Here is a 49,557-nt window from a genome sequence, read left to right on the forward strand (position 1 = left end):
CCGCCTCGCGGTGACATCGTTTTTATGTCAACCTTGGTCTAACAGAGCCAAAAGAAAAGCGCGGAGCCGCATGGCGACTCCGCGCTTTATTGTTCAGCTTTTGCAGCCTTGCCCTTACGCTACGAAGAAGTAGACGAGGAAGGCAAAGGCCGCGATCCACCCGTCCTGTGCGAAAAAGTGTTTACGAGCGTTTGCGACTCGTCAGGGCGCCTGTGACGATGGTGGCCGTTCCTGCAAGGGCGGTCGCTATGATGGCCGCGCTCGAGGTGTCGCCGGTTGCGGCGAGGATGCCGGTGGTTTTGGCTCCCGTGGCTGCAACTGCAACGGTCTTGGTCGTCTTCGTGCCCTCGGACTTGGAACCCTCGGGCTTGGTCTCGCCGGACTTTTCCTCGGGTTTGATCTCCTCGGGAGGTACGGTGAGCGTGCTCTTGGCGACAGCGGCGTCATAGGGGGAGTCGATCGTGGCGTCGCCCGTGCCGATGGTTTGACCCGCTTCGTAGATGTCGCCGTTGCTGAGCTCTTCTTTGTTGCGATAGTCAATGACCTTGCCGCCTTCAGGCGTCAGGATGGTGGAGCCTTCGATTTCGATGGTGCCGATTGCCTTGCCGTCCGCGCTCATGGCAAGGGCGAAGATCGCCGCCGTGTCTCCTTCGGCAGTGACCTTGCTGCGGACGATCGAAATAGTCGCGGGCGTGATGCCCTCGCTGGTCTGGGCGAAGATACCGATGTTCAGACCCCTAGGCTCAGGGATGACCACGCTGCTTTGGTCGTTGCTGTAGTGGTCAGGGCCGTCGCTACCGGACTCGACATAGCGGGCTATAGCCTTGACAACGGAGTCGCTAATGTAGATGTGACCACCCGCTTCGTTGGGGTTGTAGTTTCTGGTGGAGATTGCGGTCGAGAATTGGTCTTCTGCGAACGCATCCACAGTCGAGCCGTTCTTGATGACGATGTCGTCCTCGTCGGTGAAGAGGGCGCTGGCTTCACCGCTCCCTGCACTTGCACGGACCGTCACGGTTGCGCCATCGATCGTGATGCCCTTGTAGGTATAGATGCCGTATCCAACACCATGTGCGTTAAGGGATGCGTTCGAGACCGTGAGGCTGCCTATGGCCTTAACGGCATAGTCTTCCTTAGAGTTTGCCTTGACCTGGCTACCGCCCGAGATATCGATGTTGCCACCAGACCAAATCGCCACGTCTTCGATAGAGCTGGCCTCTACCTTGCCGCCGCCCTTGATGGTGAGGGTCTCGCCAGTTTGGATACCCTCATCCCTGGTGGCCTTGGCGGTGACGTTTCCGCTGTTGTCGATCGTGATATTGCCACTCGCCCTGATGGCATCCGATTTGCCTGTGGCGTTGACGGTGCCCGAACCCTTGATGGTGATGTCTCCCTCGGCGTCAATGGCGTCAGACTTGGTGCTCGTGGCGTTGACGGTGCCGGCTCCGTCGATGTTGATGTCTCCGTCGGAGGTGATGGTGTCCCTAGACGACGTCACGCTGAGCGTGTCGGATGCACCGCCCTGGATGTTAAGCTCGGCGCTCTCAGCATTGCCATCCTCAACCGAGATGCCGTGGCCGTCGCCGTTGGTGACGGTGTTGTTTCCCGAGTAATTGACGTTGAGCTTGCCTGCGGCCTCGATTGCACCGCCGTTATAGTTGTTGAGCTTCATGTCGTCGGCACCGTCCCATGACCAGGTGCCGGCGGCGTCGCCCGCCGCAGTGCCGTAATTGTACTGGGTGCCGCCGACGTTGACCCACTCCGCCGCGAGCGAGATGCTCGGCATGAGCAGAGAGCTCACCGTAAGCGCGCATGCGGCACCTACAACGATGCGGCGTGTCACGCGGCGCCAGCTTCCGCGCGCGAGCAGCGTGCGACGGTGCACGTCGGGCTCGACAAAATGGGCTCCTGAGGTTTTGTCATTGCGCTTGGGGGTCGTGAACAAGGTGGCCATGGTTACTCCCATCCTCATAGGGCCTATGCGGTTATATCCAGCATATCTGCAGGATGTAGCCGTCGGTAGTGCCGTTTGGAGGGCAAAATGTCCAAAACTTGGGAAGCAATATATCGCGCGTCCGTGCGATGCCTGGCTTTAAAAGAAAAGCGCGGAGCCGCTCGATGCGACTCCGCGCTTTGGTGTTTGGTATTGTGAATCTTGCCCTTACGCTACAAAGAAGTAGACGAGGAAGGCGAGGGCTGCAATCCACATGAGCGGCTTGATCTTGGAGGCCTCGCCCTTAAAGAGCGCGACGATCACGTAGGCGATAAAGCCCAGGCCAATGCCGGCAGAGATGGAGTAGGTGAAGGGCACGCCGGCGACAATCATGAACGCCGGGAAGCCCTGCGAGACGTCGGACCAGTCGATCTCGGAGGCCTCGCTCATCATGAGGTAGCCGACGTAGACCAGGGCACCGCAGGTGGCGGCACTGGAAACGATGGTGACGATGGGGGAGAAGAACGCGGCGAGAATGAACAGCACGCCGGTGGTGACGGAGGTGAGGCCCGTGCGGCCACCGTCGGCAGCGCCAGAGGTGGACTCGACGAAGGTGGTGATGGAGGAGACGCCCATAAAGCCACCGGCAGCGGCGGCCACGGAGTCAACGACCAAGATGGGGCGGATGTCCTCGACATTGCCGTCCTCGGTCAGGAACTCGCCCTGCTTGGCGACGGCCATGGCGGTGCCCATGGTGTCAAAGAAGTCGCTCATGAGCAGCGAGAAGGCCACGACGAGCAGCATCGGGTCGGTCAGGACCTTCACGATAGCCATGTTGCCGTCGGCGGTGCTGGCAAACGGAGCGCCAAAGGTCGAGAAGTCGAGCGGGGCGATGAGGCCCTCGGGGGCGTGGGTGACGCCCAGCGGGATGCCGGCGATAACGGCGACGATGATACCGATGAGCAGCGAGCCCGGCACGTTGCGGGAGGCCAGGGCAACCGTCACGACGATGGAGATGATGCCGACGATAAAGGTGGGGGAGGTGATGTCGCCCAGACCGACGAGTGTACCGGCGCCAGCGGTGATAATGCCGGCGTCGCACAGGCCGATCATGGCGATGAACAGACCCAGGCCCACCGAGATAGCGTGGCGCAGAACCACGGGGATGGCGTCCATAATGGCCTCGCGCAGGCCGCAAAGGACGAGCAGCAAGATGACGACACCCTCGAGGAAGATGACGCTCATGGCCACGTGCCAGTCACCGCCGCACATGGTGGTGGTGATGCCCGCAATCATGGCGTTGATGCCCAGGCCCGACGCGCATGCGAGCGGACGGTTGGCGAAGATGCCCATGCAGATGGTCATGATGCCGGCGCCCAGGCAAGTGGCGCAGGCGAGCGCTCCCGCATCGATGCCGGCGCCCGAGAGCACTGCGGGGTTGACGGCGATGATGTAGGCCATCGCCAGGAATGTTGTCAGTCCAGCGCGAAGTTCGGTCCCGATTGTGGACTTGCGCTCACTGACGTGAAAAAGTTCGTCCATGCATACCCTTTCCTTGTTCGGCCCCGAGTTTAGGCCGATTGACACGAACCCACCCACTATATCGCCTTTGTGAAGTTGGTGTTCCTCACATGTTGATGTTCGGCGGTTTGTAACGGACGGGCGGTATCTTTCGCATGAAATTGTGTAGGTACCGTATACTTAAGCGGTTACAACGACCCCTATGGAGGAACGTATGATTAAAGAGCTTTGCCACGACGAGGCTATCCTGTCCCAGCGTTGCGAGGTTGCGACCGTCGAGGACGAGTCGGTTGCTCAGGACCTGATCGATACCATCAAGTCGCTCGACGATGCCGGCTGCCTTGCCGCTAACCAGATTGGCGTTACCAAGAAGGTTTGCGTCTACCTGGACGACGCCGGCGAGCCCCACGTGCTCTACAACCCCCGTCTGGTGTTTGGCCTGGGTGCCAGCAAGATGGAGGAGAGCTGCCTGACGCACGAGGAGGTCACCAAGTCCACGCGCTATATCAAGTGCAAGGTTGCCTTTGACCAGATCGTCGACGGCAAGATGAAGGAGTGCCGCCGCGATTACGCAGGCTTTGAGGCGCAAATGATCCAGCACATGATTGATCACTGTCTTGGAAAGTTGGTCTAAGGGGACCAAAGCACCGCACCTCGTCGTTTTTAGTCCGGGTATGACATTGTTGTCATGTCCGGACTTTTTTGTTTAGCGCTCCTTTGTTTGGTGACAATGACCTTAGTAAGAACATTGAGCTAGGAGGCGCTATGTGCACGAGCATTCGATTTACCGATAATTCCGGCCACATGTATCTGGGCCGCAACCTCGACTGGAGCTTTGGATACGGCGAGCAGGTTCGCGTGGTGCCCCGCGGGTTCCACATCCCGTACTCGTTTATCGACGATGCGACGGCGGCGCATGCGGTAATCGGTATGTGTATCGATTACAAGAACTATCCCATGTTTTTCGATTGCGGCAACGATGCGGGCCTGGCTGTGGCGGGGCTCAACTTTCCCGGCTATGCCGAGTATGCCGAGGGGCCGGTTGATGGCAAGACCAATATCGCGGCCTACGAGTTTCCCCTGTGGGTGGCGGCGACGTTCTCGACGGTCGACGAGGCCGAGGCTGCACTGCGCGATACGGTGATTGTCGCCAAATCTGCCGGCGAGGGCCTGGGCGTGTCGCTGCTCCATTGGATTATCGGCGACAGCCAGCGCAGTATCGTGGTCGAGATGATGGCCGACGGCCTGCATGTATACGACGACCCGGTCGATACCCTTGCCAACCAGCCGACTTTCCCGTGGCATATGGAAAACCTGCGCACCTATATCACCGCCACCAGCGATTTTCCGCAGACGGCGACATGGCGCGCCGCCGAGCTCAAGCCTTATGGCGCTGGTGCCGGCATGCGCGGTATTCCGGGCGACTGCTATTCGCCGAGCCGTTTTGTAAAGGCGGCCTACCTCAATGCCAATTACCCGCAAAAGGGCAGCGAGGCCGAAAACGTCGTCCGCATGTTCCGTTCGCTCGAGGGCGTGGCGATGATCGAGGGAGCGTCCAAGATGGGCGACGGCAAGTTCGAGAAGACCATCTACACCGGATGCTTTAGCGCGCGTACGGGCAATTATTACTACGCGACCTACGATGACCCATCGATTCGCTACGTGAGCCTGATGGATGCCGAGGGCGCGAGCCCCGATAGGCTCGTGGTTCCCGAGCCGCGTCGTTCGTAGCCCATAGCTTTACTGCAATGCAAAATGGCCCTGCATCTCACGTGAGGTGCAGGGCCACTGCGACCTGGGCTTTATCCCGCATGCGCCCCGAGAAAATGTCCCTTAAGCGCGTGCTGCCTGGGCGATACCGGCCTTGGCGCTTGCGCGCTTGCCGGCGAGTTCGCAAAAAATCGCGCCGCCGATGATAAGTGCGGCGCCCATCAGGCGGACCGGCGTTATGGCTTCGCCCAAAAGGACGGCGGAGAACACAACGGCCGAAAGCGGCTCGAGGTAGCCGACAACCGCGACGGTCTGCACAGGCAGCTTGGCGACGGCGCTAAAGTAGAGCAGGCAGCCGATGCCGGTGTTGACGATGCCAAGCATAGCGACGGCACGCCAATCGATGCTTGCGGCGATACCGGGGGAGAAGAACGAGGGGGCGCCTTGGGTGACGAGCGTGAGGACCAGCGCGGTCGCAAAGGCGGCGCTCACCTGGAGCGCGGAGTTTTCGAGGCCTTCGATGTGTGGCGCACCCTTGCTGGCGATGACCATCAGCGCGTAGCAAAATGCCGAGGCGATGCCGCAAGCGATGCCCGCAATGGGCATATTGCCGCCTAGACCTTGTGCCGCAATGAGAAAGACGCCGCAGGCAACGGCGATAAACCCGGCGATTTTGCCGCCGGTCAGCTTTTCGCCAAAGATGAGCGGCGAGAGGGCCATAACGATGATGGGGCCGCAGTAGTACAGCAGCGAGGAGATACCGACGCCGATCGTCTGATAGGCGCAGAACAGAAAAATCCAGCTGGCGCCCAACGCAGCTCCCGAGAGGATCAGGGCCGCAGCTTCGCGGGGACGAGACGGCGCCTGCAGCTTATGGCGTTGGGTGATGGCGAGGATGGTGACAAGCGAGAAGGCTCCCAGAAAGGTGCGCAGCAGCACGATATCGGAGCTCGGCAGCGCGATGGCAGCGGCGATGATGCCGTTGGAGCCAAACAACAACAGTGCTGCCAAATACCTAAACAGTCCGTTGTTCATGCGCAGCCGCCCTTCTATATCCGTGCATGTTCACTATGGGCGAGGTGGATTTAGAAGAAAAGCGAATATAATACATGGATAACATGACAAAAACTCATGCAAAGGTGGGGACGTGCCGTGGAGACCAATATCCAAAAGATGCAGGTGCTGCTCGAGACCGTGCGCGCCGGAAGCTTTACGCGCGCCGCCGAGCATCTGAGCTATTCGCAATCGGGTGTGAGCCGCATGGTGGCCGATCTTGAGGCCGACTGGGGCTTTAAGGTGCTCGACCGCAGTCGCGAAGGCGTGGTTCTTTCTGCCGACGGGCGGCAGATCATGCCGGCTGTCGAGGCGCTCTGCGAGGAATTCATTCGCTTGCAGCGGCGGGTGGATGAGATGCGTGGGCTCATGCGTGGCAAAATCTGCATCGGTACGTTTTCGAGTGTGGCGACTCACGTGCTGCCGCCGGTGATTGCGCGTTTTCGCGCCGATTATCCGGACGTCGATTACGAGTTGCTGATGGGCGACTATTCAGAGATCGAGCAATGGGTGGCGCAGGGTCGCTGCGATCTGGGCTTTATCCCGCATGAGCCCCGAGGGGGCGGTATGGCCTCGCGGGCGTTGGTGCAAGACGAGCTGATGGCGGTGGTACCGGCCGATTCTTTGCTCGCCACTGCGGAGGTTGTCTCTCTTGCCGATTTGGCCAACGAGCAGTTTATTCTGCTGGAACGCGGCACCGATGACGAGATTACGCCGCTGTTCCGTCGGGCGGGGCTGACGGTGCGCTCAAAACTGTCGACCTGGGATGACTATGCGATTATGGCCATGGTCGAGGACGGCTTGGGCGTGAGCATCCTTCCGGCGCTCATCTTGCGGCGCTGTCAGTTCAATGTCGCCATTCGTCCGCTCGAGGGACGTCCCCATCGGCAGATTAACGCCATATATCGAACGGCCGACGTTTCGCTTGCTGCTGCTCGATTCCTTGAATACCTCTAAACGCGTGCACGTTATTGTCCGCTTTGGGCAAATCTCGGAGTTCGGTACGTTTTCTTATGAAATTGAACTTTCGAATGAGGTACGGCGCTATACTGCTTGCTAAATTGAACCTTGGTTCAATTCGTGTCCTATAAATTGAACTTTGCCAGCAAGGAGGTTCCTGTGGCCCAAGAGACGTTTAGCGATCGCCTGCGACAGACTATGTCCGATCGCGACGTTCGCCAGTCGGACGTGATCCGCGCATCGGAGATGCTCGGCAAAAAACTCGGCAAGAGTCAGATGAGCCAATATGTGAGCGGCAAAACGATTCCACGGCGTGATGTGGCAGAACTGCTCGCCCGTATTTTGGAGGTCGATGTTACCTGGCTGCTCGCCGGTGACGCCGATCAAGGCGAGACATCATCGCCCCGCAACGTTTCCAAGCCCGAACTCAATCCCTCAGCCCAAATTGCAAGGAGCGTCCCCATGCGTACTTTTTCTAAATCCACCAAACTCGACAACGTCCTCTACGACGTCCGCGGCCCCGTCGTCGATGAAGCCGCCCGTATGGAGGACGAAGGCGAGCGCATCCTCAAGCTCAACATCGGCAACCCCGCCCCCTTCGGCTTCCGCACGCCCGATGAGGTCATTAAGGACATGCGCCAGCAGCTGCCCGACTGCGAAGGCTATTCCAACTCGCGCGGCCTGTTCTCCGCGCGCAAGGCAATCATGCAGTACTCTCAGATCAAGGGCCTGCCCAATGTTCAGATGGAGCACATCTACACGGGCAACGGCGTGTCCGAGCTCATTCAGCTTTCGATGAACGCGCTGCTCGATAACGGCGACGAGATCCTGATCCCCAGCCCCGACTATCCGCTCTGGACGGCGTGCGCAACCCTTGCCGGCGGTCATCCCGTACATTATTTGTGTGATGAGCAGGCGGATTGGTATCCCGACCTGGAGGATATGGAGTCCAAGATCACGAGCGCGACCAAGGCCCTCGTCATCATCAACCCCAACAACCCCACGGGCTCTGTCTATCCGCGCGAGGTGCTCGAGGGCATCGTTGAGATCGCGCGCAGGCACCAGCTCATGATTTTTGCCGACGAGATCTACGACCGCCTGTGCATGGACGGCTACGAGCACGTCTCCATTGCATCACTCGCCCCCGACCTGCCCTGCGTCACCTTTAGCGGCCTTTCCAAGTCGCACATGATCGCGGGCTATCGTATTGGCTGGATGGTGCTTTCGGGCAACCAGCGCTGCATGAGCGACTTTATTATGGGCATCAACATGCTCTCGAACATGCGCCTGTGCTCCAACGTGCCAGCTCAGTCGATCGTCCAGACGGCGCTCGGCGGCCATCAGTCTGTTAACAACTATATCCGCCCCGGCGGTCGTGTCTACGAGCAGCGCAACTTTGTGTATGAGGCACTCAGCAAGATCGACGGCATCTCGGTGGTCAAGCCCCGCGCGGCGTTCTATATCTTCCCCAAGATGGATGTCAAGAAATTCAACATCACCGATGACGAGCAGTTTGCCCTTGACCTGCTACACGAGAAGAAGATCCTGATCACGCGCGGCGGCGGCTTTAACTGGGGCGAGCCCGACCACTTCCGCATCGTGTACCTGCCGCGCATGGAAGTGCTCAAAGAGTCGCTCGAGGATCTCGCTGACTTCTTTGATCACTACCGCCAGAGCTAGTGGGATAGAAGCTCCGCACTATGAAAAGCTCCCTGCAGTTGTTTTGCTGCAGGGAGCTTTCTTGAATCGGCGGAACTATATAACGATTCCGCAACAATGGTCGATTTCGTGCTGGATAATCTCGGCGGTGTAGCCCGAGAAGTTTTTGATGCGGTGGACGAAGTTCTCGTCCAAATACTCCACCTTAATGCGGCGGTAGCGGGTACAGGGGCGCTCACCGATCAACGAGAGGCATCCTTCGCTCGTCTGATAGGCATTGACCTGTTCAAGAATTTGAGGGTTGTACATCAGCAGCGTCCTGTTGCCGTCCTTTACGCAGATGATGCGCTTGCGCACGCCGATCATGTTGGCGGCGAGGCCCACGCACTCGTGCTCATGCTCAAGGAGCGTATCCAGGAGGTCCTGCCCGGTCGCGGCATCGTCGGGTCCCGCGTCTTCGGAAGGCAGACGCAAAAAGAACTCGGATTTCATGATGGGCTTAATCATGGCGGGCTCCTTAAGGTGGACACGTTTGGTTCAGGTCATGATACCGCGACATGTCGCATTAATGTGTGCACATAGATTCTGCAGCTAGATTGGATGGCGACACCATAAACTAATGGACGTTTTGCCGAGAGGCATGAATGTTTAAAGCGCAAAGAGTGCGCGACGGGCCCCGCGAATGGGGCGATGATGCCCGAGAGGGCCAAGAAGGAGTCTCATGTCCGAGAACGAAGAGATCATGAACGAGACCGAGAACGAGACCATGGCTGCCGAGGTCGAGGCAGTCGAGACCGTGGAGACCGAAGCTGCCGAGGTTGAGGCTGCTGACGAGGCTCCCGCCGAGGAGGAGGCCGAGGTTGTCGAGGCCGCCGTTGATTACGATGACGAAGAGCTGATGGACAAGATGCAGAAGGCCGCCCGCCTGCTGCGTAGCCGTCGCTTTGCTATTTCCAAGGAGGAGGAGGCCAAGGCCGAGCGCATGGCGAACATCGAGCGTGCCATCAAGCTTCTTGACCTCAAGCCCAAGATGGAGCAGAAGGAAATGTCCGACCTGCTGGGCATGCGCCTTCGTGAGCTCGATGGCCTGATGGCCGAGGCCGAGGCTGCCGATCTGGTCGGCCGCATCGACGACGCCGAGGGCGATATGCGCAAGATCGTCGTCTTCGCTGCCGAGGATGCTGCTGAGGGCCTGGTCGAGCTTGCCAACAAGAAGGAGAAGCTCCTGCCCGAGCTTTCTTACGAGGAGGCCACCGAGTTGATGGCCGCTCTCGATAAGGTTATCGCTCCGCTCGTCGCCATGGGCCTGGACGAGGACCGCGGTCCTCGCGGTGGCCGTGACGATCGCGGTGGCCGTGGCGGCGACCGTGGTGGCCGCGGTGGCTTTGGCGATCGCGGTGGCCGCGGCGGTGACCGTGGCGGTCGCGGTGGCGATCGTGGCGGCCGTGGCGGCTTTGGTGACCGTGGCGGCGACCGTGGCGGTCGCGGCGGCTTCGGCGGCAACCGTGGTGGTTATGGTGACCGCGGTGGCAACCGTGGCGGCTTCGGCGGCAACCGTGGTAACGACCGTGGCGGTCGCGGTGGCGATCGCGGCGGCCGCAACGGTGGCGGCTTCCGCGGCAATCGTTTCTAGGTTAGTTACGCCGTTCTACCGAACGGCGTAACAGCTCGACGCTGCGCGCCCACCAGAGCGACAACTTGTCATTCAAAGAGGACGGCATGACCAGAAGGTCTATGCCGTCCTCTTTTCATGCCAAGTTGTTCGCTCTGGTGGGCGCTCGCTGTCGTTTCCAAAACATCGGCATTCTCTCTGTTGCCAGAAGGTAGTCGTTGGGGACGTTCTTGTTTGACTAGTCGTTTAAGAACGTCCCCAACGACTACATAGCGTGAGAGTGGATAATCTCCCGGTTTGAGCCCGTGTTTAAACTCAAAATGGGAGATTATCCACTCTCATTATTTATGTGTCCGAAAATTCACGCTCGATTTAATTCTGCCTACATTTGTAGGAACAGTTCGTGGAGGCGGGTGTCTTCGTCGAGTTCGGGGTGGAAGGTTACGCCGAGCTGGTTGTTTTGGCGGGCAGCGACGATGCGGCCATCGACTTCGGCTAGGGTCTTGGCGTCGCCGTGGACCTCGATGATGCGGGGCGCGCGGATAAACGTCAGCGGCACTTCACCGTCGATGCCGGCTACCTGCCCCTTGGTTCGAAAGCTGCCGAGCTGCCTGCCGTAGGCATTGCGCTCGACAAGTACATCCATGGTTGCCAAACGCGGCGTGCCCTTATCGTCATGGGCGGCAAGGTCGCGCGCCAGCAGAATCAAGCCGGCGCAAGTTCCCAATACAGGCATACCTTCAACAATGCGGGTGCGAAGCCCCTCGAGCATATCGAGTTCGGCAAGTAGCTTGCCCTGAACGGTAGACTCGCCGCCGGGAAGTACTAGACGGTCAAAGTCCTGCTTCAAATCAGCCGCCTGCCTCAGCTCAATACAACGTGCGCCCAGCTCGGACAGCCTCGCCTCGTGCTCGGCAAAAGCACCTTGGACCGCCAGCACGGCGACCGTCTGGTCTGCGTAATCGCTCATGTGCGATCCTTTCTGCTGGACTAGCGTCCGCGCTCCTCCATGATGATCTCGATCTCGTCGGCGTTGATGCCGACCATGGCCTCGCCCAGGTCCTCCGAAAGCTCAGCGATGAGTTTGGCGTCGGTGAAGTTTGCCACGGCCTTGACAATGGCGGCTGCGCGCTTGGCGGGGTCGCCGCTCTTAAAGATGCCCGAGCCGACAAAGACGCCTTCGGCGCCCAGCTGCATCATCAGCGCGGCGTCGGCGGGGGTCGCTACGCCGCCGGCGGCAAAGTTCACGACGGGGAGCTTGCCCATGGCATGGACCTCGCGGACCAGCTCGACCGGCACCTGCAGTTGCTTGGCTGCCTCAAAGAGCTCGTCGTCACGCAGGGCAACAACGTCGCGGATCTGCTTTTTGATCTTGCGCATGTGGCGCACGGCCTGAACGACGTCGCCCGTGCCCGGCTCGCCCTTGGTGCGGATCATCGTGGCGCCCTCGGCGATGCGGCGCAGCGCTTCGCCCAGGTCACGGGCACCGCAGACAAACGGGACGTCAAACTGGGTCTTGTCGATGTGGTAGACATCGTCGGCGGGGGAGAGAACCTCGGACTCATCGATGTAGTCGATCTCGATGGCTTGAAGGACCTGCGCCTCGACGATGTGGCCGATGCGGCACTTGGCCATGACGGGGATGGAGACGGCCTCTTGAATGCCCTTGATCATCTTGGGGTCACTCATGCGCGACACGCCGCCGGCGGCGCGGATGTCGGCCGGGATGCGCTCGAGAGCCATGACGGCGCAGGCGCCTGCCTCCTCGGCGATACGTGCCTGCTCGGGCGTGGTGACGTCCATGATGACGCCGCCCTTGAGCATCTGCGCGAGCTCGCGATTGAGTTTGACGCGATCTGCCTTGCTGGTCTGTTCTGCCATGGTTGCTCCCTTGGTTGGCATGTGCATTGCTTGACGGAAAATCCTATCGGGGAGCTGGGCATGGCAAAATACTCAGTTTTCGAGATAATAATAAGGTCAGCCTAATACCAGATTGAACAGCTCGATAAGGTCAGGTGATATACTCATGCTTGACTACAATTTGGAAAAACGCGGCGAAGCATCGCTCTATGAGTATGTTTACCAGCAAATCCGAGATGATATCGTAGCTGGACGCATTACGGCGGGGGAGCATCTGCCGTCCAAGCGCGCCTTTGCCAGTCATCTGGGAATCAGTGTTATTACCATCGAGAATGCATATAGCCAGTTACTCGCTGAGGGCTATATTTGCTCAATGCCACGTCGTGGCTACTACGCTTGCGAGCTTCCGGATGCACCGGTTTTGGCTTCGGCTGCGGAGGGCATCGACCGAGATGCCGTCTCTGTGGGCCCCATCGTGCATGATGTCAACGGACAGGTCGAGCGATTCGATGCGCTTTCTCCTTCTGCTTTGGAGGCGGCGCGGCTTTGGCAAAGCGCGCTACGGGCGACGCTGGCATCCGAAGATGAGCGCGAAATCTTTTCGCCCGCACCGGCGCAGGGCACTGCTCGGCTGCGACGCGCAATTGCTCGCCATCTGCGCGGGATAAGGGGTATGAATGTCGACTCCAACAACATTGTTATCGGTGCGGGCGCCCAGCTGCTCGATACCATGTTGGTTCAGTTGCTTGGAGCCGACAAGGTGTATGCCGTTGAGGATCCGGGCTATTTGCGCCTGACGCGCATCTATCAGGCTATGGGCTGCCAAGTACGACATATCCCGTTGGATGACGACGGCGTGGACCTGAGCGCTCTGCAGAAAACCGGGGCGGATGTCCTTCACCTGATGCCGTCTCACCAATATCCGACCGGCCTTGTGACGAGCATTGCGCGTCGCTATGCCCTGCTGAGCTGGGCCGCCGAGCAGCCGGACCGGTATCTCATCGAAGATGACTTTGATTGTGAGTTTCGCCTTGCCGGCAAGCCGATTCCCGCGCTCGCGTCGATCGATGCCGCCCAATCGGTCATCTACACCAACACCTTTTCAAAAAGTCTGTCGTCGGCCCTGCGTTTGGCGTATATGGTCCTGCCTGATGAGCTGATGGAACGGTTTAGGCGCAACCTTGGTTTTTACGCCTCGTCGGTGAGTTCTGTTGACCAGGTCGCTTTGGCTCGCTTGCTGGAATCGGGTGATTACGAGCGACATGTGAACCGCGTGCGCGTTCGAGCTCGCGAGGCGCGTGATGGCCTGACGGCGCTTGTGCGAAAGGCGTTTCCGGCAGGGGAAGTCTCGATCGAGCATGCAGACGCGGGCCTTTACTGCATCGTGGTTGCGGAGCGTGGCGCGGGCGGAAGCTCTTTTACGCGGGCACTTATGCACTCGAATATCCCTTATATCGATATCGGTGACTGCTTTTGGTGTGCCGATGGCGCATCTGTCCCTAAAAACTTGGTTCGAATCCTTGTCCAGTATGACGATTTGAGTCCAAATGCGCTAAACACCCTGGAATCACAGCTAATGGGGGTGCCCTCTAGCCTAAGTGAGTAGACTTTTGGCGTTATGCCGACCAGACCGTTTTGCAGCAAGTCGTCTACCTGCGGCCTTGCAAGACAAGATGGCCTGCCTGCTCGGGAGTTTCCAAAAAGCCTACTCACTTGCTGTGCAAAGCTTCCGCATGAGAGAAATAGCGGGTTTTCAACAGGACTCCGTCCAGTTCTTGGCAAGCTTTTGGCCAGTTGGGGAAGGCTGTTGAAAACTTAACAGTCCGTTCGGCGCCCTTTTCGGTACGTTCGCGCCAATGCGGGAGTACCCGGGTTGAAATCCGTGTTTTCCTGTGCCTATGAAGGATCTACTTTGTGACATATCGGCTTTTAGGTACTGGCGTTTGCCTCCTCAAGCCCTCGCTTTGTGTCCGCCACTTCCACGACCGGAAGAAGACCGGCAGCGATATGGCCTCGCCCGTAACCCGACGGCTGCGGTTGCGCTCGGCTTGCCGTTGCATACATTGGTTGGGACGAGAAATAAGCGGACTTGTCCTGCCAGCGTTAGGCAACGGCTGTTCCTTGGTGAGCTTCCCAGGGAATCCGTGCTGGAAACGGAACATGGGTTTTTGGTCACATCTCCTTTGCTGACGGCATTCATCATGTCGCGGCATCTGACGGATCTCCAGCTGCTTTTGGTATTGGCGGAGATGTGCGGCTTGTTTACGGTTTGTGCCTTGCCAGCAGCACTCGAGGCAGAGCTTTCGCGTGCAATTGAGTCGGGCGCGATTCCGGCAACCTTTGGTTGGGCACGTTGCCCGTCCGAGGACGGTGCCGCCTCAAATTTGTGGCGGCGCGACGCTTTGGTTTTGGACGGAGATCTTGACCGTTTTTGTTCAGATGTTTGTGGGATGCGTTACGGCAAGCGATTTGTCGCGGTATCGCATCTCGTTCCACTGGGTGCCGCATCGCCTTTTGAGGTTGAGACGTATTTGTTGCTTGGGTTGCCACGATCATTGGGAGGCGAAGGTTTTTGCGGCATAGAGCTCAATGTCGAAGTGGCGCTAAGCGCAAGTGCTCGGGCGATTGTAGGCAAGTCCCGTGTATATATCGACCTACTTCTTTCTTCGCCGGACGGAGAGCGACAGGTGGCCATTGAATGCCAAGGAAAGGGCTCACACGGGCGAGCCGGGGATGGTTTGCGTGACGCCGACCGCATGACGGCGCTTCAGGCCATGGGCTACGATGTATTTCTCCTGACACACGGACAGATATCCGATGATGATAGATTCCATGCGATTGTTAAGGCCGTATGCAGGTTGCTCGATGTTGAATATCGCGATAAAAGCTTGGAGGAGCAAGGGGCCGAGGCATTACTTCGGTCTGAGCTATTCGTTGACTGGTCAAAACTGGGAGAAATCGACAAAAAGATGCCCGTTAGACACAAAAAGGCCCGATCATGGACGGTTGCAAATCTAAGTGAGTAGACTTTTAGCGTGATGGCGACCAGATTGTTTTGCGGCAAGCTATCTACCTGCGGTTTTATAAAGCAATACGGGTGGTCTGCTCGACAAGTTCCCAAAAGGCTACTCGCTTAGTTTTTGACGCGAAGCCGATGTCAAAGGTGGTCCTATTTTTGGGACGTTAACTGGTTTGCAAGACACGAAAAAGGCCCGAACCATGCGGTCCGGGCCTTATAAAGCTAGAGAATGTCTCTCAGGCGTTTGGCTTAGCCGAAGTAGCGCTTTAGCAGGCCGGCGAAAGCCTTGCCGTGGCGAGCCTCGTCGCGAGCCATCTCGTGCACGGTGTCGTGGATGGCATCGAGACCAGCGGCCTTGGCGCGCTTGGCGAGATCGGTCTTGCCGGCGGTGGCGCCGTTCTCGGCCTCAACGCGCATCTCGAGGTTCTTCTTGGTGGAGTCGGTCACGACCTCGCCCAGGAGCTCGGCGAACTTGGCGGCGTGCTCGGCCTCCTCGTGGGCAGCCTTCTCCCAGTACAGGCCGATCTCGGGATAGCCCTCGCGATGAGCGACGCGAGCCATGGCCAGGTACATACCGACCTCAGAGCACTCGCCCTCAAAGTTGGCGCGCAGGTCAGCAACGATGTCCTCGGAGACACCCTCCATCTTGGCGACGCCCACGACGTGCTCGGCAGCCCACTCGAGCTGACCCTCTTCCTGCCTCAGGAAACGAGAACCGGGAACGCCGCACTGGGGGCACTTGAAGTCCTCGGGCAGCTGGTCGCCGTCGAACTCTTCCACATAACCGCAAACGGGGCAAACAAACTTCATGATTCGATCCTTTCGATCGATGGCGATTGTGCGCTCGTCCGGTCCCGTAAGGGCCCTCTCCGGACGTGCTTCTTGACGAGTTCTATTATCCATAAATGCAACCAAATGTGAAGCCTATTAGGAATGATTTTTAATAAAATAATTTTGAGATGTGAAGATGTTGATTGATTAACGGTTTGCAAGTCATATACGGACGCCGCTGAGTACAATCGGGCGAGCAAATGTTGACCTATCAACAAATGAAGGAGTTTCCTTTATGCATCTAGCCCGTCGTGCCTGGTGCCGAACATATCAGACGGTTTTTCGCATTGCATTGCCAATCCTGCCCTATACCGAGCCGCGCATTTTAGAGCATGCCGAGGATGTGCCCGCGGTGCTTCAAAAGCGCTCGATCCAGAAGGTCCTTATCGTGACGGATCCCGGCATTGCCCGTCTGGGGCTCACGGCACCGCTCGAGACGGCGCTCGCATCCAAGGGGATTGGCGTTTCGGTCTATGCCGAAACGCGTGCAAACCCCACGGTCTCAAACGTGGAGGAAGCGGCGTCCCTGTACCGAGAGAGCGCCTGCCGGGCCATTATCGGCTTTGGCGGAGGATCAGCCATGGACTGCGCCAAGGGCGTGGGCGCACGTATTGCGCAGCCAAACAAGCCCATCAACAAGATGCGCGGCCTGCTGCGGATTCATCGTCGCCTGCCGCTGCTCATCGCCGTCCCTACCACGGCAGGCACGGGAAGCGAAGTCACACTCGCGGCGGTTATCACCGATGACGAGACGCACTACAAGTACCCCATTAACGACTTTGTGCTTATCCCGCGCTTTGCGGTGCACGACCCCGAGTTTACACGCGGCCTGCCCGCCTCCATTACGGGGCAGACGGGCATGGATGCCCTGACGCATGCCGTCGAGGCCTTTATCGGCCGTAGCACCACGCCCTACACGCGCAAGATGGCGCGTCAGGCGGTCCAGCTCATCCACGACAATTTGCCCGAGGCTTATGAGCATGGCGACGACATGCGCGCTCGTCGCAATATGCTTTCGGCGGCGTATAAAGCGGGTGTTGCATTTACCCGCTCCTATGTCGGATACGTGCATGCCATCGCGCACAGTCTGGGCGGCCGATACGGAATTCCGCACGGTTTGGCCAACGCGATCATCCTGCCGCACATGCTTCGCGCTTATGGTGACGCCGCCGCCCCCAAGCTTGCCGATCTTGCTCGCATGGCCGGTATCGCGCCGGCTAACGCGCAGGACAGTCTTGCGGCCGAGGCCTTTATCGATTGGGTCGACCGCATGAATGCCGCCTTGGGCATTCCCAAATATGTGACGGGCATTCGCCGCTCCGATATTCCGCAAATGGCGGCCCATGCCGATGCCGAGGCCAATCCGCTATACCCCGTTCCACTTTTGATGGACCGTTTGGAGCTCGAGCGTATGTACGAGGTGGTTGCGGGTGGTATGTTTGAAGACGAGAACTAGGAGGGTCCATGAACACCGAGGAAATTGCGCGCATCGTCGGCGATCAGCGCGCCTACTTTAAGACGCACGCCACGTTTGATGTCGATGCTCGACGTCGCGCGCTCGTGAGTTTACGCGATGCGGTGCGGGCCCACGAGGCCGATATCGCCCATGCGCTCAAGACCGATTTGGGGAAGTCGCATGACGAGGCCTATATGTGCGAGATCGGCACGTCGCTTTCCGAGATTCGACATCAGATTGCGCATGTTGCTCGATGGAGTCGCCCGCGCCTGCGCCCGTGCGACCTCGCCAACGCCGTGAGCGTGTGTAAGACGCAGGCCGTGCCCTATGGCGTCACGCTCATCATGGCTCCATGGAACTATCCGTTTTTGTTGACGCTCGAGCCGCTCGCTGGAGCCCTTGCCGCGGGCAATACCGTGGTCATCAAGCCGAGCGCCTATGCCCCGGGATCGAGCGCGGTGCTCAAGCAAATCTGCGAAGAGGCATTTGATCCGCGCCTGGTGACGGTTGTAGAAGGCGGCCGTGCCGAGAACGAAGCACTGCTCGATGAGTGCTGGGACAAGGTTTTCTTTACCGGTAGCGTTCCGGTCGGCAAGCTCGTCATGGAGCGCGCAAGTAAAAACCTGACGCCCGTGACGCTTGAGCTGGGCGGAAAGAGTCCCTGCATCGTGGATGCGACGGCAAACTTGAAGGTCGCGGCGCGGCGTATCGCCTTTGGTAAATGGCTCAACGTGGGGCAGACCTGCGTGGCGCCCGACTACCTGCTGGTCGATGCGCGCGTGCACGACGAGCTGCTGGGCCTTATCAAGGAAGAGGCCCGCCGTATGTTTGGTGAACATCCGCTCGATAACGAGGACTACGGGCATATCGTCAACGCCAAGCATTTTGCGCGCGTGCGCGGGTTGATTGATCCCGATAAGGTCGTGCTTGGGGGTGCCGCACGCGAGGCTTCGCTCAAGATTGAGCCGACGATTTTGGACGGTGTGACCCTCGATGACGCCGTGATGCAGGAGGAGATCTTCGGTCCCATCTTGCCGGTGCTGACGTTTGAGAGCTTAGACGAGGCCGAGACGTTTGTTACGGATCGTCCGACGCCGCTGGCCCTGTATATCTTTAGCCAGGACCGTGCGGCTCAGCAGCGCTTTGTGCGCTGCGTGCCCTTTGGTGGTGGCTGCGTCAACGACACGATCATGCACTTGGCTACGAGCCATATGGGCTTTGGCGGCATGGGTGCGAGCGGTATGGGCCAGTACCATGGCCGCGAGAGCTTCGATACGTTTAGCCACAAGAAGAGCATCGTGAACAAAGCAACATGGCTGGACGTGCCATTCCGCTATGCCCCTTATGCAAGCTGGAAGCACAAGTTCGTGCGCATGTTTGTGCATTAGAATCAGATGGCATAGCGACAAACGGTCGAAAAGGCGCGGGTGGGGCGAATTTGTGGCCGCGCGAGTTCGTAGACTTCTCTGTAAGGTTAAACGCTGGTTTATCCAGCCGTTAGAGGAGTTGCCATGTACGAGCCTTCACGTGTTCTTTTGTCGTTTCATATTGCAGGATTTCAGTATGCCGATGGCGCCTTGGTCTTGGGCGATCTTAAAGTGGGCGATAAGCTGACGCTGTGTGCCGAGCGCGATAATCCCCATGACCCCGAGGCGGTTGCGATCTATTACGGCAACACCAAGCTTGGCTATGTTCCGGGAAACGAGGTCGGCCCGCTGTCCTTGATGATGTATTACGGCCACGAAGACGTATTTGAGGCCCTCGTGCAACAGGTTGCCCCCGAGCGCAGCCCGTGGCATCAGGTGCGCGTTGGGCTCTATGTGGTGGATGCTCGCTAGTCGGCGATGGAGGCGGTCATGTTTGATGACGATGACCTGTTAGATCTGACAGATGATCCGTTTGAGTGGGATATGCTGCTCGATGACGATGAGTTGGAGCAGGACCGCAAGAAACGGCAGGGTAAGAAAACTCAGGGCGACGCTTCGAAAAAGCAAGACAAGCGCCGACGCGGTCTGTTCGGCGGGCTCTTTGGCTAACCGCCGCATCGCTGTGTCTGTATACTTAGCACGAGTTTGATGCGTTGCGAAATGAGGACAGAGACGATGATGTGGTTTACCGCCGACCTGCACTTGGGCGATACGAATATCTTGCACGACATGGACCGGCCGTTTGGCTCGGTCGAGGAGATGAATCGCAAGGTCATCGATGCCATCAATGAGTGCGTGGCTGCGGATGATCGCCTCCATATTCTGGGTGACTTTACCTATCGTTTGCCCCTGGCGGATGCTGTGCGCCTGCGCGAGCGTATCGAATGCAAGAATGTGACGCTTATCCGTGGCAACCATGACGGCGACTGGGAAGATCCCGACGCACCGCAGATTTGGGAAGACGTGCGCGATTACCTGGAGATTGCTCCCGGCTATGCCAAGGGTCATCGCCTGGTGATGAGCCATTACCCCATGCTCAGTTGGAATGGCAAGGCGCGCGGCGCCATCATGCTGCACGGGCATATCCACAGCAGAGGAGACCGCACCAACGCGCGCAATCGCGACCGCGAGCGCCCCATCTTTCGTTACGATGTCGGCCTCGACGCCAACGATTACAAGCCCGTAAGCCGTGACCAGATTCTCGGTTTTTTTGGACTGTAATTCTCGAACCACCGCACAAACCACCACAAAGGTGCCTGTCCCCTTTGCGGTGGTTCTGGCGCCGTTGCCATTATGGCAGCGGCGCCTTTTTTGTCCGTGCGGCGCGGTAGAGTGTAGGCGGTTGAAATTTGCGTCCATCGAGGAGCTGCTATGAACGAGATCAAGTGCCCGCATTGTGGCGAAGTTTTTAAGGTCGATGCGTCCGGCTATGCGGAGATTGTCAAACAAGTGCGCAATGCCGAGTTTTCGCGCGACCTGGATGAGCGTGTGAAGGCAGTCCAGCGTGAGGGCGAGCAGGCGCTGGAGCTTGAGCGCTCGCTTTCGACGGCTGCCTTGCAAAAGGCAGAGTCTCAGCGCAACGCTCAACTTACCGAGCAGAAGAACGCTGCAGCTCAACAGCTGGCACAAGAGGTTGCCAAGCGCGATGCCGAGCTTTACGAGCTGCGCGCCAAGCTCGAGGGCGCTGCCGCAGAGCGCGAGAGCGCAAGCCAGCGCGCGGCGGTTGAGGCCCGTGCCGACGCTCAAAAGGAGAATGCCGAGCTTCAGCGCGAGATCGACAATTTGCGTGCGCAGCTGGGACGCAAGGATGACGAAGCCAAGCTTGCCGAGGCTTCGGCGCGCAATGCCGCTCAAAACGATTTAGCCACACGCGATGCGCAGATTGCCGAGCTGCAGGCCAGACTTGCCGCGGCGGACAGGGCCCAGGAGATGGCGCTTGCCGCTGCTGCGGCCGAGTCGCAGCGTGAGCTCGATGCCGCTCGCAGCGAGGCCGAGCGCGCACTTGCTGACTACCGTGCGACGGTACAGGAGAAGTTTTCCGCCGCAAAGGCTCAGTCTGAGCAGGAGGCCGAGGGCCTGCGTGCGCAGCTGCGCGAGCAGGAGCTGAAGGCAAAAATGAACCTGTCGGAGGCGGTCGCCGCGGCGGAACGAGAGCGCGATGAGGCACGTGCCAAGCTGACGAGCGAGCTGGCGGTGCGCGATTCTCGCGAGGAGCAAGCCAAGGCGGCACACGAGCTCGAGCTCGCGCAGGCCAAGCGCGCGAGCGATGACCTGATTCGCTACAAGGATGAAGAGATTGAGCGCCTTAAGGACATGAAGGTCCGCCTGTCCACCAAGATGGTGGGCGAGTCGCTCGAGCAGCACTGCGAGACTGAGTTCAACCGTCTGCGCATGACGGCGTTTCCCAACGCGTACTTCGAGAAAGATAACGATGCGTCCGAGGGTACCAAGGGCGACTTTATCTTCCGCGAGTGCGATGCGAGCGGCAACGAGGTCATTTCGATTATGTTCGAGATGAAAAACGAGAACGACGAGACTGCGACCAAGCATAAAAACGAGGACTTCTTTAAGAAACTCGATCACGATCGTCGCCAGAAAGGCTGTGAGTACGCGGTGCTCTGCACGCTGCTCGAGCCCGAGAGCGAGCTTTACAACGCCGGCATCGTGGACGTGAGCTATCGCTACGAGAAGATGTACGTAATCCGCCCGCAGTTCTTCATTCCCATGATCACGCTGCTGCGCAACGCCGCCATGGGTTCGCTTCGCTATAAGCAGGAGCTGGCGGAGTACAAACAGCAGAATATCGACGTCACGAACTTCGAAGCCAAGATGGAAAAGTTCAAGAATGATTTCGGTCGCAACTACGAGATCGCGAGCCGCAAGTTCCAAACGGCGATTGATGAGATCGACAAGACGATTAGCCATCTACAGAAAACCAAGGAGGCGTTGCTGTCCTCCGAGAACAATCTGCGCCTAGCCAACAAGAAAGCCGACGATCTTACCATTCGCAAGCTCACGTGGGGCAACAAGACCATGAAGGCGGCGTTTGACGAGGCGCGCGGGGCTGCGTCAGAGACAAACGATAAGCCGGCCGAGGCGGATTCGTATGAGGTCGAGGATGCCGAGTAGGGCATAGCGGATCGTGCAAAAGCGGGGCCGCTGGCGATATTGCCAACGGCCCCGCTTCGTTTCGTTCCAGTATGTTCGGCTAGTCCTCGAGCAGGTCCTCGATAAAGCCGACGCGGTAGTTTTTGAAGATGACCTCGCCGCCGTCTTGCGTGGCGTCCAGATCGACATCGCCCATGATGCCAAAATCGTGGTCGCCATCCTCGTCGGCAAAGATCTGGTGCACGTGCCATACGTGCGCGGTCTTCTCGTCGGACTCGTCAATGGAAAACATCGCGGCGCTGCGGGCGTCGCCGTTGGTGAGGATTTCCTCGTGCTGCTCGTGGTAAGCGTCGAGTGCTTTTTGCCAGCGGATCTCGCTCATGCCCCAGTCGTCGTCGAGCTCGCCCAGGTCGCGAACGTGCTCGCGAGCGGCAAGGGTCACGCGGCGGAAGAGTGCGTTGCGCACCAGCAACGTGCAGCCTCGGCGGTCCGCCACGACCTCGTCGATGCCCTGTGGCGGTGCGGCATCGAGGGCTGCCGGGTTGCCGGCGTTCTCCCACTCGTCTACCAGGCTCGAGTCCACCGAGCGCACCACAAAGCCCAGCCACGAGATAATGTCGCGCAGGCGTTCGTCGCGCTTCTCGATGGGCACGGTGCGGTCGAGCGAACGATAGGCCTCTGCCAGGTAGCGCAGCAAAATGCCCTCGGAGCGGGCGATGCCGAGCTTTTGAATGTAGCCCTTAAAATCGCTCGCGCTTTCGAGCATATCGCGCAGGACGCTCTTGGGAGAGAGCTGATAGTCGTTGGCCCAGGGCACTTCCTGGCAGTACTTGTCAAAGGCGGCGTCGAGCAAATCCTCGAGCGGCTTTTCATACGTGACGTCTTGAATGCGCTCCAGACGCTCCTCATATTCAATGCCGTCGGCTTTCATCTCGGCCATAGCGCGATCGCGTGCGGCGCGCTCCTGTGCGCGCAGCACCTGCTTGGGATCCTCGAGCGTTGCCTCGACCATTGAGATCAGATCCATGGTATAGGTCTCGCTCTCGGGATCGAGCAGCTCCAATGCGGCAAGTAAGAACGGCGAGAGCGGCTGATCGAGCGCGAAGTCCTCGGGCAGATCGACCGTCAGCGCATAGTCGATGTCTGGTGCGGCGTCAGTCGGGGTGTCGGGTGCGGGCGGCACCTCGGTGCGCACGACGACGCCGGAGTCGATGAGCGTGGCGAAGATCTCGTCGGCACGAACCTCGAGCTTCGCCTTTTCCTCGGGCGTTTGCAGGCTTGTCTCTATGAGGTCGTGCACGCGGGCGCGAGCGTCGCCGCCCTGCTCGACCACGCTAATCACCATGGAGTGTGTGATGCGAAGGCGCGGCTTGAGTGTTTCGGGCTGCGTCTCGAACAGGCGCTCAAAGGTCTGCTTGTTCCAGGTGACAAAGCCCTCGGGGGCCTTCTTCTTTTTAATCTTGCGGAGCTTTTTGGGATCGTCGCCCGCCTTGGCCATAAGCTTGGCATTCTCGATCTCGTGCTCGGGTGCCTCGGCGATCACCATGCCCTCGGTATCGAAGCCCGAGCGACCGGCGCGACCAGCGATCTGATGAAACTCACGGGCGCGCAGGCGACGCATCTTGTAGCCGTCGAACTTGGTGAGCGCGGTGAGCACCACGGTATGGATGGGTACGTTGATGCCGACGCCGAGCGTATCGGTACCGCAGATGACGGGCAGCAGGCCCTGCTGCGCCAAGCGCTCGACCAGCAGGCGATAGCGCGGCAACATGCCAGCATGGTGCACGCCGACGCCGCAGCCGAGCAAGCGCTTGAGGATCTTGCCGAAGGCCGTCGAGAAGCTCGTGCCCTTGGCCGCCTCCTTGATGGCCTCGCGCTGCTCCTTGCTGGCAATACCAAAGTTGGCGAGGGATTGCGCCGTCGCAAGTGCGGCGTCCTGGCTAAAGTGCACGATGTAGAGCGGGGCCTCGCCGCGGCGCATTGCGAGCTCGACGGTGCCCTCAAGCGAGGTCGTCACGTAGTCGTAGCTCAGCGGCACGGGGCGTGGGGCATCGACGACCAAGTCGCAGGTAGCGCCGGTGTGTTCCTCGAGCGAGGCGGCGATCGCGGTGACATCGCCGAGCGTGGCGCTCATGAGCATGAATTGCGTGTGGGGCAGGGTGAGCAGCGGCACCTGCCAGGCCCAGCCGCGATCGGGGTCGGCAAAGTAGTGGAACTCGTCCATGGCCACGCAGCCCACGTCGGCGTCCTCGCCCTCACGCAGTGCATCGTTGGCAAGGATCTCTGCCGTGCAGCAGATGACGGGCGCCTTGGTGTTGATATGCGTGTCGCCGGTGATCATGCCTACGTTATCGCGGCCGAGCACCTGTACCAGGTCGAAGAACTTTTCGCTGACCAAGGCCTTGATGGGGGCCGTGTAATAGCAACGTTTGCCCTGCGCCATGCCCATAAAGAGCATGCCCAGCGCGACGAGAGATTTACCCGATCCGGTCGGTGTGCCTAAAATGACGTGATCGCCGGCAGCCAGATCCATGAGGGCTTCTTCCTGGTGATCCCACAGCTCAATGCCGCGATTGCTCGTCCATTCAAAGAAGCGTTCGAAGGCTTGATCGGGCGTGAGCCATGGTTCGGGCTCGCTGCCGTCCTCGGGCTCCCACCAGGTGGGGGAGAGCGCGCCGAGCGAACCGAACTCTGCCTCGGTTCCCGTGCCGCCCGAGAATGAGCTGGCGGCGCCGGCGCCGGAGACGGTGCTGGCGGCGGTATCTGTCGTGGTCTGTGCCATGTGTTTGCTTTCTCTCGCGATTGTCCGCCAACTATTATGGCGTAGCGGCGGCGCGGGGTGCCAGCGCGCGAGAAAATGCAGGAAATGGGCGTTCTGCCCAGCCGTTTGGTGCAGTTGCCAGCTAAGTGAGTAGACTTTTTGCAATATCGCGAGCACATGGCTTTTGCGCAAGGGCTCTACCTGCGGTTTTAGTTTTCGCTATGCGGGTTGTGCTTGGCTATTGCTAAAAAGTCTACTCACTTAGGTCTGAGGATCGTTCGCTGGCGCTTATTTGCGCTTGTCTGCCGATGCCGCGACCATCAGAAGCCCCTAGGACTCCTGCGGTAAGCGCTTCTTGCCCTTGCGGGCGCGGTTTCTAAAGTTCTCGACGGCTTCTTCCATGCCCAGAGGCACATAGGTGAGCTCATCGAGGTTATCGGGCAGGTAGCAGGCAAGACTTTGCTCCTGCATGCGACCCGCTGTGAGCTGTTCGTCGGTGGGCTGCGCGCCGGGTGTGGCGCAAATGCCATAGACGACGGCACCCATATCGCGGGTGCGCTGCTCGTATTCGGTCTCGGGGTGCTCGGGATGGTCGCGACGGACGTCGTCACTTGCCCACAGCGTGTCGTAGCCGGCCGCGGCAAACTGCCCCAGGGCGTAGTCGCGTAGTGGCTTGCTGTCGGTGCGCAGCGTGACGGTGGCGCCGGCTGCAAAGAGCGGGCGGTAGAGCATCAAATGGTCGACATGGACGAGTCGTTTTTTGGCGTATTTGGCCTTGGGCTGCGGCGTGGGAAAGTTGATGGTGATGGCATCGAGCTCGCCTGCGGCAAACAGCTGCGGCAGCGATGCAGCGCCTCGGGGCAGGACGAGTGCGTTGGTCAGTTCCTGCTCGCAGATTTTCTGCGCGGCATAGGCGATGCAGATGGGCTCCTGGTCCATACCGATAAAGAGCGTGTTTGGCTCGTTGACCGCGCGCTCTACAAGGTAGGTTCCCTTGCCGCAGCCAAGATCCAGGTGCAGGTGTTCGAAAGGCTTGCTGCCAACTGGCGCGCAAGCCGCGCGCCAATCTCCGACATAGGCCTCGGGGTTCGTCTCAATCGCATTGGCGTAGCGCTCCAGGCGCTCCTCGAGCACAAAGTTCTTAGGGGTGCGAACGTGAACGGCTCCCATGAGGCTCCTTGGTCATAAGTATGGAACGCATAGCTACGCGTTCCGTCAATGGGTTGAAAAGGGCGGGCATAGCTTGCCCAAAAGATGCGATGCGGCTCGGCGGCGAGTTGTCGATGCCTACAGGCGCTTGAGAATCACATAGCGGTTGAGATCGCCGCTGCGACCGTCGGCATGGAAGCGCTCAAGCTCGCGCACGGGGACCTCGCCGCTCTTGTAGAACGTACGGACGCCACGCACCAGATCGGTGATCTGCTGATCGTCAAAGTGATGGCAATAGCGGTAGGCGTGGCGGTCGTTTTGCCAGCCAATGAGGTGGTCGCCGGCTTCAAACTGCGCGGAATCGTAACCCTCAAACGGTGGGGTGAGCTCGGCGCGGGCTTCGGCTCGAACGGCCTTGCGCGCCATGCGCTCGTCGTTCATAAACTCCCAAAAGCTGATGGCGATGATGCCGCCCGGGCGTGTCTGACGCACCAGGGCGTCGAGCACGCGTACGCGGTACTCGCATGACGGCACGTGGTGCATAAAGCCAAAACAGACCGATATTTCGGCGAGCGGGGCGTCGAAAAGCACATCGGGTGTCTCGGCGGGGTTGAGCTTCATGAGGGCATCGAGCACATCGAGTTCCTGGAAGTGCAGGTTGGGAATGCGCAGCGCGTGGCCATGTGCATCGATGGCCAGGTCTTGGCACGAGTCGACGCCGTAGAACTCAAACGGGCAGCTGGCATCTGCCGAGGGGTTTGCGCCGTCGACGCCCTTGGCGGCAAGTGCGCCGCCGGCGGCAAAGTTCTCGAATCGCATATTGCCGCAGGCAAGATCGAAGACGCGGACGGGATGCTCAATCGTGGCGACATCGAGCTGTTCGAGCGCGATGTCCATGGTGCGCACCCAGCCGGGCCACGGGGCCTGGCGCGTATCGGAGAAGGAGGCGGAGTGCTCGCGATAGAACGTGTTGTTGAGCTGGATGAGCGACGAGGCGAAATCGCGGTTCACGGCGCGGAACTCCCTTCGTTGGCGGTGCGGAATAAACAGTACGACCATACTACCGTTAACGCCGCAACGGGGACAACCAAGCTACGGGTCATTGCTTTGTTTGGACACATTTCCGCAGCTCATATGCACTCGCAACCGCCGGTTGTCAAAAATCTCACTAGAATAGGTGGCGTGCTTTTGGCGGTGGCGGATAGATTTTTAACTGTGCAAGGCGCCTTAAGAACAAAAACGGTCCGGCGGCACGGCTGGCATCACATAGGAGGAACCATGAATGTAGAAACTGCGCAGCGGCTCGCCGACCTTCGCCGCAGCAAAGGCTTTAGTCAAGAAGGGCTGGCACGAAAGCTGGGACTGTCGCGCCAAGCGGTCAGCAAATGGGAGCGCGCGGAGAGCTCGCCCGATACCGAGAACCTGATTTCGCTCGCCAAGCTCTATGGTGTGAGTCTGGATGAGCTGCTCAATCCGAGCGATGAGATCGAGGACGATATCGAGTTTGAGAACGAGGACCGCGCCCGTCAGCGCGAGGCCGAGGCGGCGGAGCGTGCCCGTACCCACGAGGCGGCGGCACGCGCTACCGAGGCGGCAACGCAGGCGAGTGATGCTGCGGCCAAGGCGGCGCAAGCGGCAAGCTGGAGTGCACAGGCCGCCAATGCCGCTACGGCGCAGGCGACGAGTGGCGGTGCGGTTGGCTCGACTCCGGTGAAGGGCCCGTTCCAGTCGTTCCCGTATTGGGCTGTGTGTTGGCTGCTGTTCTTTTTGCTGATGTTCCCGTTTGGTGCCGGCCCCTTTGCCGCGCTGATCTTCTTTACGATTCCCATCTATCACTGGGTGGCGCGTGCACTCGATGGTGATTGGGCGCGCGGGGATATTCAGGTTGGTTCGGCACCGGTGACGGCTAGGACTCAGGTGCAGGATGCTTCCGCTGCGGTTGATGCTGGCGTGGCTACCGCGACTACCGCTGGCCCGATCGCCAAAGAGGGTGATGAATGATGAAGCTTTCGCATGAATCCAAGGTACGCTTGAGCGTTGGCATCGGAGCGTTCGTGCTCATTGTTGGGCTTGTATTTGGCGTTTCGCGGACATTGATTCATTTTGATGGCCCGTGGGATCTCGACGATGTTGTATCCGGCCTGTCCGGTAGGGACGATGTGGTTGACGATGACGATTTTATGAACGATGGCGGCGGCTATTCCGCTCAGCCTCAGCAGCTTTCGAGTACGACTTTTGATGCCGATATGTTCCGCTACCTCGATTTCGATATCAATGCGGGTTCGGTGGACGTCAAGGTTGTTGATGGCAACAAGGCTCGCGTTATCGAGCGGGGGCGCGTTGCCAAGGGTATGGATGCCTCCAAGGCCGCGGCGCAAAACATCGCATCCGTCGAGGACTCGACGCTTAAGGTTTCCCAGTTTGGAAGTGATGACGGTAAGGCAATCGATCGCTCGGTTACGGTTGAGCTGCCGCGCCGTGTTGCCGAACATCTGAAGGGGATCAACGCGCACGTGGGCTCGGGTGATTTGCAGATTGCCGGTGTCATCTGTGATGGTTTTGACCTTTTCCTGGGTGCGGGAGATGTAGAGTTTACAGGCAGCGTGACTGATGCGCTCAGTGCTGAGGTCGGTTCGGGCGATGTGACGTTCGAGCTCTACCAGGCCCCCGCGAAGTCGATGGACGTAAGCGTGGACTCGGGCGATGTGGAGATAACGGTTCCAAACTCTACGGGCTTTAAGGCGAGCCTCACCGTGGGCAGTGGTGACTTCGAGAGCGATTTCCTTCCGCTTGGCTACGATGGCGAGACCATATTGAATCTTGAATTCGACAACGGTGATAAGTCAGCCACGTATCGTTTTAAGGTCGGTTCGGGCGACATGTCGTTTGATCCGGAGTGACATGAGGTTTTCGGAGATCGGTACATATAGGCACGCTCTTTGATGGAGGCGCCGGAGCCCGTCACGGCTCCGGCGCCTTTGCCTTTACAATGGGGGCATGGAACAGATTATCTTGAACATACTCGAGGCTCTGCGTCGCGGTGAGACCGTGGACGACAAGGCGCTCGTCAAACTGATACATGCCGAGGCGCGCCGTGAGGGTGCCGACAAACGCGATTTGGCCAAGCGCCGTCTGCTGCCGTTCTACCAGCGGGTTAAACGTGAGGAGCCGGCTCGGTGGGCTGCGTGGAATGTCGATTCCGATCTGGAACGCCAACTGCTGCAGGTGCTGCGCATGAAGCCGCGCCGCACGGCTTCGGGCGTGGCGACCATTACCGTTATCACCAAGCCCTGGCCATGCTCGGGCGATTGCCTATTTTGTCCCAACGATCTGCGCATGCCCAAGAGCTATCTGCACGCTGAGCCGGCGTGTGCCCGTGCGGAGCAAAACTGCTTCGATCCGTATCTGCAGGTGAGCGCTCGTCTGACCGCGCTTTCGCAGATGGGGCATGCGACCGACAAGATAGAGCTCATCGTGCTCGGTGGTACCTGGAGCGACTATCCGCAAGGGTATCAGGCATGGTTTATGTCGGAGCTCTTCCGTGCGCTCAATGACGATGCCGTCGCCGGCGTGGCGGCAAACCCCATGTTGGCGCGTCCGGGCATCAGCCGTGCCGAGGCAGGGCGCCTGCTCGATGATGCTCCCGCCGATGCCCTGCCGCCGGTGGTAACAGAGCGCCGCGAGCGCTATCGGGCTGCCGGCATTGCGACCGACGAGGCCGAGCTTGCGAGCGGTGTTGCCGACGAGCAAGAGCACGTGGATGTTGCTGTGGGCGGCTACAACCGCGCGGTGCGTCGTCTGTACGGCCCTGGCACGCCGTGGGGCGAGGTTGCCGAGTGGCAGACCGCCACGATGGAGGAACTCGAGCGGCAGCAGCGCATCAACGAGACGGCGAAGCATCGCGTGGTGGGGCTCGTTATCGAGACGCGCCCCGATGCTGTGACACCGCAGGCGCTCACACTCATCCGCCGCCTGGGCTGCACCAAGATTCAGATGGGTATCCAGAGCCTCGACCAGCATTTGCTCGATATCAACGAACGTCGCATTTCGGTGGCGCAGATCGAGCGGGCGTTTTCGCTCGCGCGCCTGTTTGGCTTTAAAATCCACGCGCATTTTATGCTCAACTTGCTGGGCGCCACGCCTGAGGGGGACAAGCGCGACTACGAGCGCTTTATGGCCGAAGGGGCCTTTATGCCCGACGAGGTCAAGGTCTACCCGTGTGCGCTCATCGAGGGTTCGCGCCTGGTGGGTTGTTACGAGCGTGGCGAGTGGCGCCCCTATACCGAGGAAGAGCTGCTCGATGTATTGGCCGACGACATCGTGGTGACGCCGGCGTTCTGCCGCATTAGCCGCATGATTCGCGACTTTAGTTCCGATGACATCATGGTGGGCAACAAGAAGCCCAACCTGCGTCAGCTCGTCGAGAACCGCCTGGCTGCTCGGGGTGACGGTGCGACGGTGCGTGAGATTCGCTATCGCGAGATCAGCACGGCGGGTGCCGACTTGGATAAGCTATCTCTTGATGAGGAAGTAGCGTACGAGACGCCGGTGACTTACGAGCGCTTTTTGCAGTGGGTGACGCCGCGGGGCAAGATCGCGGGCTTTTTGCGGTTGTCGCTGCCCGATCGCGCTTTTGTTGCCGCACATGCGGACGAGCTGCCGACGATGCCGGACGAGGCGATGATTCGTGAGGTGCACGTTTATGGTATGGCGGCACGTGTGGGCGATCAGGGCCAGGCAGCGCAGCACCATGGATTGGGACGTTTGCTCGTGGAGCGTGCGTGCCAGATAGCTCGGGACGCTGGCTATACGTACATCAACGTGATCAGCGCGATCGGTACGCGCGAGTACTATCGCCATCTTGGATTTTATGACCATGGCCTTTATCTGCAAAAGGAGCTCTAGATGAACAAGCCGAGTGTTTCTGCCGGCGTCGTTGCCGGCGTTGCTCTGGGAGCCGCGGCGCTTGGTGCGGCCGCTGTCGCTGTTCGTGCTGCCTGTCTGCAGGTCGCGAGGACCCGCAATGGGCTGGCACGTGTGAAGCGCGTGCACGATGAGGGCGGCGACGAAGTTCGCGTATTGGTGCAAGGCAGCGTCTACCAAAGCGCGAGTTACGTTGGCGAGCGCTGGGCGGAGCCCGTCTTTGCGTACTATCGCGCGTTTGACGACGTGTTTGAGGCCGAGGATGCGATGCGCGACGCTTATGGTCACGGTATCAACCGTATGCTTATGCTAGGTGGCGGCGGGTTTGCCTATCCCAAATTTGCGCTGATGTCGCACAAGGTCCTGCGCATGGACGTCATCGAGTATGACGGAGAGATAACGCGCTTGGCGCGCCGTTGGTTCTATCTGGATGAACTGGAGCACGCGGTGGGCGATCGCCTGCGGGTGATTACCGCTGAGGCTCGCTCGTATCTGGGTGTGACGAGCGTGGGCCATCGTCGCTATGACGTGGTCGTGAGCGATTACTTTGGCGGTGCCGAGCCCGTGCGCGAGCTGGCGACCGTTGAGGCGCTGCGCCTGGTGCGGGGCAGCCTGAACCCCGGGGGGTATCTACGTGGCCAATATCGTGAGCGCAAACGAGGGGAGCGATGTGACGTTCCTTCGCGACTGCGCTGCCACGGCACTCGAGGTATTCGTCCACGCCTGGGTGGTCCCATGTGGCGATGCGAAGTTCAGCGGCGAGGAAAACTACCTGCTCATCGCCAGCGACGGCGACTACGCCTTTGCCGAAGCCGTGCCCTTCGACACCGACTTCCTCGGCACCGTCCTTCACGACAAGTAAGTCTCCCCGTCCCAAAAAAGACTGGTCTTAGGCGTGGTCGCGCCAGCCGTGAACGCGCTGCTTCATGCCCTCTATGTCGAGCACGCCTTCGGCAAAGCCCTTGCGCACGAGCTCTTCGGGAACAAACTCGTCGTAGCGGTCAAAGTAAGGCACCTCGCCAGGATAGACGAGCTCGATGGGATCGAAGTCCTTTTCGGCCTCGGCGGCGAGCACCTCAAAGAACGTCTCCTCGTCGGCCTTCATCTTAAACTGCATAAAGTACGGGCGTGACGGGTCGAGTCCGCGAAGGCCCAGCTCAGCGGCGCATTTGATTTTAAGCATGCGCTCGAGTGCTAGGAAGGCGTAGCTGCCCAACCAGGGGAAGAGCACCCAGGTGTCGCCACCCAGATTGATGAGCGGCTTAGTTCCCGCGCCCGAAATCTCGGCGGTATGACGAGCCTGCGCCAAGCGAGCCCGTGCGTTGCCCATGAGGTACGGATATGCCGCGTGCTCGTTGAGCGCCTTGCGCATGCGCTCGAGTACGTGTGTATTGATGTCGCCGGGGCAGTCGCCAAAGTAGGCCGGCACACGGCCCTTGACCTGCGTGGCAAAGACGGTATGACGCTTCCAGTCCACTTCCTCGACAATCCAGCAGTGTCCGGCGATGGCGATGCGCTCACCGGGCGGGGGCGGATTAACGATCGTGCCCAGCTCGGCCGATTCGCTCCGGACGGTAAACTCCTCGTTTTCCTGGAACACGGCGTAGAACTTAAAGTTGTTGATGATGCGCTCGCCCGCGAGACCCACGATGAGCCCGCCACCTTCGGTGACCTGGATATGGTCGATCTTAATGAGGTGACGTAGCAGCACACGGTAATCGTCTGCCGAGACACGGTGGAAATAGCTGAGCGTGAGCACGCGCTGGGCAAGTTCGGCCGGCGTGAGCTCGCCGGTGCTGGCGAGGGTCGACATAGTCTGGTGATAGAGCAGGCTGTAGGGGAGACGATCGAGCTCGGGTGGCTCGACCCACTTTTCCTCGCGATAGAGTTGTACGAGCGCGATGCCCTGCAGGAGCTTCCAAGGTATCGTTTCGGGCATCATCGTGCGCGGCTCGGGCTCCTCCTCGCGCATGACAAACCACATCTCGGGTGGAAGATCGCGGCGGCCCGTGCGCCCCATACGCTGCAAAAAGGAGCTGACGGTAAACGGCGCGTCGATCTGGAAGGCACGCTCCAGACGGCCGATATCAATACCGAGCTCCAGCGTGGAGGTGGTGACGGTTGTCTGTGCCTGTTCCTCGTCGCGCATGAGCTCCTCGGCGGTCTCGCGTAGCGATGCCGAGAGGTTGCCGTGATGGATTAGAAAGCGGTCTGGCTCGTGCCGGTTTTCACAGTAGCTGCGCAACATGGAGCACACGGCCTCTGCCTCCTCGCGCGAGTTGGCAAAGACCAGGCACTTGCGGCCGCGGGTATGTTCAAAGATGTAGCCCATGCCGGGATCGGCGTTGTCGGGTGCGGTGTCGGTGGGGTTGAGCAGTGCCTGTTCGGTTGCCTGCGGAATGTCGACTTTGCCCTCGGGGGCTGAGGAAGTGCGACGGTCCTTGGGGGCAGCCTTGCCCCGTGCCTGCTCGCGACGTTGGCGGCGTTCCTCCTGTGTGAGTTGTCCGCTATGGCGCATGTCTTGTCCGGATGCGGGCAGCGCCGCGGGTGGTGCCGCCTCAATGCGCTCGCATGCGAGCACCTCAGCTTCCTGCGGACCTGTGCTCGTGAATCCTCGTTGCTGCGCCTGGGGACCCGAGTTGTAGAAGTGCTCCATGGAGATACGCCAAACGCGGCGCGGCTCCTCAAAGCGGGGGATGACGCAGTCGCGTCCCGTCCCCTGCGACAGGAAGGCACCCGTGCGCTCGGGATCGCCGATGGTGGCCGAAAGGCCAATGCGGCGGGGCCGCACGCCCGCCATGCGCGAGAGGCGTTCGATAAGGCAGAGCGTCTGCCCGCCGCGGTCACCGCGCATGAGCGAGTGAACCTCGTCGATGACCACATAGCGCAGGTCACAAAACATACGCGGGATTGCCATGTGCTTATGGATTAAGAGCGCTTCGAGTGACTCGGGCGTAATCTGCAAGATGCCGCTCGGTTTTTTGATGAGCTTTGCCTTGTGCGACTGTGAGACATCGCCATGCCAGTGCCAGACGGGGATATCGGCTTCTTCGCACAGGTCGTTGAGGCGGACGAATTGGTCGTTGATGAGCGCCTTGAGGGGGCCAATGTAGAGGGCGCCCACGCTTGCGGGCGGGTTCTCCCAAAACTCGGTCAGGATGGGAAAGAAGGCCGCCTCAGTTTTGCCAGATGCCGTGGATGCCGTCAGGAGCACATTGTCTTGCGTGTTGAAGATGGCATCTGCCGCCGCAACCTGGATGGAGCGCAAGCTCTCCCAATCGTGGGAGTAGATGAAGTCTTGGATAAACGGGGCATAGCGGTCAAAGGCGTTCACGGGGCCTCCTTTCAACAACGGGCTATCAAACGCAACGGGCAATGGGTCGTCGAATTGCAACATCGGCGTTTGCCCAGATAAAACCTGCCAAAATAAACCTGTCCCTTTTTGGCAGGTTAAATGGTGAATTCGGCGAAGCTGCGGTCATCGTCTGCGGTGTCGGTGTCGTCTGTTGCGGCTGCCGGCACCAGCGCGTCGCCACCGACGCCTTGCAGCAACTCGGCCACGTTAGCATCGGGGTTTTGACATAGGATATCGAGCAGCTCGATAAAGTCGCGGATGACCTCGCGGGGCGTCAGGTGCGTGTCTGCCCCCACGCGGCCAAACTCAATCTTGAGGAAGTCCACCAAGTCGTTCTCGGTAAGCGTGGGCGTCCAGCCAAAGTAGCCGGCATGGATCTGCATGAGCTTTTCGATGAGCACCAGCAGCTCCTCGTAGGTGAGCGGCTGCAGGCGGATGATGGGCGCGAGCATGTCTTTGAGGTCATTGCGCGCAAAACGGCCCTGAGCGAGACGGCTCCGAAGGGCCTCGTAGGAAAAGACGCCGCGGCGGCGGTCCTCGATAGAGGTCGGCGTGCCGCCCATGATCACGCCCAGGTACTGTGCCTTGCCCTGGAGCGTGTCGTTGTACATGGTCAGGATCTTCTCGTAGTTATATTGGCGCGTGATCGCGTTGGGAATCTTGTACAGATTCACGAGCTCGTCGATGAGCACCAGCATGCCCTTGTAGCCGCTGCAGACCAAAAAGCGCGCAATGAGCTTAACGTAGTCGTACCAGTCGTCATCGCTGATGATGGTTGAGGATCCCAGTTCGGCGCGCGCCTCGCTCTTGGTGCGGTACTCGCCGCGAATCCATTTGGTCACGCGACTCATAGCTTCTTCGTCACCCTCCGAGACGGCCGTGCGATAACGGCGGAGCATGCGGACAAAGTCAAAGCCGTGGACCATCTCTTCGAGCGGGGCCAGTTGGGCATTAACGGCAGACTCGTCGGCATCGGCACACGAGGCGACCCAGCGATCCAGGATAAGGTTGAGCGCGCCGCCCTCGGGGCGCGTCTTGGTCGATATATTGCGGATGAGCTCGCGGTAGGTGGCAAGGCCCTGTCCCTGGCCGCCCTGTAGGCGGCGCTCGGGGGATAGGTCGGCATCGGCGACGACGAATCCCTCGCCCATGGCGTGCGTGCGGATGGTCTGGAGCAAAAAGCTCTTGCCGGCGCCGTAGCGACCGACTAGAAAGCGGAAGCTCGCGCCGCCATCGGCGATGAGGTTCAAGTCGGTGAGTAGGGCGCGGATCTCGACCTCGCGCCCTACGGTGATATAGGGAAGGCCGATGCGCGGGACCACGCCGCCCTTGAGCGAGTTGAGAATAACGGCAGCGACGCGCTTGGGCACGCGGGGCGCTGCGGATGCGGTATCACTCATGGTCTAGGTATCCTCTCACGTCTGCTTCGTAGTCCTCGATAATCTGCGGCCCTGCCGCGCTAAATTCAATTACGGTGTCGCCCACCAGGTCAAAGAGCGACTCGTTGATAGTATCGACGAGCATGTCCTCGCTCTGCCCCGAGTGCGCCACTGCCGATGTCACTTGCGCTACGTTTTGCTCGAGCAGTGCGCGAAGGAAGGCATCTGCGGCGGGCGCGAGTTTGTTCGCAGCTTCGATGGGCGCGGGCGTTACGGGTGCGGGCGCAGACACGAGGAGCGGTGCCACGACGCCAAACTCTTCGGTGGAGACGGTCGGCTCGTCGGGTTCGTCTTGCCGTATGGTCATCTCGCCAGGTTCGGCAGTCATGTCGGGCGCAGACTCGGTGTTCGGTTGCTCGATAAGCGTCGCCTCGACTTCCACAGGCGCGCCGTCCTCGCGTTCCTCGTCAATCAAAAGCGCCTCGCGCGTTTGTGCGGCGGCGCTCCGAATATGCCCCAGCTGACTCAGATCGATATCGATCTTGACGGGCTGGTGTGCGGCGTCCCACGAAAGCCATGCCACAATCTCGTCATCGATAATCTTGGCCAGATATTTGGGGACCTTTTCTTCCTTAAGGGGATGGGCAGGGTCCAGCGCCAGGCGCAGGCGTTGGTCGCAGGCGCGCATCATCTCGCCAAGTTTGCTGCTCTTTTGCCTACTACCGTGGATACGCATGCATTCCCAAAAGCCGTTTTGGCAACGGTAGATATGGATGGGGTCCAGACGGTATTCGCAGTCCTCGTGGCGCTCGGGCGCAAAGAATACGGCCGAGGCAAACATGGTGTAGGGCATGGCCGTCTCCTCCCCAAATAAACTTGCCACGATGCCGGTCTTTCGGTGCGTGTCATAGTAGCGCGCCATGCGGACATACACGGCGCACGCCACGTGGCGCAGATCACGGTGGTGGCTGCGGTCGAGCCGCGAGCTACTTAGGTTGTACGTGGAGAGGGCGTTGATGGCGGCCATGAGTCGCTCCTCGCGCACCTCATCGGGCGGAAGGGGGAGCGTGGGCTCGGAGGTTTTGCGACGCTTAGGGGTCTGGCCGGACGGTGCCGGTACAAGGTCTCGTGCCGCGCGCCGCAGTTCGATAAGGGCGTTATCGAACATGACGGTTTTAGAGTCGCGAAGCAGCTTGGGGTCGAGCCCGTGGAACACGGCGTAATCTTGCAGCCACACGCGCGCAAACCGGTCGATGCCGGGCTCGAAGGCGCGATAGACATCCCAAAAAGCCTTGATCTTGTTAAAACCATCGAGTGGATTATCTACGCCAATGCCGCAGATCAGCTCATAGAGATACAGAAAGGCAAAGGACGTAGACGTTTCCTCGACGGTTCCGCGGCGCACTTGGGCACGCCAGGTAAAGTAGCCGCGCAGTTGCCGGTCGCTCATGGCGTTGTAGGTGGGAAAGTACGACTTAAAGGTGCCGTTGTAGGGACAGTCGTCCTCAAAGTCGGCCATCAGCAGGCCCTGGCGGTAAAAAAGCTCGGCTTCCGAAAGCCAGCGGCCCGCACCGCCCTTGGGGTCATCCTGCCAGCGCGATATCTCGCGCATTTTACGGTACTGGTCGGGGAGGAAATTCTGCATCTGTCGGCCGGTTTTGAGAATCGGCTCGTCTGCGTAGGTTTCGTTTGAGAAGCGGGCGGACTGATGGGTCCGGGCCTCGGCCATAATGCGCTCGATGAGCATCTTGATGTCCTGGTCGGCCACCGCTCCTCCTCTCGAACGCAGCTACGGTGACCTCATATCATAGCACAGCATCAAACAGATGTTCGAGATACCGCTGCGTTGATAGATTTAGAACAGGAGGGCGTATATGACGGCGATGACGACGGAGGGAAGCATATTGGCCGTGCGGAAGGTCTGAGGACGGATGAGGTTGACGCCGACGCAGAAGATGAGCATGGAGCCTACGAGCGAAAGGCTGTTGAGGGCTGCTGTGGTCATGATGGGGGAGAGCGCGCCGGCAAACAACGTGATCGTCCCCTGGAACACGGCGACGGGCAGGGCGGAGAAGATGCAGCCGCGGCCAAGCGAGGCCGTCATGGTGCAGACGATGATGCAGTCCAGTGCGCCCTTGAGGGCAAGCGTTGACCAGTCGCCGAGCAGGCCGTCCTGGATCGATCCCACAATGGCCATGGCGCCGATGCACACGGTGAGTGAAGTCGAGACAAAAGCGTTGGTGAACTCGTTATCGCCCTCACTGCCAGTCTTGCGCTTGAGCCATTCGCCAAGGTTCTCGATGGCGGCCTCCAAGTTGATGGCTTCGCCGATGAGCGAACCGAGCGCAAATGAGACGATGAGCATGGTGGTACCGGTGGTCGCTAGCGCCTTTCCATCGATGATGAGCATCTTTTGCATGGTGCCGCCCAGGCCGATAAACAGGACGCACAGCCCCGATGCTTTCATGAGCGTGTCTTGGATGCGCGGTGTAATGAAGCGGCCGCCCGCTAATCCCAAAAGACCGCCCGCAACTAAAAGCGCAACGTTGATGATTGTTCCCAAGCCCGGCATGAGCCCTCCTGTATTGATGCCAACGTGGCAATCGTAGCAGAACGAAATGCGAGGCACATCGCGACTCATCTAATACGTTATATAAGTGGTATTAGGAATGATGCGCAGCATTTAAGCCTCAGGTGGTTGTCGGGACATAGGGATAGTAGTCAAAGCGCAGTGTCATAAGCCGCTGTGGGGATTCAATAGCCGCGGCGATGATATTGGCATCGCGGGCACGATCAAACCCTTCGAGTTCGATCTGATACGAGACGTCTTGCATAATGTCCAGACGGCGCCAGGCTAGAAGTGTGTCGCCATCGAATTCCAAGGTCTTGCCTCCGTCTGGGGCAACGGCGTATAGACGCAGTTTAGCGGTGGTTGCAGGGTCGACAACCGTGACCTTTTTAATTTCGTTTCGAGTATTCTTGGCGCCCAACAAGGTGAGCAGTGTTGGGGCCACGACCTCGCCCGATGGCAAAAAGACGACTTCGATGGATTCGGGAAATGCGATGATGGCCGACTTGCGGACGGGCTGATTGGCGGCGGCAACTTCGATGCTCGCGGCGTCGATGACCTCTGTGTGGTCGAGGGCGGCAAGCACGCAGCAGTTACCTTCATCGATCTCCTGAGGATCAGCAAGCCCCAGACTGTCCGCGAGCTCGGGATCGTTTGGACCGGTAGCGGGCTCATTCGGTGCTTCGAAAGAAGCTGGGACGCTGTTTGTCGGCGACGGCGTGTCGCCCGCACCTGCTTCTTTGTCCGTGCTCTCTTCTTGTATGGTTGCGTTGATGGGTTCGTCGTTTGAGGGGAGCGTCTTGGCGTCAAGCGCGGAGGGGACAATCCCGACGGCTCCGGATCCGTTCCACTCCATCTCGAGAAGCGCCGGGTCGGCAAGAATGCGTTGCCTGCCTAGCGTGTGGGTATCGATCGCAATAGGGCCTGCCTCCGTCCCGCGCGTAAGGCTGAGCGATCCGGCCGGCTTCTCGAAATGAATGTCTGTGTCTTCGGTACTGGCGGCGTAGAACAGCAGGGATGCTTCTCCCGCCGCGATGGCATCGGTGCCCGCCTTGGTCAGCCGCAGCGATGCCGTGAATGAGAGGGTGGGCTGCACATCGTCTGCATTCGCGGCGGCGCAGCCCAGACATATACCGCCTCCTTTCTCGAAAAACGCACCGTCGAAGGCGACCTTCGCTCCGTTCGCCGAGTCATCGACCGAAGCGATATCGATGCGCAACCCCAAATCGCACGGATCGCCATCTGCATCGAGCACAATCGAGCGCCACGTGCAGACGGCGCACCCCGCCTGGGAGCCGTTTGCCTTGTTCGAACGATTGATATCCACGACTATCGAGCCGTCCGTATTACGACGAAGGCATCCCGAGGTTGAGATTGCGGCCTGTGCGAACGAAAAACGCTTGCACGCAATGGCGCTCGACGGATTTGGTGCGGAGCTTAGGGCTGCTGGTAAGGAGTCTGCCATGACGGGAGTCGCCCAAGCGGCGACAGGCGTTCCGGTTGCGAGCGCGCCGCAGAGTGCGACGACGGGCAAAAGGTTCTTCGATGCCATGGGGTCTCCTTAGCTAATTTAGTGTGGCCTGTCCGTGTTTCGTTTCTGGCTGCGTTTGATGTGCAGACCGAGGCCGGCGGTTCCCGCGCCTGCTGCCGTGGCGCCTGCTGCCAAGAGCCATCGTCTGTCGCCTGTCTGAGCCAACGGTTCCTCGCGGCAGCCGCGGTCGAGCTCCGAGAGGTCGACCGTCACCTGCGTGGCGGCCTGCGCCTGTTCTTGCTGGGCAAAGGTCATGGCTGGCCCAAACGCTAGGATACTGACGGCGGCGGCCAGGGCGACGGCCTTATGCCGTGTGCGCACCGGGCTCGACCGTCCAGGTGATCGTTGCGACCTGATCGCCTTCGCCGGTTACGCGGAAGATGTCGCGCGTGACGCGGGCGACGTTTCCGCTTGTCTTGAGCTTAATTTTGTCCGTGCCGCCGGCAATGCCCTGGTAGCCCATGTCGAAGGCTGCATTCTTGGAAAGATCGAGGCCCGTCTCCTGCATTGCGGCGCTGGCGTTCTGGAGTGCGCCGTTGGGGCCGACCTTAAAGTCGATGGAATTCTGCGCGGTTCCGGCCTTGGCGTCGGCGGCAATGGTCCAGGTGTTCATGGCGTCGATCTTCATGTTGGTGACATGGATGCCGTAGGCCGAATGATTGTCGATGGTGGTCGCGTCTTCTGAGGGGCCCTGAAGCGTGCCGTCGGCCTTGGCGACGAAGGGAATAACCGTCGGAACTTTGAACTCTACGTTGTCGATCTCGGTCCTGACCATTACTTTTGTGGTTCCAACGCGCCCGGCTGCCAGAGCTGGCGTCGGGGCGGCGCCCATTGCGAGCGCGAGCGCGAGCCCTGCGCCCACGACGAGCGCTCTGGCTCCGTTCATGTTCCTGGTGATGTCCATGGTCGTTCCTTTCTATTCGCCGCGGGCCGTCCCCGCGATGATTGGACGAATGCTGGTGAATTGCGTGCGGTGCCGCGTCGGTCGAAAAAGCTAGTTCTCGGCTTGCTCAACCCGTACCTTGACACGTGTCGGATTGCCGTGGCTGTCGAGGGTCTTGGCATCGAGTGCCTGGACCTCGATGTATGCCTCGCCTTCTTTGATGTCGCCGGCGGGGCACGTCTCGATTGTCTTGCCGGTCTCGACCACACCGGATTCGTACATGGTCTCGTCGTTTTGGATGACGCGGAATCGCTGGGGAAATTTATTGTCTTGGACGTTTTGCACGTTGACGCGCAGCTTGCCGTCCTCCTGTAGCTGAGCGACCGGCGCGACCGAAATCGTCATCATGTTGTCGCGGACGATGGCATCGAGCTCATCTTGGATTTCTTGTCGCGATTTACCCTCTGCCGTCGTGACTGAGGCGCCCGCTTCGGGCACGGGCTGCGACTGCCAGGCGTATAGTCCTACGGCGACAAGGGCGCAGACGATAGCCAGACAGACAACGACGAGTTTCTTGCGACGCCCCAGTCCTGCGAGGCGGGGCGGCTTCTTCGCACTCATGCGGCGTCCTTGGTGGTGTAGACACGTGCGAACGTGGACGGGTCCGCTCCAAAGAGCATGTGAAGCATCAGGCGGCGCGAGTAGATGAGCTCGTCAAAGTCGTGAGGGAGCTCGATGTCGTGGATACGCGCGATGTGGTGGGCGAGCGCCGAGAACGACTCGGGGTCGCAGATAACATCGGTGGTGACGTGGTAGACCGCCGTATCGGGGAACGCCTCTTCGTCGAAAGGCAGGAGATAGGGATCGTCGTCGACCTCGATGGCGACGCCGTACTGGGGCCAGTAATATGCCATGGGAACCTCCCTGCTTCTGGGGCCAAAACTTCTATCGGTTTTGGTTGTCGACGCCGACCGTATCAGCCGCTACTTGACCAATTTCTGACCAAATGCTTGACGGATTGACATCTCCGCAGGTAAAAGGTGGAAAAAATTACTCCAACTTTTTTCGAGCGACAATCGAGCGGTCGGCGACGGCGGGGCGATATGTGTCAAAAGCATCGTCTGCCGAGGAAGCCTTGCCGTTCGCCGAATTGCACAAACGTAAAAATCGCCAATTATGGAGACGGTCTCGAACACGTCGACGAAACGATGCGGTAACATCTCCCTGCAAACACTGTAGTTAGCTAAAGGGGGAGTTCGCGTGTCTGCAACCATTAAACCCTTCACCGATGAGTTCGAAGAGTATGGCCGCGATGAATCTCGTGCATCGGGCGAAGCATCGAGCATCTCGTTTCCGACAACGGAAGACGAGGTCCGTGCCATTTTGGAAACGCTCCATGCCGAGCGTGTCCCGGTAACGGTTCAGGGCGCCCGAACCGGCCTTGCCGCCGGTGCCGTGCCCCACGGTGGGCATATCCTCAATACTTCCCGTATGAATCGCTACTTGGGCCTTCGCCGCGATGAACAAAGCCAATTTCTGCTGCGCGTGGAGCCGGGCGTTGTGCTCTCGGAGCTGCGTAAGCAGCTGAGCAAGAAGGTACTGCCGACCGCTGGTTGGGACCAGGCATCGCTTGAGGCCTACGAGGAGTTCCAAGAGTCCCCCGAGCAGTTCTTTCCCACCGATCCCACCGAGGCATCTGCCTGTCTGGGTGGCATGGCGGCATGCAACGCCTCCGGCGCCCGCAGCTACGCTTACGGCCCCATGCGCCCGCATATCACGGGACTCCACGTCGCGCTGGCTGATGGCGATTTGCTTGAGCTTCAGCGCGGCGAGGCTTTTGCCCAGGGCCGCCACCTGTCGCTCGTGACGGCAGAGGGCCGTACGCTCGAGCTCGATCTTCCCGGCTATACCATGCCCGAGACAAAAAATGCCTCAGGCTATTTCGTTGCGGACGATATGGACGCCATCGACCTCTTTATCGGCGCGTGCGGCACGCTCGGCGTTATCACCGAGCTCGAGATTGCCCTGCAGGCGGCGCCTGCGGTCGTTTGGGGTGTGAGTTGCTTTTTCGATAGCGAGGACAAGGCGGTGTCCTTTACCGATTCCGTGCGCCCTGTCCTGTCCCATGCGGCTGCCATCGAGTACTTCGATGCTGGCGCCCTGGATATTCTACGTCGCCAGCGCGAGCAGTCGACGGCGTTTGCCTCGCTGCCGGCGCTCGACAAAGAGGCCAAGGTATGTGTCTACGTGGAGCTCGATTGCGATGACGAGGCGCAGGCGACCGAGGAGCTGTACCACTTGGGATGGGTGCTGGAGCTTGCGGGCGGCCGCGACGATGCGACATGGGTCGCCCGCAACGAAGTCGATCGCGAGTGCCAGCGGTTCTTCCGCCACGCGGTGCCCGAGAGCGTCAACATGCTCATTGACGAGCGTCGCCGCACCGACCCCACCATTACCAAGCTGGGATCGGATATGTCGGTGCCCAATGCACGCCTTGCCGATGTCGTGGCCCTCTATCGCCGCACGCTGGCCGAAAGCGGGCTTGAGTCTGCTGCCTGGGGACACATCGGGAACAACCATCTGCATGTGAACATCCTGCCGCGCGATGCGCAAGACTACCGTCGTGGTGGAGAGCTCTTTGCCCAGTGGGCTTCCGAGGTCACGGCCATGGGCGGTGCCGTTTCTGCCGAACACGGCGTCGGCAAGATCAAGGCGGGCTTCTTGGAGACGATGTACGGCCACGAGGCCATGGTCGAGTCGGCGCGTCTCAAACTCCAGCTTGATCCTGCCGGCCAGCTGGGTCGCGGCAACCTGTTTACGGAGAAGCTCTTGGATGAACTCGTCCAGAAAGGGGGCGCGTGAAGATGAGTGATTTCCATATGGTGGTGTGCGTCAAGGCGGTGCCCGGAAGCACCGAGGTCAAGATGGACCCCAAGACCAATACTATCGTGCGTGATGGCAAGCAGGCGGTCGTTAATCCCTTCGATGCAAGTGCCCTCGAATGTGCGCTAGCGCTGAAGGACGACTTTATCGGCTTTGGCATGGACGTGCGTGTGACGGTGGTGTCGATGGGCATCCCCGCGACCGAATCGCTGCTGCGCGACTGCATCGCCCGCGGTGCCGACGACGCGCTGCTGCTGACCGATCGCGCCTTTGCGGGCGCCGATACCCTAGCCACCACCTATGCCCTCAAATGCGGCATCGAGGCACTCGATGAGGACTTTGACCTGCTCATCTGCGGCAAGATGGCAGTGGACGGCGATACGGCCCAGATCGGCCCCGAGCTGGCCGGCGCCTTTGGGGTCCCCTGCGTGACCGACGTGAGCTGTGTGCAGAGCGCGGGATTTACGACGTGTGGCTCGCTGGCGCTCGTTCACGGCTGCGATGCCGGCGAGGAGACGGTGTACCTGGAGATGCCGTGTGCGATGACGACTGCCAAGGAGATTGGCCAGTTGCGTATGCCGAGTATTGCCGGTATTCGCGCGGCAGAGGGGGCGGACGTGCGCGTGATCAGTGCCGCCGACGTGAACGCCGACCCCTCGCGTTGCGGCCTTGCCGGATCACCGACGCAGGTCGTGCGCTCGTTTGTGCCCGACCGTGACCAAACGTGCGAGGCCGTTGAGGGAACGGCGTCCGAGCAGGCGGTAAAACTTGCCAAGATTATTGAGGGGATGGCATAGATGAGCGGGCTGATTATCGATAGCGAAGCCTGTATCGGCTGCGGTCGCTGCGTTCGCGCCTGCGCCTCGGGCGGCATTGTGGTGGAGGGTGAGCGCCCCAATCGCTGTGCCCGCGTAACCGACGGCTGTATCCTGTGCGGTGGGTGCGTCGACGCCTGCCCCGTCAACGCCATCTCGATTGAGCGCGACGAGGCCGCCGGCGCGGCAGACCTTGACGCATATCGAGACATCTGGATCTTCGTGCAGACTGACGAGCACGATGCCGTTGCATCCGTGGCCTTCGAGCTCATGGGCAAGGGGCGCGAGCTTGCCGATGCCCGCGGCTGCCGTCTGGTGGCACTGGTCGGCATGAGCCCCGAGGGCTCACTCGGGGACCTGGAGCATCTGATTTGCGCCGGTGCGGACGAAGTTCTGGTCTGTCGTGACGAGCGCCTGCGTCAGAACGACGCGGAGGTCTACGCTCGCTTGATCTGCGATTTGGTAGCCGAGCGCAAGCCCGAGGCCATTCTGTACGGCGCGACCGCCTTTGGTCGCGAGCTGGCGCCCGGTGTGGCCGTGCGCTTGCAGACGGGTCTTACGGCCGATTGCACGGTGCTTTCTATGGATACGGAGACGGGTCTGCTGCAGCAGACGCGCCCGGCGTTTGGCGGCAACCTGATGGCCACCATTATCTGCCCCAACCACCGTCCTCAGATGGCAACGGTGCGCCCCGGCATCTTTAAGGCGCCCGAGTTTGACTATAGCCGCTCCGGCACGATTACCCAGGTAGTGCTTGCGGATGACGTTAAGGCCCGCGTCGAGATCTCGATTCCCGCCGAGGAGTGGGGACAGCAGGCCTCAATTGCCGATGCCGAGCGTCTGGTCGTGGTGGGCCGCGGCATCGGCTCCAAGAAGAATCTGCCCCTGATGCGAAAGCTCGCCGATGCCCTGGGTGCCGAGCTTGGTTGCACGCGTCCCATTGTGGAGGCAGGCTGGTTGGAGTATCGCCACCAAATTGGCCAGACGGGTGTATCGGTCTCGCCCAAGCTCCTCGTGAGCATCGGTGTCTCGGGCGCTATCCAGCATCTCGCCGGCATCGGTGGGGCGGAGTGCATTGTCGCCATCAATGAGGACCCGGATGCCCCCATCTTTGGTGCCGCCCAGTACAAGGTCGTCGGCGATGCCGTTGAGATCGTTGAGGGGCTGCTGGCTCAGTTTGAGCGCTAAGCGCGCGTCAGCCAGTCGCGCATCTCGTCCTTTAGGCGGCTCCAGGTTGCCTGCGTGGCGGGGTCGGTAAAGGGCCGCGTAATGCCAAAGGGCGCGTCGAGCAGGCGGTGGATATCGCCCTGTTTGCGCGCCAGCGCGCGGCTCGCTGGATAGACGAGCTCAAACATAAAGCAGATGAGTCCCACCAGGTAGTCTGCGGGCTCATCGCGCTCATCGCGTGCGACGCAGCGGTGCTCGTCAAAGGCGGTAAGCGCCGGTGTCGAGAAGTGGCTGGCGAGAAACGTGTCCTCATCCACCTTGAGGATGGTGTCGACGGTGCTGTCGGCGATGGTGCGCATAATGTCGATCTTGTCGCCATCGCGCACGATCTCGCAGAAGCTCCGTGTACGGGTGTCGAGTTCCGTGGGCAGGCGAAAATCACTGTGGTGGGCGATGCTCGCGCGGATCAGTTCGTCCTCTGCCGGGTCATCGATAAAGTCGCGGATGCTCGTTACGGCGGGTGCATCGGCGGGATTCTCGCCAAAGAGGACCTCGATGCCCAGCGCTGCATGGCTCATGCTCTCGGCGTCCTTAAAGGTGTCCCAGTGCCGCAACTGCTCAAAGCGGCCCATATCGTGTAGCAGGCCGCAAAGCCATGCCAGGTCAATATCTTCTGACGACCAGCCCTGCTCGCGCGCTACGGCATCGCATGCCTCGGCCACGTGGTACGTATGCTCGATTTTGAGCGCGATGCGTGGGTTGGTGGCGTCGTAGGCATCGGTGTAGCTTTTGAAGGCCGCGCGCGCCCGGTCTCGATCGATAGCTGTCATAATGACTTCCTAAAAAGTTGTGTCTTTCGATCCGGTGGCAATTGTAGGTGAACTTTATTGCCACCGGTTGATATTTCTGCTGCGTTGCAAGGCGCGCTGCAGACGACTTACCAGAATGGGAGTGGCATGGTCCTTAGGATCTTTAAAATCGTCTGGCCAGTGATGCTTACCTATATTGCAATAGGCGCGCCGTGCGGAATGATCATGGGGCAGACGGGAATGGAGCCCTGGATGGTCTTTGCTCTGAGCAGCACGTTTGTGACGGGCAGCGGCCAGTTTATGATCTGCAATCTTTGGCTGGCGGGCGTGCCTGCAGCATCGATCGTCGCGAGCGTTGCTGCCATCTCCTCGCGCTTTGCGCTTTACTCGGCATCGATCGCGCCGCATCTGACGGGTGCCTCGAAGCGTCAGACGCTGGCTGTTGCCGCGACACTTACCGAGGAGGCATATGGCATCTCGCTTGCCAAGTTGGTTGAAGGGGAGGATTGGGGCCCGCGCGAGTCCTTCGTGCTCAACGTGATTCTCATCGCAACATGGGGCGTTTCGTGTACGATGGGCGCCATCGTCGGCGCCGTTGTCGATGTTCCCACCGCCATTGCAGCCTTTGTCTGCACCTCGCTCTTTATCTGCCTGCTCTTTTCGCAGCGGCTGTCGCGCGGCAACGTTGTCGCGGCGGTTTCGGGCGCGGTGTCCGTCGCCGTATGCAAGTTCTTGGGCCTCACGAATATTGCCGTGCCGGCAAGCGTCGTGGCCGGCATTGCCATTGCGTTGGCGTGCGATGCTGTATTTGACGGAAGAGGTGCCCGCGATGCCCGTTAACGAGTTCTTGGTTCTGTGGCTGTCGTCGTGGGCTGCTATCGCGTTCTTTCGCATCGCGCCGGCGTTTGCCTTGCGCGGGAGAACGCTGTCGCCCCGCATTACCGAGGCCCTGGGTTATATCCCGCCCGCTGCCTTTGCCGCGCTGGTCGCCAACGACTTGGTGAGCCCCGGCGCGTTCGACGCGGGACCCTGGCCTGCCTTGGTTCCCTGGATTGCGGCTGCCGGCGTCGTGGCCGTGGCGGTCAAGACAAAATCGATGCTGTGGTGCTGTGTTTCGGGCATCGTGTTCTATATCGTTTTGAGCCTCATATAAGAGCGGGGCACGTTTAGCGCCCCTGTCCAACGAATCGAATTTCTCACCGAGCTGGTCTATTTCTTCTGGTACCATGGTCAAACTTTACTGTAGCAAAGCGTGACGTGGGCTTTTGTACCCCGTCAGCGGAAATGGGGGTTTCATGGCACAGGAAGCGACCGCCAACGAGCAAAAGAAATTCAAGGTCCCGCGCATCCCGGGCGACATCATGATCTATCCGATGATCGTCGGTCTTTTGCTCAACACCTTCTGCCCGCAGGTTTTTGAGATCGGCGGCTTCTTTACGGCTGCCTGCCGCGGTGGCTCCAATGCCATCGTCGCCGCGATCCTGCTGTTTGTGGGCGCCGGCATCAGCTTTAAGTCCACGCCGGGTGCCATCAAGACCGGTATCGTCGTGCTGATCCCCAAGCTGGTCGTCGCAGCGGCTCTCGGCCTGGGCGTGGCATATTTCTTTAACGACAACTTCCTGGGTCTGAGCTCCGTGTCTATCATCGGCGGCATCACGTTTTGCAACATGGCGCTCTATACGGGCATCATGGGCGAGTTCGGTGATGAGTCTGAGCAGGGCGCCGTCGGTATCCTGTTCTTTACGGCTGGCCCCGCCGTCACGATGATCATCCTCGGTGTTTCCGGCCTCGCCAACATTCCCATTGGCACCATTATCGGCTCCATCTTGCCACTCGTTATTGGCATGGTTCTGGGCAACCTGTTCCCGTTTATCAAGAACCTGCTGGTTCCCGGTGCCAATCCCGCGATTGCCGTCATCGGATTTCAGCTCGGTGCGTCCATGAGCCTGTCGAGCTTTATCACCGGCGGTATTTCCGGCATCTTGCTGGGCCTTGTCACGCTGTTTGTCGTCGGTCCCATCACCTTTGCGTTCGAGCGTCTGTGCGGCGGCAATGGCAAGGCCGCTGTGGCTTGCTCCACCATTGCCGGCACGGCTATGACCACACCGGTTGCCCTCGCCGAGGTCGCACCGCGCTACGCCGAGCTTGCGCCCATCGCGTACGCTCAGATCGCCACCGCCGTTATCATCACGGCGATCATGGCTCCGATTCTGACTGGCTGGGTCGACAAGAAGTTCTGCCAAGGCAAGGAGGATCTGTCGCCTGTCGGTGTCGAGGCCATAGAGGAGGCCGTCGCGACTGACATCGATGGCGAGTAGCAATCGATACCCATCAATGATGCCGGCGTGTGCAATTCGCGCCGTATGGGCGCCCGAACAGAAACTGTTTTGCAGTGATGTTCGGGCGCTCTGCTATTATCCCCTTTACCCCTGTGGAGTAAAGGGGTGTTTATTGCCCTGATTCGAATTGGGCGATTCTGACCACTTGGGTATTGAAGGGATGGCGCTAGTGGTTAAGGCACTCAAGATTGAGATATTCGTGCTATGCATGATTGTTCTTATCGGGCTTGCCGTGCGAAGTCGTCGCTCCTTGTTCTCGAGCACCCAGCAGCTATTGTTTAGCATGCTTGGCTACACCTCTGCCGCGTACATATTATTCGATATGATCTGGACGCTTTCGGACGGTGTGGACGGCACGTTGGGCATTGCTGCCAACTGGATTTCCAACGCGGTTTCGTTTTCGCTCTTTGCTATCGCGTGTCTCATTTGGTTTATCTATTCCGAGACGGTGCAGGGTTCTCGCCTTTTGACCTCGCGCTATAGGGTGGTGCTTGTAGCGTTGCCTACGGCTCTGGTGGTCGTGCTGGCGTTTACCAGTTACTGGACGCACGCCCTGTTCTATATCGATTCGCAGGGCGTGTATCGTCGCGGCTTTGCCTATATGATCCAGCCCATCGTCAGCTACTGTTACGTTATACATACGTCCCTGCATGCATTTGTGCAATCTCGCAGGGTCGAGAGCCTGCAGACGAAGGCCATCTATCGAACCTTGGCATTTTTCGCCATTCCGGCCCTGGTGGGCGGTACCTTTCAGGTCGTATACTCGGTGCCCGGCCTTTGTGTCGGCATAATGATTGGCTCTGTTAGACCACATTTGACACGATCGGCTGTTCGTCGAACCGGGA

44 protein-coding genes and 1 pseudogene are annotated in these 49,557 nt (G+C 59.8%); 25 read left to right on the plus strand and 20 right to left on the minus strand.

The features are described 5' to 3' along the window. Window positions 1-181: 181 nt before the first annotated feature. Together DWV43_RS05585 and DWV43_RS05590 are read right to left on the minus strand one after the other, a co-directional pair. Entirely contained in the window at window positions 182-1,954 is a 1,773-nt protein-coding gene (locus tag DWV43_RS05585; RefSeq protein ID WP_158569833.1) for a carbohydrate-binding domain-containing protein, read from the minus strand. 207 nt (window positions 1,955-2,161) lie between these two features. Then, window positions 2,162-3,475, minus strand: coding sequence for an NCS2 family permease (locus tag DWV43_RS05590; RefSeq protein WP_117817283.1), 1,314 nt, complete (start codon window positions 3,473-3,475; stop codon window positions 2,162-2,164). A 193-nt stretch (window positions 3,476-3,668) separates the two neighbouring features. Here DWV43_RS05590 and DWV43_RS05595 point away from each other — a divergent pair, with 193 nt between their 5' ends. Next, window positions 3,669-4,088: a peptide deformylase gene (locus DWV43_RS05595; RefSeq protein ID WP_035137017.1), complete on the plus strand. Its 420-nt coding sequence runs from the start codon at window positions 3,669-3,671 to the stop codon at window positions 4,086-4,088. Window positions 4,089-4,219: 131 nt separating this feature from the next. Next, window positions 4,220-5,185, plus strand: a complete 966-nt coding sequence (gene bsh, locus DWV43_RS05600) for a choloylglycine hydrolase (protein ID WP_117636874.1) — start codon at window positions 4,220-4,222, stop codon at window positions 5,183-5,185. Window positions 5,186-5,287: 102 nt separating this feature from the next. On the opposite strand, the gene DWV43_RS05605 is transcribed toward bsh, so the two are convergent. Continuing rightward, a complete protein-coding gene (locus DWV43_RS05605) occupies window positions 5,288-6,199 on the minus strand; it encodes a DMT family transporter (protein WP_117817284.1) in 912 nt (303 codons plus the stop codon). Window positions 6,200-6,316: 117 nt separating this feature from the next. On the opposite strand from DWV43_RS05605, the gene DWV43_RS05610 reads away from it, so the two are divergent. Next, complete coding sequence (locus DWV43_RS05610) at window positions 6,317-7,174, plus strand: LysR family transcriptional regulator (protein WP_233539209.1); 858 nt, start codon at window positions 6,317-6,319, stop codon at window positions 7,172-7,174. Between the two features lie 201 nt (window positions 7,175-7,375). Further along, the gene (locus tag DWV43_RS05615; RefSeq protein ID WP_117817311.1) at window positions 7,376-8,857 is read left to right on the plus strand and encodes an aminotransferase class I/II-fold pyridoxal phosphate-dependent enzyme; all 1,482 of its coding nucleotides are present in this window, start codon (window positions 7,376-7,378) and stop codon (window positions 8,855-8,857) included. Window positions 8,858-8,932: 75 nt separating this feature from the next. Here the strand turns inward: DWV43_RS05615 and DWV43_RS05620 are convergent, their stop codons facing one another. Then, window positions 8,933-9,343 carry a peptide deformylase gene (locus DWV43_RS05620; RefSeq protein ID WP_117629625.1) on the minus strand — a complete coding sequence of 137 codons (411 nt, stop codon included), beginning with the start codon at window positions 9,341-9,343 and terminating at the stop codon, window positions 8,933-8,935. A 214-nt stretch (window positions 9,344-9,557) separates the two neighbouring features. Between DWV43_RS05620 and DWV43_RS05625 the strand changes: the two genes are divergently transcribed. After that, complete coding sequence (locus DWV43_RS05625; protein WP_117817286.1) at window positions 9,558-10,469, plus strand: hypothetical protein; 912 nt, start codon at window positions 9,558-9,560, stop codon at window positions 10,467-10,469. Between the two features lie 361 nt (window positions 10,470-10,830). Here DWV43_RS05625 and pdxT read toward each other — a convergent pair whose 3' ends face one another. Continuing rightward, window positions 10,831-11,418: a pyridoxal 5'-phosphate synthase glutaminase subunit PdxT gene (gene pdxT / locus DWV43_RS05630; RefSeq protein WP_117817287.1), complete on the minus strand. Its 588-nt coding sequence runs from the start codon at window positions 11,416-11,418 to the stop codon at window positions 10,831-10,833. A 20-nt stretch (window positions 11,419-11,438) separates the two neighbouring features. Next, window positions 11,439-12,329 (minus strand): pyridoxal 5'-phosphate synthase lyase subunit PdxS, encoded by an 891-nt coding sequence (gene pdxS, locus DWV43_RS05635; RefSeq protein WP_117817288.1) that lies wholly within the window; start codon window positions 12,327-12,329, stop codon window positions 11,439-11,441. Window positions 12,330-12,474: 145 nt separating this feature from the next. Between pdxS and DWV43_RS05640 the strand changes: the two genes are divergently transcribed. Further along, window positions 12,475-13,914 carry a PLP-dependent aminotransferase family protein gene (locus DWV43_RS05640; protein ID WP_117817289.1) on the plus strand — a complete coding sequence of 480 codons (1,440 nt, stop codon included), beginning with the start codon at window positions 12,475-12,477 and terminating at the stop codon, window positions 13,912-13,914. A gap of 538 nt (window positions 13,915-14,452) precedes the next feature. Further along, complete coding sequence (locus DWV43_RS05645) at window positions 14,453-15,334, plus strand: hypothetical protein (RefSeq protein ID WP_117817290.1); 882 nt, start codon at window positions 14,453-14,455, stop codon at window positions 15,332-15,334. Window positions 15,335-15,576: 242 nt separating this feature from the next. Here DWV43_RS05645 and DWV43_RS05650 read toward each other — a convergent pair whose 3' ends face one another. Further along, on the minus strand, window positions 15,577-16,140 hold the full coding sequence (locus DWV43_RS05650) for a ferritin family protein (RefSeq protein WP_117817312.1): 564 nt from the start codon (window positions 16,138-16,140) through the stop codon (window positions 15,577-15,579). A gap of 253 nt (window positions 16,141-16,393) precedes the next feature. Here DWV43_RS05650 and DWV43_RS05655 point away from each other — a divergent pair, with 253 nt between their 5' ends. The 6 genes from DWV43_RS05655 (at window position 16,394) to DWV43_RS05680 (ending at window position 22,170) form a co-directional block, all read left to right on the plus strand. Further along, a complete protein-coding gene (locus DWV43_RS05655) occupies window positions 16,394-17,614 on the plus strand; it encodes an iron-containing alcohol dehydrogenase (RefSeq protein ID WP_117817291.1) in 1,221 nt (406 codons plus the stop codon). 8 nt (window positions 17,615-17,622) lie between these two features. Then, on the plus strand, window positions 17,623-19,002 hold the full coding sequence (locus DWV43_RS05660; protein WP_117817292.1) for an aldehyde dehydrogenase: 1,380 nt from the start codon (window positions 17,623-17,625) through the stop codon (window positions 19,000-19,002). A 123-nt stretch (window positions 19,003-19,125) separates the two neighbouring features. Continuing rightward, window positions 19,126-19,452 (plus strand): HIRAN domain-containing protein, encoded by a 327-nt coding sequence (locus DWV43_RS05665; protein WP_117817293.1) that lies wholly within the window; start codon window positions 19,126-19,128, stop codon window positions 19,450-19,452. Between the two features lie 18 nt (window positions 19,453-19,470). Next, on the plus strand, window positions 19,471-19,650 hold the full coding sequence (locus DWV43_RS05670) for a hypothetical protein (RefSeq protein ID WP_117817294.1): 180 nt from the start codon (window positions 19,471-19,473) through the stop codon (window positions 19,648-19,650). Window positions 19,651-19,716: 66 nt separating this feature from the next. Continuing rightward, window positions 19,717-20,262, plus strand: a complete 546-nt coding sequence (locus tag DWV43_RS05675) for a metallophosphoesterase (protein WP_233539210.1) — start codon at window positions 19,717-19,719, stop codon at window positions 20,260-20,262. A 150-nt stretch (window positions 20,263-20,412) separates the two neighbouring features. Continuing rightward, window positions 20,413-22,170, plus strand: coding sequence for a DUF2130 domain-containing protein (locus DWV43_RS05680; RefSeq protein WP_117817295.1), 1,758 nt, complete (start codon window positions 20,413-20,415; stop codon window positions 22,168-22,170). 79 nt (window positions 22,171-22,249) lie between these two features. On the opposite strand, the gene DWV43_RS05685 is transcribed toward DWV43_RS05680, so the two are convergent. The 3 genes from DWV43_RS05685 to DWV43_RS05695 form a co-directional block, all read right to left on the minus strand. Further along, entirely contained in the window at window positions 22,250-24,931 is a 2,682-nt protein-coding gene (locus DWV43_RS05685; RefSeq protein ID WP_117817296.1) for an RNA helicase, read from the minus strand. Window positions 24,932-25,240: 309 nt separating this feature from the next. Further along, a complete protein-coding gene (locus DWV43_RS05690) occupies window positions 25,241-26,080 on the minus strand; it encodes a tRNA (guanosine(46)-N(7))-methyltransferase TrmB (RefSeq protein WP_117817297.1) in 840 nt (279 codons plus the stop codon). A 117-nt stretch (window positions 26,081-26,197) separates the two neighbouring features. After that, window positions 26,198-27,070 (minus strand): hypothetical protein, encoded by an 873-nt coding sequence (locus DWV43_RS05695; protein WP_117817298.1) that lies wholly within the window; start codon window positions 27,068-27,070, stop codon window positions 26,198-26,200. 267 nt (window positions 27,071-27,337) lie between these two features. Here DWV43_RS05695 and DWV43_RS05700 point away from each other — a divergent pair, with 267 nt between their 5' ends. The 5 genes and pseudogenes from DWV43_RS05700 (at window position 27,338) to DWV43_RS10345 (ending at window position 31,844) form a co-directional block, all read left to right on the plus strand. Then, on the plus strand, window positions 27,338-28,060 hold the full coding sequence (locus DWV43_RS05700) for a helix-turn-helix domain-containing protein (protein WP_117817299.1): 723 nt from the start codon (window positions 27,338-27,340) through the stop codon (window positions 28,058-28,060). Beyond that, complete coding sequence (locus DWV43_RS05705) at window positions 28,057-28,959, plus strand: DUF4097 family beta strand repeat-containing protein (protein ID WP_117817300.1); 903 nt, start codon at window positions 28,057-28,059, stop codon at window positions 28,957-28,959. Before DWV43_RS05700 ends, DWV43_RS05705 begins: the two co-directional genes overlap by 4 nt. A gap of 97 nt (window positions 28,960-29,056) precedes the next feature. Continuing rightward, entirely contained in the window at window positions 29,057-30,964 is a 1,908-nt protein-coding gene (locus DWV43_RS05710; RefSeq protein WP_117817301.1) for an elongator complex protein 3, read from the plus strand. After that, a pseudogene (locus DWV43_RS05715) lies at window positions 30,965-31,552 on the plus strand (fused MFS/spermidine synthase); the annotation flags it as partial. Window positions 31,553-31,616: 64 nt separating this feature from the next. Continuing rightward, window positions 31,617-31,844 carry a hypothetical protein gene (locus DWV43_RS10345; protein WP_233539212.1) on the plus strand — a complete coding sequence of 76 codons (228 nt, stop codon included), beginning with the start codon at window positions 31,617-31,619 and terminating at the stop codon, window positions 31,842-31,844. Between the two features lie 27 nt (window positions 31,845-31,871). Here DWV43_RS10345 and DWV43_RS05720 read toward each other — a convergent pair whose 3' ends face one another. From DWV43_RS05720 to DWV43_RS05760, 9 genes are all read right to left on the minus strand, one after another. Further along, on the minus strand, window positions 31,872-34,316 hold the full coding sequence (locus DWV43_RS05720; RefSeq protein ID WP_117817302.1) for a DEAD/DEAH box helicase: 2,445 nt from the start codon (window positions 34,314-34,316) through the stop codon (window positions 31,872-31,874). Between the two features lie 116 nt (window positions 34,317-34,432). Then, window positions 34,433-35,737 (minus strand): ATP-binding protein, encoded by a 1,305-nt coding sequence (locus DWV43_RS05725; protein WP_117817303.1) that lies wholly within the window; start codon window positions 35,735-35,737, stop codon window positions 34,433-34,435. Beyond that, a complete protein-coding gene (locus DWV43_RS05730; RefSeq protein ID WP_233539211.1) occupies window positions 35,730-37,484 on the minus strand; it encodes a TerB N-terminal domain-containing protein in 1,755 nt (584 codons plus the stop codon). The genes DWV43_RS05725 and DWV43_RS05730 overlap by 8 nt, the downstream gene beginning before the upstream one ends. Window positions 37,485-37,571: 87 nt before the next feature. Continuing rightward, complete coding sequence (locus DWV43_RS05735) at window positions 37,572-38,345, minus strand: DUF554 domain-containing protein (protein WP_233514464.1); 774 nt, start codon at window positions 38,343-38,345, stop codon at window positions 37,572-37,574. Between the two features lie 61 nt (window positions 38,346-38,406). After that, complete coding sequence (locus DWV43_RS05740; RefSeq protein ID WP_117817304.1) at window positions 38,407-39,837, minus strand: hypothetical protein; 1,431 nt, start codon at window positions 39,835-39,837, stop codon at window positions 38,407-38,409. A gap of 18 nt (window positions 39,838-39,855) precedes the next feature. Then, window positions 39,856-40,137 (minus strand): hypothetical protein, encoded by a 282-nt coding sequence (locus DWV43_RS05745; RefSeq protein WP_117817305.1) that lies wholly within the window; start codon window positions 40,135-40,137, stop codon window positions 39,856-39,858. Continuing rightward, entirely contained in the window at window positions 40,121-40,720 is a 600-nt protein-coding gene (locus DWV43_RS05750) for a hypothetical protein (RefSeq protein ID WP_117817306.1), read from the minus strand. The genes DWV43_RS05745 and DWV43_RS05750 overlap by 17 nt, the downstream gene beginning before the upstream one ends. Window positions 40,721-40,810: 90 nt before the next feature. After that, window positions 40,811-41,320 carry a hypothetical protein gene (locus tag DWV43_RS05755; RefSeq protein ID WP_117817307.1) on the minus strand — a complete coding sequence of 170 codons (510 nt, stop codon included), beginning with the start codon at window positions 41,318-41,320 and terminating at the stop codon, window positions 40,811-40,813. After that, a complete protein-coding gene (locus DWV43_RS05760; protein ID WP_089573322.1) occupies window positions 41,317-41,613 on the minus strand; it encodes a hypothetical protein in 297 nt (98 codons plus the stop codon). The genes DWV43_RS05755 and DWV43_RS05760 overlap by 4 nt, the downstream gene beginning before the upstream one ends. Window positions 41,614-41,959: 346 nt before the next feature. On the opposite strand from DWV43_RS05760, the gene DWV43_RS05765 reads away from it, so the two are divergent. Genes DWV43_RS05765 through DWV43_RS05775 form a run of 3 tightly spaced genes read left to right on the plus strand, consistent with a single transcriptional unit; the run spans window position 41,960 to window position 45,585 of the window. Further along, a complete protein-coding gene (locus DWV43_RS05765) occupies window positions 41,960-43,561 on the plus strand; it encodes an FAD-binding oxidoreductase (RefSeq protein WP_117817308.1) in 1,602 nt (533 codons plus the stop codon). Window positions 43,562-43,563: 2 nt separating this feature from the next. Then, on the plus strand, window positions 43,564-44,379 hold the full coding sequence (locus DWV43_RS05770) for an electron transfer flavoprotein subunit beta/FixA family protein (RefSeq protein WP_117817309.1): 816 nt from the start codon (window positions 43,564-43,566) through the stop codon (window positions 44,377-44,379). Further along, entirely contained in the window at window positions 44,380-45,585 is a 1,206-nt protein-coding gene (locus DWV43_RS05775; protein WP_117817310.1) for an electron transfer flavoprotein subunit alpha, read from the plus strand. Here DWV43_RS05775 and DWV43_RS05780 read toward each other — a convergent pair. Then, on the minus strand, window positions 45,582-46,394 hold the full coding sequence (locus DWV43_RS05780) for an HD domain-containing protein (RefSeq protein WP_117776077.1): 813 nt from the start codon (window positions 46,392-46,394) through the stop codon (window positions 45,582-45,584). The genes DWV43_RS05775 and DWV43_RS05780 overlap by 4 nt on opposite strands. A 162-nt stretch (window positions 46,395-46,556) precedes the next feature. Between DWV43_RS05780 and DWV43_RS05785 the strand changes: the two genes are divergently transcribed. The 4 genes from DWV43_RS05785 to DWV43_RS05800 all read left to right on the plus strand — a co-directional run. Then, window positions 46,557-47,213, plus strand: a complete 657-nt coding sequence (locus DWV43_RS05785) for an AzlC family ABC transporter permease (RefSeq protein WP_255413157.1) — start codon at window positions 46,557-46,559, stop codon at window positions 47,211-47,213. Continuing rightward, window positions 47,203-47,526 carry an AzlD domain-containing protein gene (locus DWV43_RS05790; RefSeq protein ID WP_117629654.1) on the plus strand — a complete coding sequence of 108 codons (324 nt, stop codon included), beginning with the start codon at window positions 47,203-47,205 and terminating at the stop codon, window positions 47,524-47,526. The genes DWV43_RS05785 and DWV43_RS05790 overlap by 11 nt, the downstream gene beginning before the upstream one ends. A gap of 142 nt (window positions 47,527-47,668) precedes the next feature. Beyond that, window positions 47,669-48,691: a 2-keto-3-deoxygluconate permease gene (locus DWV43_RS05795; protein ID WP_117776079.1), complete on the plus strand. Its 1,023-nt coding sequence runs from the start codon at window positions 47,669-47,671 to the stop codon at window positions 48,689-48,691. Between the two features lie 190 nt (window positions 48,692-48,881). Beyond that, the coding region (locus DWV43_RS05800) for a histidine kinase N-terminal 7TM domain-containing protein (protein WP_199569368.1) at window positions 48,882-49,557 on the plus strand (676 nt) is incomplete at its 3' end.

The organism is Collinsella sp. AF05-9 (assembly GCF_003465595.1).
Classification (GTDB): domain Bacteria; phylum Actinomycetota; class Coriobacteriia; order Coriobacteriales; family Coriobacteriaceae; genus Collinsella.

Excerpts from the sequence above, each read along its gene's own strand:
- DWV43_RS05705 (WP_117817300.1), top strand. The coding sequence starts at position 28,057 with ATGATGAAGCTTTCGCATGAATCCAAGGTACGCTTGAGCGTTGGCATC.
- DWV43_RS05625 (WP_117817286.1), top strand. The coding sequence starts at position 9,558 with ATGTCCGAGAACGAAGAGATCATGAACGAGACCGAGAACGAGACCATG.
- DWV43_RS05660 (WP_117817292.1), top strand. The coding sequence starts at position 17,623 with ATGAACACCGAGGAAATTGCGCGCATCGTCGGCGATCAGCGCGCCTAC.
- DWV43_RS05780 (WP_117776077.1), bottom strand. The coding sequence starts at position 46,394 with ATGACAGCTATCGATCGAGACCGGGCGCGCGCGGCCTTCAAAAGCTAC.
- pdxT (WP_117817287.1), bottom strand. The coding sequence starts at position 11,418 with ATGAGCGATTACGCAGACCAGACGGTCGCCGTGCTGGCGGTCCAAGGT.
- DWV43_RS05785 (WP_255413157.1), top strand. The coding sequence starts at position 46,557 with ATGCTTACCTATATTGCAATAGGCGCGCCGTGCGGAATGATCATGGGG.
- DWV43_RS05685 (WP_117817296.1), bottom strand. The coding sequence starts at position 24,931 with ATGGCACAGACCACGACAGATACCGCCGCCAGCACCGTCTCCGGCGCC.
- DWV43_RS05710 (WP_117817301.1), top strand. The coding sequence starts at position 29,057 with ATGGAACAGATTATCTTGAACATACTCGAGGCTCTGCGTCGCGGTGAG.
- DWV43_RS05750 (WP_117817306.1), bottom strand. The coding sequence starts at position 40,720 with ATGGACATCACCAGGAACATGAACGGAGCCAGAGCGCTCGTCGTGGGC.
- DWV43_RS05760 (WP_089573322.1), bottom strand. The coding sequence starts at position 41,613 with ATGGCATATTACTGGCCCCAGTACGGCGTCGCCATCGAGGTCGACGAC.
- DWV43_RS05680 (WP_117817295.1), top strand. The coding sequence starts at position 20,413 with ATGAACGAGATCAAGTGCCCGCATTGTGGCGAAGTTTTTAAGGTCGAT.
- DWV43_RS05595 (WP_035137017.1), top strand. The coding sequence starts at position 3,669 with ATGATTAAAGAGCTTTGCCACGACGAGGCTATCCTGTCCCAGCGTTGC.
- DWV43_RS05790 (WP_117629654.1), top strand. The coding sequence starts at position 47,203 with ATGCCCGTTAACGAGTTCTTGGTTCTGTGGCTGTCGTCGTGGGCTGCT.
- DWV43_RS05690 (WP_117817297.1), bottom strand. The coding sequence starts at position 26,080 with ATGGGAGCCGTTCACGTTCGCACCCCTAAGAACTTTGTGCTCGAGGAG.
- DWV43_RS05755 (WP_117817307.1), bottom strand. The coding sequence starts at position 41,320 with ATGAGTGCGAAGAAGCCGCCCCGCCTCGCAGGACTGGGGCGTCGCAAG.
- DWV43_RS05655 (WP_117817291.1), top strand. The coding sequence starts at position 16,394 with ATGCATCTAGCCCGTCGTGCCTGGTGCCGAACATATCAGACGGTTTTT.
- DWV43_RS05775 (WP_117817310.1), top strand. The coding sequence starts at position 44,380 with ATGAGCGGGCTGATTATCGATAGCGAAGCCTGTATCGGCTGCGGTCGC.
- DWV43_RS05675 (WP_233539210.1), top strand. The coding sequence starts at position 19,717 with ATGATGTGGTTTACCGCCGACCTGCACTTGGGCGATACGAATATCTTG.
- DWV43_RS05605 (WP_117817284.1), bottom strand. The coding sequence starts at position 6,199 with ATGAACAACGGACTGTTTAGGTATTTGGCAGCACTGTTGTTGTTTGGC.
- pdxS (WP_117817288.1), bottom strand. The coding sequence starts at position 12,329 with ATGGCAGAACAGACCAGCAAGGCAGATCGCGTCAAACTCAATCGCGAG.
- DWV43_RS05740 (WP_117817304.1), bottom strand. The coding sequence starts at position 39,837 with ATGGCATCGAAGAACCTTTTGCCCGTCGTCGCACTCTGCGGCGCGCTC.
- DWV43_RS05615 (WP_117817311.1), top strand. The coding sequence starts at position 7,376 with ATGTCCGATCGCGACGTTCGCCAGTCGGACGTGATCCGCGCATCGGAG.
- DWV43_RS05700 (WP_117817299.1), top strand. The coding sequence starts at position 27,338 with ATGAATGTAGAAACTGCGCAGCGGCTCGCCGACCTTCGCCGCAGCAAA.
- DWV43_RS05770 (WP_117817309.1), top strand. The coding sequence starts at position 43,564 with ATGAGTGATTTCCATATGGTGGTGTGCGTCAAGGCGGTGCCCGGAAGC.
- DWV43_RS05620 (WP_117629625.1), bottom strand. The coding sequence starts at position 9,343 with ATGATTAAGCCCATCATGAAATCCGAGTTCTTTTTGCGTCTGCCTTCC.
- DWV43_RS05640 (WP_117817289.1), top strand. The coding sequence starts at position 12,475 with ATGCTTGACTACAATTTGGAAAAACGCGGCGAAGCATCGCTCTATGAG.
- DWV43_RS05665 (WP_117817293.1), top strand. The coding sequence starts at position 19,126 with ATGTACGAGCCTTCACGTGTTCTTTTGTCGTTTCATATTGCAGGATTT.
- DWV43_RS05795 (WP_117776079.1), top strand. The coding sequence starts at position 47,669 with ATGGCACAGGAAGCGACCGCCAACGAGCAAAAGAAATTCAAGGTCCCG.
- DWV43_RS05590 (WP_117817283.1), bottom strand. The coding sequence starts at position 3,475 with ATGGACGAACTTTTTCACGTCAGTGAGCGCAAGTCCACAATCGGGACC.
- DWV43_RS05670 (WP_117817294.1), top strand. The coding sequence starts at position 19,471 with ATGTTTGATGACGATGACCTGTTAGATCTGACAGATGATCCGTTTGAG.
- DWV43_RS05725 (WP_117817303.1), bottom strand. The coding sequence starts at position 35,737 with ATGAGTGATACCGCATCCGCAGCGCCCCGCGTGCCCAAGCGCGTCGCT.
- bsh (WP_117636874.1), top strand. The coding sequence starts at position 4,220 with ATGTGCACGAGCATTCGATTTACCGATAATTCCGGCCACATGTATCTG.
- DWV43_RS05585 (WP_158569833.1), bottom strand. The coding sequence starts at position 1,954 with ATGGCCACCTTGTTCACGACCCCCAAGCGCAATGACAAAACCTCAGGA.